Raw genomic sequence first — 54561 nt, 5'->3', positions numbered from 1 at the left:
ACGCCATGCTCACCAAAAAGATGCCGTAAATCTGAATTTTTATGTATTTTGTAGACTAATGAGCTAATTAGTAGTATGTAAATTATAGTGAAGTAATAAAGCATATAATCAAACTGCCTTAAACATGAGAATCTGTATCATGAAAAATTATCGCAAAAAATTTCTATAACAAAATGCTTGTAATCGAGTACAGATTTTGTATAATAGCTCCTGCCACATACACAAAACAAAGTTGCAGGCCCCCATCACAGTTAGGTTCAAATGTTTGCACGACATGAGACCTAAACGGGGGCCTGATTCATTTCTGGCTCCCGCAAAATTCTCCTACCCTCTACCCTCTACCCTCTACCCTCTACCCTCTACCCTCTACCCTCTACCCTCTACCCTCTACCCTCTACCCTCTACCCTCTACCCTCTGCCTTTCGGCTGCCTCACTGAAGTCAGTCATATCGATATTAAATTTTTGACGTTACTTTTGTGCATAAAATCATTATGACCGACCTGAGAATGGTATTTTGGCGGCTTTGAATGGTATCTATGAGTGTGGGGTAAGATGTATGTTTTTTTACGTGAGAAGGAAATCTGGCTGTCCTCAATGATCATGCTGAGGCGCCGTTAGGATTAAGCATGTGATGACAGAGCTCAAGGCCCTGAAGAATTCATCTTCCGATACAGAATTTGCTTTATCAAAAGGTTAGGAAATGGCAGTATACGTAAACACTAATGTGAGCTCATTAAACGGCCGCAGGTATCTTAATAACGTACAGAATCAGCTGACGACCACATACCAGAGACTCTCGTCGGGTCTGAGAATTAACAGTGCCAAGGACGATGCCGCTGGCTTACAAATCAGCAGCCGTCTGACGACTCAGATCAACGGTCTCAACCAGGGTAACCGCAATACCTCCGATGGTATTGCTCTGGCTCAGACCATCGAAGGCGCCATGGACGAAATGACTGGTATGCTCCAGAAGATTCGTACTCTGGCTGTTCAGGCCAATAACGGCACCAACACTGCTGATGACCGTACTGCTCTGTCCAAGGAAGCTACTGCTCTGGCTATTGAGATTAGCCGTATTGCCACCCAGACCAGATTTGGTGGCAAGTTAGTGCTTGATGGTGCTGATGGTGGTCAAGCTGGCGGTGGTGGTGCTGCTGTAGAGAATACTATTTACGGTAAGGCAGCAGGTCAGCAAGGTCAGGCAGGTGGTGGCTCAAAGGGTACTCTTACTCTCCAGGTAGGTGCCAATAAGGGCGATACCATTACCTTTGACGTTCTCTCTGCAAAGTTCTCTCAGATTGCAAGAAACGGCGGTGTTGCAGAGGCTGATCTTAAGAAGTTTGCGGCCTTCGATGCTCAGGGCGCAAAAGCTGTAAACAATATCAAGCTCGATACTAAGGAAAATATTGAGCTGGTCATCGAATCCATGGATAAGATGATTGGTGCCATTGACAGCTCAAGAGCAGGTCTTGGCGCTTTACAAAACAGATTGGAAAGCTCAATTCGTAACCAGGCTAACGTTTCTGCCAACCAGTCTGATGCCCGCAGCAGAATTCGTGACGCTGACTTCGCCGAAGAGTCTGCCAACCTGTCACAGCAGTCCATTATCCAGCAGGCTGCTACGTCCATGCTGATGCAGGCCAATACACGTCCTCAGCTTGGTCTGTCCCTGTTAGGCTAACGCCATAACAGAATCAGATATCCTTATAAATTCTAAGATACAGAATTTGCTTTATAAAAGGTTAGGAAATGGCAGTATACGTAAACACTAATGTGAGCTCATTAAACGGCCGCAGATATCTCAATAACGTACAGAATCAGCTGACGACCACATACCAGAGACTCTCGTCGGGCCTGAGAATTAACAGTGCCAAGGACGATGCCGCTGGCTTACAAATCAGCAGCCGTCTGACGACTCAGATCAACGGTCTCAACCAGGGTAACCGCAATACCTCCGATGGTATTGCTCTGGCTCAGACCATCGAAGGCGCCATGGACGAAATGACTGGCATGCTCCAGAAGATTCGTACTCTGGCTGTTCAGGCCAATAACGGCACCAACACTGCTGATGACCGTACTGCTCTGTCCAAGGAAGCTACTGCTCTTGCCGTTGAGATCAGCCGTATTGCCACCCAGACCAGATTTGGTGGCAAGTTAGTTCTGGACGGTGCTGATGGCGCAGCTCAGGGTGGTGCTGCTGCGGTAGAGAATACTATTTACGGTAAGGCAGCTGCTGGTGCACCTGGTGGCGCTGGTGGTGGTGGCTCAAAGGGTACTCTTACCCTGCAGGTAGGAGCAAATAAGGGCGATACCATTACCTTTGACGTTCTCTCTGCAAAGTTCTCTCAGATTGCAAGAAACGGCGGTGTTACTGAGCAAAATCTGAAGAAATTTGCTGAGTTTGATGCTCAGGGCGCAAAGGCAGTCAAAAACATTAAACTTGACACCACAGAAAACATTGAGCTTGTTATCACCTCAATGGATGCTATGATTGCTGCTATTGACGGTTCCAGAGCTGGTCTTGGCGCTTTACAAAACAGACTGGAAAGCTCAATTCGTAACCAGGCTAACGTTTCTGCCAACCAGTCTGATGCCCGTAGCAGAATTCGTGACGCTGACTTCGCCGAAGAGTCTGCCAACCTGTCACAGCAGTCCATTATCCAGCAGGCTGCTACTTCCATGCTGATGCAGGCTAACACCCGTCCACAGCTTGGTCTGTCCCTGTTAGGCTAAGCCACGACATAAACCTGTACAAAACAGATCCTGGTAACAGGAGCTGTACCAAAGGCCCTCAGGTATTACTGCCCGAGGGCTTTTTTGTTCATAAATCATCGCAAGTTATCCCATTCAGTCAGAAGTCAAAATGCTGTGGCGTTGCAGGGGCAGAGCGTGTTTATTGAGTGTTTTCTTACTTTCGGGATCTTTTATCACTGACGTGTTTTGGGCTTTGCCTGATTGGTGGATGTTTGGTCGTGATGATGATTTTGTTTGACAGGACATTTGCCGGTAAGTCAGTACTGGTGCGGCTGCGTAGCAGGTAATAGCTGGTTGAGCTGGCCGTGGTTATGATCTGTGAGGTCAGGGTGAAGGGCGTGACCTTGTATGGATGGTCGCGTGATATGGGGCGCTTTTTTGTGGTGCGAGGGGCATGATTATGGGATAATCTGTCCAGTTTTCAGACATTAAAGGACGGTGCCATGGCTCAGGGTAAAGGAAACGACAGTGCAAAGGATGCAGCAAAGGACAGCTATCAGGTGCCTGCTCTTAAACCTGGCCAGTTTCATGTCAATGAGATTGTAATCAAGCGCAGCCGCTTTATTACCACCATTGCTCATACTCCATCAGTTGATGAGGCCAAGGCTTTTATTGATCAGGTCTCTCTTGAGTATAAAGATGCCCGTCATAACTGCTTTGCATTCAATGCTACAGCTCCCGGCTCTACAGCCTTCTGCGGCTGCTCTGATGATGGAGAGCCAAAGGGCACAGCAGGACAGCCTATGCTTAACGTAGTGCTGCACTGCGGAGTAGGTGAGCTTACTGCCGTAGTAACCCGTTACTTTGGCGGAGTGCTGCTGGGTACTGGAGGTCTTGTAAAGGCATATCAGGGATCTGTTCAGGAGGCACTGCAGACTCTGCCGGTTACCGAGCGTATGATTGCTGCCCGCATGAGCATTGGTCTGGAGCACCGCTACATACCTAAGCTGCAGCATATGCTGCCTGATTTCAGAGCTACTGTAGTTAAGGAAAACTACGCTGAAATAGCTTATTTCGACATAGTTCTGCCTGTACACGAGGCCGATAATCTCGAGCGTGTGCTGGTCGATATGACCAAGGGCTCACTAAAGATTATCGCCCGTACCTGATAATGCCCGCTCATAACACTCTGACAGCTCTGTGTGCAGGTTATGGGCGGTGAGTGTTGTCTTACGAGGAGCTGATGGCAGGATGGTTATCATCCTGTCTTCACCATGATTTCATGGCATGCTCATGCTCATGCTCATGCTCATGCTCATGTTCACGCTCGTGCTCGTGCTTATGCCTGTGCTCACGCTTGTGTTCGTACTCATGCCTGTGCTCATGCTCGTGTTCAGGTTCATGAGCCTGTTGGCTGGTGTTGTTTATCCGTGGCTTACAGGCCATATCAGTTTCAGTATATATTTCACCCACAGTTGATTTTTGCAGGGCGGTCCTGTCCTGTGCGCATGGTCCTGAGTGCCTGAGTGCCTGACTTCAGTAATTTGTGGAGCTGTCAGTCTGAGCATTAAGCCTGCATTGCAGCATTTTCCGACGGGAACAGGTGCTGCTGTGCTTCATTAAGATTTGTGAAAACATTAGTTGAGAACAGCCTGCGTTCTGGATATTTCCAGAGTTCACATGTTATTACCGTAAGGCTGATTTGAGGGATATGGCTATGGCCAAAGACTTGAGAATGGACATAACCGGACTGCGAGCCATCGCAGTTTTGTCGGTAACCATTTACCATCTGGTGCACGTCCTCACACCTGAGTTTACCTGGATGCGAGGTGGCTTCCTCGGTGTAGACATCTTCTTTGTGATCTCCGGTTATCTGATGACCATGATCATTATGAAGGGTGTGGAAAAGGGCAACTTCAGTCTTTATGACTTCTATAAACGAAGAGCTCAGCGTATCTGTCCTGCTCTGATGGTTACGGTCATAGTCTTCGTACTTCTGGCCATGCTCCTGATAGGTGAAGGCGATCTCAAGCGCATGACCCGCGAGGCATTCAGCGCACTGCTCTTTGTCTCCAACATGTACTTTGCCCAGAAGACAGACTACTTTGGCAATTCGGCTCTTGATCAGGCTTTCCTGCATACCTGGTCACTGTCTGTTGAGTGGCAGTTCTACATGTTCTACCCGCTCATAATTCTGGGTCTGCGCCGTATCATGGATATCCCGTCCATTGGACGTACCATTCTGGTAATGACAGTTCTGTCCGTAATCATGGCCAGCTACCTGACTACCAATTATCCACGCTACTCATACTACATTCTGCCATCACGAGCATTTGAAATGCTATTTGGTGGTCTGGCCTGGTTCTATCCTTTAAGCTGGTTCCAGAGTGCAGCCCGTCGTGGTGCCTTGCCTGACTTCCTGGCCCGCCTTATCAGCTCCATTACTCCAAGGGCCGCTGAAGCCGGTGGTCTTATCATCATATTTGTCTCTCTGGCTTTTGTTGATGATGCCCATGGCTGGCCTACCTTATGGGCTCTGCCACCATTATTCGGTGCCTGGCTGTGTATTGCTGCCAACAATACCAACTCGCTGCTGCGCAATGTAGTCTTCCAGAAGCTTGGTCTGTGGTCTTATGCCATTTACCTTGCTCACTGGCCATTAATCGTCTTTGTAACCAAGCTGGGCTTTAATGTCTGGTGTCTGGAGCTGCTGATTCCTATCTTCATTCTTGGTGTGCTGCTGCACTATCTGGTGGAGAGAAGACGTAACTTTGGCTGGGTATTCTTTGGCGTATACGTAGCCACTGTCTGTGGAACCTGGAGTGTAGCCAGCTACGGTGCTACTTTCCGTCTTAATCATGAGGTAACCCGCTACGCCCAGTATGGCGGCCATACCGTACCTTTTGAGGGTAAGGTTAACTCCATTGGCGATCTGGAGCGCAAGCCTGACTTCGTGCTTATTGGTGACAGCTTTGCCCGTCACTATGCTCTTGATCTCATTGACCGTGGCCTGCATGTAGTGACCGTATTCCGTGACGGCTGTTATTCATGGCGCGCCTATGTCAACCGTCGCTCTGAGGGTTACATAGACAAGAAGTGTGCTACCCGTTATACCCATGCCAAGAAAGCTGTAGCCGATAATCCTGACCTTCCTGTAGTTATTGCTCAGGACTGGCCACGTTACCGCAGCTCTCTGGTACGCCGCAAGAATGATTACCAGGTACCGGAGCACCTTTTTGATCAGGCTGTAATCCGTGATTTGGAGCTCATGGCCCGTCAGTTTAAGGATCGCAAGGTATATGTACTGGGAACTCCTCGTCAGACCGTATTTGATGTGGGCAGTACCTGTATGTTCCTGCATGCTCTTGAGAACCCTCTCAGTCAGTTCCTGAGATCGCACTTTACCTGCATCAAGAACAAGGAGCTCAACGAGATTCCTTTCAACGACATACTTTATAAAGCCATTTCTGAACTGCCTCAGAATAAGGGTCTTGATGAAAAGGACTGGCCGGTAAAGTATATCGATCCAAACGATGCTATCTGTGTTGATGGCAACTGCGAGATCCTGGTGGGCAAGTTTATTCCTGTATATCAGGACGGTCTGCATTACTCATGGGCCGGCTCCATCAAGGTTGTTTCCTACATTCTTTCTCAGATTGGTGTAGATCAGGGCCGTGTCCGTACCGAGTTTGAAGATGAGAATATTCCATCTCCTGAAGCTGGTGAAGCTCCTGAGGGATATGCTGACGATGCTCCGCCTCCAGATTATGACGACGCCGACAAAAAGGATGAGTCCGATGATGGTTCATCATCTTCAAAGCCTGCTGTTGAGCTGACCCCTGAGCAAAAGGAAAAGCAGCTTGAGAAGGCCGGTCTTGCAGGCGACAACTACGTCTCTGATGAGAATCTCTAAATTCTGAAATGAAGTTTCGGGCCATGGCCTGAAATAACAAAGCCCTCTGTCTGAAAAGTAGACAGAGGGCTTTGCTTTTTCAGGCAGCTTCAAATCTGCTCTGTTTGATTAGAGGTCAGGGCTTCTGGTCTGAGATAAGCCCGGTCATGCAATTGCTGTAAGCTGCGCAAAGGCATCGTGCTCAACAAGTACCTTGATACCAATACCCAGCAGTACCAGGGCTCCAATGGTGTTAAGAAGGGAATCAAGGCTACGCAGCCTGGACAGGGCCTGCCCCATGGAAAAACCGCACTGGGAGCATACGGCACAGATAAGGCCGATGATAAGTGCTGGCAGCATAATGCTGTCACTGACCAGACCATAAGATACTCCTACAGCAAGAGCATCAAGGGAGGTTGCTACAGCCATGGCAAGCAGGGTATTAATACCAATCATCATGAGGCGGCAGCGATCGCTTTCAGATGAGCAGTTCTGATCTGAGTCTTGCTCATCGTCTCTTTTGCCCCATGCTTCTTTGAGCATTTGGGCTGATACCCCTGCCAGCAGGACAAAAGCTATCCAGTGATCAAAGGCTGCTACCTTGTCATGCAGTCGATTTCCGGCGATAAATCCCAGTACCGGCATAAAAAACTGGAAAAAGCCAAAGCTCAGAGCCACCGAGCTGCCGGTTACCATGCGCTGGACACGGCTCATAGGGCAGCGTCCAGCTATGAGTGAGCACACGAAAGCATCAACAGACAATGCCAGTGCTGTAAATATGATTTCCATAAGGGACATAATGCCCTCCAAAACAGATCCTGTGCGGCGGTCAGTTCAGGCCGCATTAATACCGGCAGGACATAAAGCCCAGCATGGTAAACAGGTGCCGATATTACAACTAATCAGACAGCTTTTACAAATAATGAGCACGTCATTGCTACCTGGACAGGAATCGAACAGACTGCAGTCCTGACACATGCGCAACCAGCGTGGGGCGTCATATTGTGCATCACGATAATACATTTAGAATCTTGTATGTGTTTAGTTGGCGATGTATTGCAGGCGACAGCACTGGCATGCATAGAGGAGCTGGGGGCGTGTGGGGAGGGGATTAAAGCGCCAGGAGAGTAATAAATGGGAGATGCACTGCCATGAGGTGGCCAGGTGCATTAGCAGGCATATGCTCATGCCTGCCGGCGTTTAGTTCGTCGGTTGAGGCATATGTGCAGGCATATGCTCATGCCTGCCAGCGTTTAGTTCGTCGGTCGAGGCATATGGCAGGCATACGCTAATGCCTGCCGGCGTTTAGTACGTCGGTCGAGGCATATGTGCAGGCATATGCTCATGCCTGCCGAAGTTTGGTACGTCGGTCGAGGCATATGTGCAGGCATACGCTCATACCTGACGACGTTCAGAACGGCGGTTGAGGCATCTGCAGGCAAAGGTGCATGGTTGCATACGCGCCCAGGCCTGCTGTCATGAGCATGGATGTGCTGGGGAGGGCAAGCCAGCGTGGCGTGCCCTGAGCTGTAGCTGGGCTACCATCATCATGGGTAATGGTGGCCCTCCCTTGTTTGGCTGGTTTAGCCAGGATAGCGGCTGTTATTCAAATGGGTAGTGGATGTGCCAGCGTGTGCGCAGGCTGTCCATGACATGCATGACATCAAGGGTTTCCTGATGAGTCATTTCCGGACACTCAATGGCGCCTTCCTTGATGGCCTTGAGACAGGAGATTACCTGATGCTCATAGCCGGAGACCTGCTCTGGCAGTGGCAGTTCTTCAATCTTCTTGTGATCAGCATTGAAGATCTCAACCTTTTCAGGATTGTTGATGTTGGTAACCACCATATAGCCCTTGTCACCGTAGATAATGCCATTACGGTCTGCAGGGCCCATGGCTGTAGCATGCAGGGTGGCTGCCTTGCCATCAGCAAAGATCAGAGTCATGCTGTCAATCATGTCGACACCGCTTTCGCCTTTGACGCAGGTGCCGCTGATTTCCTTGATGTCATGACCAAAGAACATCATGGCAAAATTGATTGGGTATACACCAAGGTCAAGAAGGGCACCACCAGCCAGCTCTGGCTTGAAAATACGCTCCTTGTTAAAGATTCGGTAGCCCAGATTGGCGGTTATGGTATGGACAGAGCCTATTTTGCCGTCTTTAAGAGCCTGAGCAATGATACGGCGTGATGGCATGTAGCGGGTCCAGATAGCCTCGGTAACAAGGGTGTTCTGCTCACGGGCATAAGCAAGCACCTCACGGGCCATTTTCTCATTGGCGGTGAAGGCCTTTTCTACCAGAAGAGCCTTTTTGTGCTTCAGGCAGAGCATGGCATGGGTATGATGTTCTGAATGAGGAGAGGCAATATAGATAAGGTCCACAGCAGGATCAGCTGCAAGCTCTTCATAAGAGCCATAGGCTACAGGCATGTTGTGCTTGCGGGCAAATTCATGGGCGCGCTCAACAGAGCGTGATGCTACAGCATAAAGCTCGATCTCAGGATGCTTGAGACCATTAAGTGTGTCAGCCATTTTGGCTGCAATTCCGCCGGCGGCAAGGATACCAACTTTCATCAAATTAAACCTCACATGCTTATCTGGTTAACAGCAACAGCTGTAATGTTACCTGGTAACATACTCTAACAGCATATAAGTGTATGTCTCAATACCCACTTTTTACAAACATGTGTACAGTCACGCAAATATGATAAAAGCCGTTCAAACCATGCCACTTGAATACAAGTAAATACCGGTAAAAAGGTGTTTATTTAACAGCGAGACATCACTGCGAATTTCCGTAACCCTTTTATCAGATACGCAGCACAGCCCTCAGCCATCACCATCATCGATACTGTGCACATGCGTATGCACCAGCGTCTGCATCTTCATTTGAACCTTAGCCCTCGCCTGCATCTGAACCTGTGCCAGCATCTTCACATTCACCTGTGCCTGCATCTGAACCTGTGCCAGCATCTTCACATTCACCTGTGTCGGCATCTGAACCTGCACCGGCAAGTGACTGAGTAAGTCATAATTCTGCTTGCGACACCTGCAAAGCAAAAGGGAGCCCTGTCTGGGCTCCCTTTTAGCTTAAACTTAACTGTTTTGTAAAGCGACAGTGTTTATGCGCGGGCACTGCAAAGAAAGTACTTAGATTGATGGTACATCGCTTTCAGCCTGCATGGCTTCCTGTTCTTCAGCCATGCTCTGACCCTCGGCACCGCCAGCTGCAGCGGCAGCCGATGGGGCAGGCTCTTCAGTGCTGTTAGTCTCGGCAGCAGACATGGAGTTTGCTGCATCATCCTCACCTGCTGGAGCGACAGCATCATCGGTATCAGCTCCGGCATTGGCCTCAGCGGCAGACGGAGCACTTTCGGCGGCATCAGTCTTAGCGCTTGCGCTGTCTGCAGTATCGGCGGTGGCAGCGGTATCAGCTGCTGCGGTATTATCTGCGGCAGTATTTTCTGCGGCTGGTGCGGCAGCTGCTGGAGCAGCTATGGTGCTGGTAAGGTCAATGACCTTGTTGCCTACTGGCTGAGCACTGTCATCAACGTTAACACGTGGGGTGACTACCAGAGTAAGCTCATCGATTGGGCCTGAGGTAAAGGTGGTCTGGTACAGATAGCCGTGGGTAAGAACATTGAGCGGCTCAAAGTTCTTGTTGTCCTCATTGGCATCAAACTCGGGAGTTACACCAAGGCTGCTCAGAACAGTATTGGCAAGCTTCACATCAGCTGCACTGTCAAACAGACGCTCGTTGGTAAGAATGAAGGTACGGAAAGCTACAAGACTCTCTGGAGGCAGGCCCTCAGGGTAGCGGGTCTGAATCTGTACACTCTGCAGCTCACGGGAGTTTGGCTTTGCGGTGCCTTTCATTTCAACAGCAGTGGACAGCACGGCTACAAAGCCCTCTGGGGTGTCATTGGCATTGGCTGTAGGCAGGGAGGTGTCCTGCTCATTGATAAGGCTGTTAAAAGTATCACGGAAAGCCACAGGATCCTTTAAAGGATTAGAGATATTTGCTGCAATGGTGGCATTTGAGGCGTGCTCAGACTCCTGATACCAGGACCATCCGGCTGAGGCGAAATAATAGGCGGCAATGACCAGAGCCACGATACGCAGATTGCGTCTTACGCGGTCATTTTTCTGCTCCTTGCTGCACTGGCCGTCAGAGCAGTTGCTCTGTGATTTTTCCTGAGCACTTCTGAGGTCGTGAACTCGTCCATCTGGTGGTACTGGCTTAAAATCCATGGTCTTTACGTCCTGTGAAAACTAAGTGACACGCTATTCTATCATGGTCAGACTTCAGTCCAGTGTTCCAGCCCCGTGCATGTGACAGCGCTCACTGATGATTTGATGAACTGCACAGAGACTCAATTACGGTCAGGTGTTCAAATGCGGGAAGATGGATGATGCATATTACGCTGCTTTCCAACTGTTATAAGCACGATGATGCATCTTATACTGCATGTTTATTTGGCCATAACTCTTATGATGAGCAGCCAGTGAACCTGTGGCTGAGAGGGCTGTGTAGGACGTCTGGCCATACAGGGATCACCTTTGTAAGACGCGCAGGTATGAGCACAGATATGCACAGACAGGGCGATATAAGCTGAGGTATTAGCAGTTTATGGACGGAGCTAATTGCCCGGCTGCAGTGACAAGTGCTTACGGCAAAGGGGTTTAGATTAATCGCCGCAGAATCGATATCTACAAAATGTCTTTATAAAACAATTTATTTTACAGGAGCATCATAAGCATAAATCATAGCGTATATGCCCATAATGCTGGCGAATCCGGGCATAAATCATGGCATATCGGCCCATAATGCTGGCGAATCCGGGCATAAATCATGGCATATCGGCCCATAATGCTGGCGAATCCGGGCATAAATCATGGCATATCGGCCCATAATGCTGGCGAATCCGGCCATAAATCATGGCGTATAGGCCCATAATGCTGGAGAATCTGCCCATAATGCAGACGCATTTTCGCATAATGAAGGGCGTATCTGAGCGCGATTTGGCCGTGCATACTATGGATGAAGCACTGCGTGCGCGCAATATGGATGGTCTGGGGGTAAAACAAAGGCGGTCAGAATGCATCTGCCATTATGGTGATGCAAGCTGACCGCCTGTAATTTTTTTCTTGATTCTTTGCAGAATATTTTAGAAAGCAGGTGATACCAGAATAATCAGGGAGCGGCTGTTGACCTTAATCTTATCGCCGGCATTGTAGCGTGGCATGGTAAAGATGTTAACCACATCATCTGGCAGGTTATCGGCTGTGTCTACCAGCAGGCTCCACTGGCGCTTGGAGTTGCGTGGCAGTGGTGGCAGCTCTACATCAAGATCTTCCCAGTAGGCGTTAACAAAGATGTAAGCATAAATGCTGTATACGCCCCAGTAGGCCATCAGACCGATAGTGTGGGAGTTATCGGACCAGTCAGGCTGGAATGGCTTGACGCCGTGCCACTGCAGACGGGTATTGCGCAGTACACCATCGAGCATGGTGTAGTTGCGACGGCGCTGGGCATTGGCTGAAGCACGGGTTCTGATGGTACGACGGCGGATCATCTGACGGGTAAAGTGCAGCATCTCCTTCTGGCGTTCATTGAGATCCCAGTTCATCCATGAAATTTCATTGTCCTGGCAGTAGGCATTGTTATTGCCGTTCTGAGTACGAAGAATCTCATCGCCCATGAGGATCATAGGAGTACCCATCGACAGTACGGTAAGTGCCAGCATGTTCTTGCACTGACGCAGGCGCAACTCATTGAGATGCTCGTTATCAGTCTCACCTTCTACTCCGTAGTTGGCAGAGTAGTTGTCATTATTGCCGTCACGGCACATCTCTCCGTTGTCCATATTGTGCTTGTAGTTATAGGACACCAGATCGTTGAGAGTAAAGCCGTCGTGACAGGTGATGAAGTTAATACTCTTCTGAGGATCGATTTCACGCTCATTGTAAATGTCAGGTGAACCGATAAGACGCAATACAAACTTTTTAATAGAGTTACTGTCGCCACGGATAAAGCGGCGTACATCATCACGGAACTGACCGTTCCACTCTCTCCACTTGGAACCGGCAATGTTGCCCAGCTGGTACAGACCGCCGGCATCCCATGGTTCGGCAATAATCTTGGCATCAGCCAGACGTACATTGTGGTCAATATCAAGAAGGGCAGGAGCATTGTGCAGCGGAGTACCATTGGCATCACGGGCCAGAATGGATGCAAGGTCAAAACGGAAGCCGTCGACATGCATCTCCTCCTTCCAGAAAATCAGGGAGTCGAGAATAAGAGAGCGTACTACAGGGTTATTGGCATTGAGGGTGTTACCACAGCCTGAGTAGTTGTAGTGATCGCCCTGGTCATTCATGATGTAGTAATTGCGCTTGTCAAAGCCCTTGAAGCAGTAGCATGGGCCGTTGGCATCACCCTCGGAGGTGTGGTTGTAAACCACGTCCAGAATCACTTCAATACCGTTACGGTGCAGTGCCTTGACCATGTCACGGAACTCATCAAGCGGACCCATTATGGATTTGTCTGAGGAGTAGGCCTCGTGCACGGCAAAGAAGCTCATAGGGCAGTAACCCCAGTAGTTTTCCTTGCCCGGAAGAGCATCATACTTGTCGTACTGATAGACAGGCAGGAGCTCTACAGCGGTGATGCCCAGATCAACAAGGTATGGAATCTTTTCGATAAGACCACGGTAGGAGCCACGTATATCAGGAGCAACACCAGAGCTTGGGTGGGCAGTAAAGCCCTTGACGTGCATCTCGTAGATAACAGTCTTGTTCAGAGCATGCTTAGGAGCGCAGTCCATACCCCAGTTGTAGGTTGAGGTATCAACAACTACAGAGCGGGCAGCATTGGCAACATTACGGGCCTCATCAGTGGTCTGGAAGCGCTCATAGCTGTCAGGGAAGACCACACGCTTGCCATAAGGGTCAATCAGAACCTTGCCGATTTCAACGTGGCTGGCAGCGTATTTGTAGGTACGGACAGCCTCACGGACACGCCAGGCATAAATCTGACCTGCGCCAATACCGTGAACAAAGACATGCCAGTAGTAAACAGAGCGGTAGAGCTGTGAGGACAGGGAAATTACCTGAGGATCAGGGTCATTGATATCTTTAAACAGCAGCAGCTCGATAACTGAGGCAGCAGGACAGTACACGGCAAAGTTCACACCGCCATTTTCAATGGTGGCACCCAGCTTGTTGCAATGTCCCTGAGAGACTACATACTTGTTCAAAGCTCTTCTCCGGCTTATTTCGTAAGCGTAATTAAAATGACACCTGACCTGCGGTCAGAACCTGATGAAAATCGTTGTGACGGGAAATTCAGTTTTGATGGCAATGAACATGCCACAATGAAGTCGGCAGCTTTCAGGTCCTGAATAATGCCTGACTCAGGACGGCTCTTTCCAGGTTAATGCTGACCGGGCTGTACCATGGCATCATGAAGATCACTGAATCTGACAATGCAATCACAGTAACAGCCTGCATACAGATCCAGTAGGGATAATGAAAATGAGGCTGATAAGAAAATCTGATATTTACCTGCCGACAGTAATTCTGTTTGCACAGATGCAGGTATGGCTAAGGTGCGGATTGCATATCGTGCTTTGCACATCTTGCACACTCAAGTCAGTACATTATGAATAGTGTCTGTCTGATCAACCCTGTACTGTCAGCAGTCCGTAAATGCCATTGCTGCCATTTAATCCTGACAGATTCCAGGTATTTTTGGCTGGCTATATTGTGACATCAAAAGCCAAAAAATCAAGGAAAAATTAAGCCATGAGGCGCCCGCATCCGGTATCTATTATGTGTCGACAAATGGGGACAGCAAGGGTGATTGCATCCCTTTGAAAGTGCAGGGGAAAGAGCTGGGCACAGGGATGATTGTCCGCCCGATAATGGCAGCATTGGTATGAGAAAAGTACCAGCTGAAAGTACCGGAAAGAAGCAGTCACCTGTCCCGATATTCGGCTGAAATTTGTCCAGACATGTGTCCAGACATTTGGGGCATAAGCTGATGCCCCATTCGGGCTGCACAGGCTTGGGGCATCACTGATGTTTCCGGTTATTTCTGCGCCGTGCCCAGTCCGTGCCCGGCATGCCTTGCAAGGCATTTGCAGGTGCGTGCAACCAGTATGGCTGCCGGAGCATGGGAGGGTATCCGATATGGCTGCATGTCTGGTTTTGGTAAGCATCAGGCGACTGATGGTGCAGGGATGAAATTTATCGGGCGTTTGGACAGGGCCTGGGATAAACTATCGAACAGGCGCAGGCACTTGAGTTTGCCCGCTAACTGTCATGTACCGGATCAGGGTCGGTAAACGACCTGATTCTGAGTCTGAATCCTGATCTGAATAAGAGCTTGAATTTGAGGCTGAGCCGGGTGCTGCTGGTGCCTGGTGGTGCAATGGCAGCGGCGGGGATGAAGATGGTGACTGTGCTGCCGGGGCGGCTGTACAGCCGCTTAGCTTTCTTACACCAACAGTGAGGCCTTCAATGGAGCTGAGATTAGATAATATAGCCGCTCTGGCTTTAAATACCCAGGCTCTGGGTGTAAAGCAGAACCTTGAGCAGATTCTCAAGGCTGCAGGTGAGGCGCTTGAGCAGGGAAAAAATGCCCTGTTCTGCGGTGAGCTGGTCGCATCAGGCATGGAGTGCAATGATCTTTTCTTAAGCAAGGCCTTTATTGCCCGCGTGCAAAAGGAAGTGCGCGCCTTCCAGCAGCAGCTGCCTGCTGATTTTGTTGTTGGTCTGGGCATGCCTGCAGTTATGACAGCCTCATGTTTTGCCGATGAAGAGGCTTTTGCTGCAGCTGTGGGCGTTGATGATGAGGAGGCATGTGCCGAGGCCGGGTACTATGGTCTTGAGCATGGTCCTCTGGGATCAGCCTATGTGCTTATGACCCGTGATGAGGTGCTCTTCACCGCTCCAAGCCGTCTTAAGATGGAGCATTCCCGTACTGACTACAGTGTGCGCTATTTCTATCAGGCCTATGAGTTCCCGGGCTTTGATCTGGTCAAGGGCTATGTAGCTCAGATCGGAGGCAAAAAGGTACTGATAGCCTTTGGTGATGCCGGTATTTTCTGCGGTCAGCAGCTGGTGGATTACGTCTCCGCCCATCACGATGAATTTGCTTTTATTGTGGTCCCTGAGGCTTATGGCTATGAGGTGGAGCTGCCGCAGAATTATGAGCTCGAGGCTCTGACTCTTGCTACTACCTTTGATTTGCCTGTAATCAGGGTTAATAACCTGGGCTGCGAGGGCGGCGGTACCATTTATGACGGTCAGTGTCTGTTCATTGCTGATGGTGAGGTTAAGGCCCGCAACCAGCTCTTTTCTTTCCGTCCTTATGAAATTGTAGGAGTTGAGCGCGGAGTTGAGCCTCATCTGCATCAGTATGATGAAATGCTCAAGGCTGTGTCCCTTGGTCTTTATGACTGGATGAAAAAGACCCGTTCAAAGGGTTTTGCTCTGTCCATGTCCGGAGGGGCCGACTCTGCTCTGTGCGCATCATGTGCTGCTCTGTCCCATGTCCATGCCTTAAGACATCTGGGAGTAAAGCAGTATGCTCAGGAGCTCAAGGACCTTGGTATCAAGTGTAACTACGAGGCTCTGATTGCCGAAGTATCAGCCCTAGCCGGTGAAGAGCGCGATGGCTGTCTGGTATCTCCAGTGGTCATAGACAAGGCTGTCGAGGTACTCAAAAAGTATGTCATACCAGAGGTGCTGGTCTGTGCCTATCAGGGCTCTGAGTACTCAGGTTCCGTAACCAGAACCGCAGCTGAGGAAATGACCCGCTGCCTTGGTGCCTCCTTCATGCACTGGTCTATTGCTCCAATGGTCAGCGACTATGTTGGTACTCTGAACAAGGCCCTTGGTTATGAGCTGGACTGGTCAACTGATGACATAGCTCTGCAGAACATTCAGGCCCGTTCCCGTCTGCCTGGCATCTGGCTGCTTGCCAACCACAAGGGCTTCCTGCTCATAGCCACTTCCAATCTGTCTGAGGCCGCAGTAGGCTACTGTACCATGGATGGTGATACCGCTGGCGGCCTGTCTCCAGTAGCAGGCATAGGCAAGAGCACCATCTTGAAGATCAATCGCCGTATCATGCAGGATGGCATTGGTCTTGACGGTTATGAGCAGCGCTTTGCCATTCCGGCTATGAGCTACATTGTGGCTCAGGCCCCAACAGCCGAGCTTCGTCCAGGCGGTGAGCAGACTGATGAAAAGGATCTCATGCCATATCCGCTTCTGGATACCATTCGCAGTCTTTTTGCTCAGGAAAACCTGCTGCCTGATGAGATTGAGAATCTGCTGGTCAGTGAGCGTGACGGTCAGTTTAAGGACGTAACCAGCGACCTTGGTCTGTCCAATGAAGACATTGGGCGTTTTGTACGCCGCTTCTTTGCTCTGCTGCAGCGCAATCAGTGGAAGCGCGAGCGTTATGCCACCGGCTTCCACATCGAAAAGGACGATGGCTCTCCAAAGGGCTATCTGCGCCTGCCAGTGCTCAGCGCTTCCCTGTGCAGCTGATGCCTTTCCAGGCCCGTCAGTACGCATGCATCTGACGCAGCTGTGTCAGCGCTTCGCTAAGCGTCTGCATCTCATGCAGCCGCCACCAGACAGAGGCGGCAGCCTGCCCTGTCTTCTGGCTGACCGGCCTGGCACCGGCCGCCGCCGGACCTGATGAGCCCTGTGCCTTGAGCACATAACAAAAGCCCCCGCAGTGTGCTGCCTGGCAGCATGTTGCAGGGGCTTTTGATCTTTTCAGGCAGGAGCTGCTCCTTCAGTGCACCGCAGTGAGCTGTTCTGAGTGCGATCTGCAGGCTGAGACGGGCCAGATTCTGCGACAGCTCAGCTTCAGTCCGTGACTGACAGGCTGAGGAAGTGCAGCTGACCTGCAGGCCGGGACTTGAGAGAGTAACGACGGCTGACATGTTGGCCGGGACCGACAGGCTGGGGAGGTGCAGATGACCTGCAGGTTGAGACTGGCGGGCTGGGGAAGTGCAGCTGTCCAGCTTCAGTCCTCCCGGGCCTCATCACTGCTGTAAATTGATACGGCATTGTTGCGGCCGTTGAGCATAAGCATGCCGGCAAACTCAGGACGGGTCAGGACAAAGTACTGACAGGCGCACTCCATGGCACGACCCAGATCCCAGCTTAAGAACTCCAGATAACCATAGCTGGTGCCGGTAGAGCGTCCAATTACGGTTATGAAATTAGGGGAAACACACGCCCTGATCCGGATCACAAAATTTAGGGCAGCATGGCCAAGCATAAAAAGGACCACGTGTGAAACTTAACGAGTTGCATTTGCTGATAGTGCCAGCTTGTCACTAAAACGCTTTCTTAAGAAATTTGATTAATAGAAATAAAAGGTTGATCTATATCTCACTTTTAGATGGTGGATTGTCATCCTCTCAAGGATACCCCTCATAAAACAAAAAGACATGGCTTATTTACCTGAATCTTGCATATGCAAGAATAATCAAAAAACAAAAGAGGTAAAGCCATGTCCAGCAGTTACTTTACACCAAATCAGGCTGATTTAGTATCATCAGCACCTGCATTCTACAGTCAGGAAGTGAGCACTGAGTATCATGTTCAGTCATATGACATGAGCCTCTCTATTAATAATGAGACCTCGTGCTACCGCATTTCTATGCCCGTAGAAGACGGGGAGGGGCACAGGGCTCAGGTCACCTCTGACATTGACCAGTACGCCATAGCACATGTTGCTTTTGACTTTGAGAACAGCTTTGAACTCATTGCCTTGAGCACTCCTCCGAATGAGGACGTTTACAGCCTGATTGAGTCACTGGTCAATGATATGCAGTCCGCATTGACTATGCGGGTTGTTATGGAACACCCGGGCTTGCTTTCATGTGTACAAGGTATTTACAGGGTTGCCAGCTCTGCTCTAATCAAAGATCCAAGGAAACACCAGCAGACCATATACCCATTACCTGTGATTTTAACTGTTGCTGTGCTGGCAAGGCTCTGTGGATTCTTTACCAACAGAGAAATAGCCTTGTTTTACAGGTCTTACCGAGGAGTTATCGGTTATCTGATTGGCATCCCGCCAGACGAGTTCTCCGCCAGCAGGGAAACTATACGAAGGGCTCTTAAGTGTTGCAGTCCCGATACGCTCGAGCGCATCTTCTTCAAGTTCTTTGGCAGAAAGATTCGCAGCTCTGAGTCTAATGAGGGGCTTTTTAACACGGACCTCAAGATATATGCTTTTGATGGTCAGGAAAACCGTTCTGGCTACGTAAAAGGTAATCCTAACAGGATGGTCAAGGGCAATCATATTGTTTCTCTCGTAGAGGGAGGAAGCAACATGGTGGTGGCTTTTAAGAACGTTGATAAAAAGAACAATGAGGTGCAGGCATTCCTCGATATGCTGGCCATGATTGACGATGCATCAAAGTGCTTATTTACCTGTGATGCTCTGAACTCAAGAAAAGGTGTTCTTGAGGCAGTTCTTGCTAAAAACGGTCATTGTGGCCTTAAGCTTAAAGGCAAAAGCATTCTGCTCAAGGAAATTAAGGGTGTGTTTGAGTCTAATACCCCCTGTATAGATGAAATGGAATTTATTGCCACTGAGACTGGAGGCAAGATTGCTTTCCACACCATCTCCAAATTTGCTTTGACAGAAAACAATGTGCCTTCTTTATCAGACTGGAAAGGCATAACTACCGCTGTCAGAGTCAGTACAATTCGTCAGCGCATAATCGATGGCAGAAGCGTATCCAGCTCAGAGAAAACCTACTATATGGCATTTACGACTGACAATATGGAGGTTATAAAGAAAACTATTACTGAGACCTGGTGTTGCGAGACTATGCATTACACTAATGACGTTGTGTTTATGAGCGACAGGATGGCTATTACTGACAAGGCTCATATAGGCGCCAAGAACGCTATGAACAAGGTTGCCTACAATGTAATTTCGTTTTGCAGGAGTAAAGCTGATAAGTTTGATGAGAGGCCATTTGTCCATCACCTGAAGAAAAACGCAGTATGTCCACTGTATGCAGTAGCCTCTTTATCAGATTTCTTGACCAAGTGTCAGGGTTATGAGCTTAAACCTTTAGCACAATGCAGCTCATTTAAACTTGAACAGATTTTTAACAGGTCTGATTTATGCTTTGTCGAGTCAGCATGATTTTTGTGATCTGGATCAAGGCGTGTGTTTCCCCTAAGATGCAGTCATATCATGAAAGCCTTGCATTATAGATACTGCAATTACAGCTCCGTAAACGTTTGCATTCCCGTTCTTGTGCGATTCTATACTGTCAATAATGACTAAAGTGTTTGTTTGCGTACGGATTGATTAATACTGATTTTCAGTATGTCATTGCAGCATCAGTCCAGACCATGTTTGAGATCTATGGCTGCTGAAAAAGCAAAGCTTCCGACTGCTGCCTCTCAGGTATCCTGCAGGCGGCTGCCGGACAGGGGGTACGGCTGGATGCCGTTCTACAGGTTGTTTGCATGCTGCTGCGGCACAGGGCCTGGACTGGGCTGGTAATAAGGAAGTTGGGCCCGGAGGAGCGCAAAATAAAAGAGCCATGACGCTGCGCTGTGGGCAGGGGCATGGCTCGTGTGATTTGTTTTTGGGTTGCGTGCTGCGGCGGGCAGCGGTGCGGCCGCTTATCAGATCTTGAAGTACCTGAGGTTTTCAATGAGGTTATCAAGGCGCTGTGAGGTATTAATGAAGATATCTCGGGCTCCCTTGGCTACATTGTTCACCTCTGAGGCTTCATGGGTAATATCCTGCATGTTGTTGGAGATATCAGTTGAGGCGGCTGTCTGCTGCGATGCTGCTGTGGCAATCTGACTTATCTGAGTGTTAACCTCGTTTACGTGGCTCAGTGCCTGAGAGAGGGTCTCCTGAACGGCGCTGCTTGAGGCTGCTACTTGTGACATGTTGTCCAGATTGGTCTTCATGGCATCGGTAGCAAGAGAGGTCTCACTCTGAATTCGGTCGACCATGCCCTTGATTTCCTGAGTTGAGGCCGTAGTTCGGGTAGCGAGGGCTCGTACCTCATCGGCTACCACAGCAAAGCCACGGCCGGCTTCACCGGCTCGGGCAGCCTCAATGGCGGCGTTAAGGGCCAGCAGGTTGGTCTGAGCTGCAATGTCATCAATGGTGCCGACAATGGAGCCAATTTTCATGGCCTGCTCAGCCAGTGACTGAATGGCAGAGGCATTGTGCTTCATCTGATCATACTGCGTCATGATGGATCCTGATGCGTTGTTGACGCTCTTCATGCCCTGACTTGTCAGGTCAGATGACTCCTGTGATGACCGGGCGGCATCAGTACAGTTGCGTGCGATATTGGTGGTAGTGGCAACCATCTCTTCAGCCGATGCTGAAACGGAAATGGCCTTGCGCTCGGTACGGGCCATGGCCTCACAGATGTTGATTGCTGACTGTTCCATGTCCTTCATGGAGTCTTCAACCTCGCGTGTCAGGTCAATGGTTTCAGAAATGGTATTGCGCAGCTTGTCCGCCATAGTCTTCATGGCTGTATTGAGAATGCCAAACTCATCCCTGGTTGATGGTTTGAACTCAAAGCGGAAGTCACCATCAGCAAGGGAGCGGGCATTGTCGCACTGAGACTTGATGTTGCTTTCGATATAGTAGGCAAGCCACTTGGCAATAAAGAGGCTGAGAAGAACCTGAGTGAAGGTCATGCCCACAATGGTCCACAGGGCAGTAGTCTGGACAAGGGCTGTAGAAGATGAGTCCAGTACGGCAAAACGTATGGCCATCAGTCCATCGGCGCTGCGTTTGATGTCCGAAGTCAGCGGGGCCAGTACGGTCAGGTACAGCTCGAGGGCCTCATAAGCCTGATTGTTCTTAATGAGCCTGGTAATATCGTTGCGGTACACACTTGTGTATTTGGCCACATCAGCCTTAAGTACCTTCAGAATTTTCTGGGTATCGGCTTTGCCCTTCATAACGCCCACGGCCTTATCAAGGTTCTCAAGAGCTTTCTCTACCGCCATTAGATTGCCATCAGTCTGATTCCTTGGTGTGAGGTAGCGCACCATGTTCTCATGGACTGCCTCAATGGCGGCACTGGTCTCATGAATACGCTTGTACTGAATGCTCAGAACACTCTTGAGCTCAGTAGCGATTTCAATCGACTTGTACATGGAATTAATGGCCAGTCCCGAGACTGTCATTGACAGCAGCAGGATGGAGAAAAACGCAACACACATGCGGTGTTTGATAGAGAAAAACTTCATATCCAGCCCTCACTAAGGCGGTGGGTAGTTATCTGTCCTTTGACTTCAATATCATTGTCCGGCACCGGCATATATTCCGGTGATCCTTGAGTTTCTGGCCGACAGGCGTGCTGTGATGCTGCAGGTGCAGGTGCAGGTGCAGGTGCAGGAAACAGGCTTTGTCTGCAGATATCAGGGGCGCAGATGTCTCATCGAGCCGTGCAGAGTAAGGTATTAATGCAACTGCATTAATGGATTCCGGTATGCAGCAAGGCTTACAGGTACATCATGGCTTTCAGGGATAAAGGTAAGGTCAAAGTTTGTGACAAACAGGTCTGCTCAGCGCAGACAATGCTCAGATCTGCAGGCTTCAGTCAGCAAATAAGCGGTGCCGCAGTGATCTCACAGATTTTCTTCATTTACTGTTAATAAAGCTCTTACTTTCATGGGGACTCATGAGCTGTAAGTGCTGTGTAAGTCAGCTCAGAACGGCTTGATTTCTCATTCAGTGCAATCAACGGGCCGGTTGGACGAAGGCCTGTTTGTTTTGCTGTACAGCTGTTTCATGTATGAGTCTCTCAGTGCTAACAGGACAATTACCAGCATTCGGGAGGGTGGTTGCGAAAACGAAGAGGACGTATGGTGATCATGATGAGCTCACTCCTGCGCTGCTCTTATGTTGTGATTGACCCAGGCTTGCACCTGATAACTGCTCAATGATGCAGCTTAATGCCTCATCTGAACGCTCAGATTTCATCATTGGCGGTCAAAACGGCCCGCATCCAGGGACTTTGGATGATGTTAATGGTCAGTTTCTTCCTGATGAGAGCCATAATCCCCATCAGTCAGGCTGTTATCTGCTTAAGAAGTTTGCATCTTGCTCATAAGATGAGCGAAACAGTAAATCTATGACAAATCGCTATAGTGAAGTCAGAGCAGCTGAATACAAAACAGTGCAGCAGCGGTATAGCAAATAGAGCAGCAGCCTGATACAAAACAGCTTTGCACCTGAAGAAAGTGAGCATATGAGACTTTGTTCATGGCGACCCAGGGGAACATCGGGCAGACTAAGGGAGCATCATGCATGGATATGCTAACATATTGAGGTATCGATATATTGGAAACTCGTTATCTGCCTTATGTATGTCCTGATGGTAATGAAACGCTCAAGCGTGGTAGTCAGCATGTTGATGCCCAGCTGAAAAGGGCTGCCTGGCCTGATGTTAGAGCTTCAGGGCCTCAAGTGTCTTTAAGGATCGATGTAAAGCGAACTGTACAATATGAAAATCAGATTTTAGGTATTTAGCATAAGGGAATAGAAGCACGAAAAAAAGGGAGTCATGAGCTGTGCGCTGAGGCACAGATCACGACTCCCAAAGAAACATGTATTTTTTGACTGAAAAACAGTTCCTTACTGACTGCAGTGGCATAACTTGATACAGCTACTTAGGTCTTACCAGGAACGATTTGGTAACTGAAAGTACTACTAAACAGTCTAAAAGTACCCTTGCTCTCAGTTGCAGAGGGCGTCAGCAGAAAGTCCAGAGTGCATTGATGTATTGATGCATGGCTGGGCGCAAGTTGTTTTAATGAGATCAGATCTTGAAGAACTTGAGATTCTGTACCAGATCATGGAGGCTGTTGGAGGTCTCAATGGATATCTGGCGGGCCTGCTGAGCCACATGCGAGACATCGCTCGAGGCATGGGTAATGGCCTGCATGTTGTTGGAGATCTCGGAGGTAGCGGTAGTCTGCTGCTCTGAGGCCTCGGCAATATGGGTAATCTGGCGGTTTACCTCATTTACGCAGTTGAGCGCGTCAGACAGAGTCTTCTGAACTGTGATAGTGCTGTCAGCAACCTCTGCCATGCTGTCGAGATTGGCCGTCATGGCATCAGTGGCATTGCTGGTCTCAGCCTGAATGCGGTTAACCATGGCACGTATTTCCTGGGTTGAGGAGGTAGTACGGGTTGCAAGAGCACGAACCTCATCAGCTACTACGGCAAAGCCACGACCGGCCTCACCTGCTCGGGCAGCTTCAATGGCAGCATTGAGGGCCAGCAGGTTGGTCTGAGCAGCGATTTCATCAATGGTGCCGACGATAGAGCCAATCTGCTGAGCCTGATCTACCAGAGTGTTAATAGTAGAGGCGCTGGCCTTCATCTGCTCATACTGAGTCTTGATGTCAGTTGCGGCCTTGTTAACCATCTCCATGCCATTGTGAGTCAGGTCTGAAGACTGCTGGGATGACTGGGCGGCTGTATCGCAGTTGGAGGCGATGTTCTGAGTGGTAGAAACCATCTCATCTGCCGAGGCAGCTACAGTGATGGCCTGGCTTTCGGTACGGGACATGGCATCACAGATGTTGGAGGAGGCCTGCTCCACGCTGGTCATGGAGTCATTAATCTGATTGGACAGGGTAACAACATGGCCGATGGTGTCGCGCAGCTTGGTGGTCATGGCCTTCATGGCTTCGTTGAGATGACCAAACTCATCCTGAGCTGATGGAGGGAACTGCAGGTTGAACTCACCTCGGGCAAGGGCGCTGGCATTCTGGCACTGCAGCTCGATATTGCGCTGGATATAGTTGGCACCCTTGAGGGCAATGACCAGACTCATGATGATCTGCAGCACAGTAACGCAGATAACAATGGTCAGGCTGCCAGTCTGAATAAGCTCAGCCGATCTGGTTTCGATAATGCCAAAACGGAAGGCCGTAATCTGATCTACCTCTTTTTTGAGCACGGTAGTCAGAGGAGCAATCATGTTGAGATAGACCTCGAGAGCCTCGTAAGGACGGTGGCTGTTAATAAGGGAAACTATATCCTTGTTGTAGTACTCGGTATATTTGGCTGTGTTGGCTTTCAGCGAGGTCAGCAGATTGCTAATCTGCGGAGCTACATGCAGTACCGATACGGTGCGATTGAGCTCAGCAATTGACTCTTCGAGTTTGCGGCGGTTGTCCTCGCTCTGATTGTTTGGCGTCAGATAACGGACCATGGCCTCATTGGCAGTTTCGATATTCTTGCTGATATCGTTGATCTGACGATACTGGACCGTAATCATGGTCTGCAGATCAGAGGCAATAGAGATGGAGCTGTACATTGACCTGATGGACAGTCCGGAAACCAGACACGACAGGAAAAGAATGCACAGGAATGAGGCTAACAGCCTTGTTTTGATCGACGAGAATCTCATAACTACACCTGTTGGGCTACAGCAGGGCACGGCAGATCACTTTGAGAAAACACATCATGAAGCAGCTCAGCTGCAGCAAGGAGCTGCAGCAAAAAGCCTGCAGTAAGGGAACTACAGCAAAGAGCCTGAAGGAAACTGCCTGCCACCATGGAGCTTCAGGCAGTGTGGCCGTGGCCGCAGCAAACCCGGGCAATATGGCATCATGAGTGCTTATCTGCCTCAAAGGCATGGTTACAAGGCATGCAATGTGTGTGAATGCCGGCTCAGCCATAGGCTGGCCAAAACAAACAATCCTGATTTAGCCGGGCATACCGGAAAGCTCAGGGAACTGGAACTTAAGGCGCCAGCCCTGCCCGATAACAGGCATGGGGCTGCACTGCCCGACCTGCGGGCTGGGCAGTATATGCACCTGACCTGCAGGTACCAGACCTTGCAGGTATGAAACAGGTATTGCAGCAGGCGCATTCAGGTGCGCCTGGCTCTCCCTCTACCGGGCAGACTAAGAGCTTGACAGTACGAGGCACAGGGTCACAGGGCCTCAGGTAGTGCAAATCAACAATGGCCGCAAGGTGCCCTGCTGTGGCCCGCGCTCAGGGGCCACATGGCAACGCAGTCAGAGCGCCGCAGACACGCATAGTCACAGGGGCCATATTCCAGGGGCATACTCAAATGCCTGGCCGGGCCATTGACAGTGTAGGGACGTGCCTTATGGCTGCCGCCCTGAAAGGAGACATAAATATGGAGTCCTGATGGATTATTCAGAGTGCGGAACCGCTGAGCAAAGAGAAGCGGGCAGGCAAGTGTGTGAGGGCCTTAGAGGTCTCTTGGTCGGGCAGATGTACTGAATCAGGTCAGATAGCCGGTCGTGACAACAGGGCTTAAGGTCTTCGCCTGAAAACACCTCAGGGATAAAGAGCAAACAGTGTTGACAGGGCAGTGAGAGAGTCTATAACTGCTTGGGGAATCAGCAGTATGGTGCACAAAAAGCTGAACAGGCAGCTGTATGCCTTGATGTCCTGAACATCTCTCAAAAGCAAAACTGTCCATAACAGAGGACATAAAGCAATGGATATACGCCCAGGGAATATCGGGCTGATAAAACGGTTACCGGTCGCTAATCCGGCACTGTTCAGGAAATGGGGTTCTCACTTGCTGTGTCATTAGGGCAATTCTAATGCATATTTTTCGCAAAAGACAGTTCCAGGATCGCAAAGACGCACAATTTTACGGCCCGAACAGCGCAAGCTGCACGACAAAATGGTACCTTTCGTCGAAAGTATGTTTATAAGAAACAAAGCAGATAACAGTACAGTCAGATACAACAGGATAAATTGAATAAGATAAGGGCGGTGTGTACTCCCATGCGCAAAGTCATCGCAACACTACCATACAAGTTGACTGACAACACTTGCAAAATGACCAGGAGTATGAATGTGTTCAGCCATTCACAATAGCCTGTTTGCAAGCGATCCTGGACAGTTGCTTTACCTGACCAGACCAATTGACAGCGATGAGCTCATGCACAATGAAATAAGGAGCTTGAGCTCAAGTATCACCATTGATGCAGTAAGCAGCCCGCAATGAGTCAGTGTCCACTCCGTGCCAGCTGCTCGTGCGGATTATGGTCCTGATTGAAGTTTACATGCTCGCGGGCTTGCTGCTGATATGGACAGTGGGGCTTACCCGGTGTGCACTGGCCTCCAGTGCATGAGCCACCTGTGCTGGTTGATGCTGCAGATGAGTACGGGTTAAAGTGCAGATCAAATTCAGGCCTGGTGCAGGTTATGTGCAGGACTGGAACATGGCATGGTCTGTAACCGGTTAATTGCCCTGCGCCGGGTGCAGCATGCTCATTGCGGACTACTTCGCTGGAGCGCAGGTGAGCTGCATTTAGCATCAGGTCAAGCTGCATTTGAGCATCGGGGCCGTGCTGCATGGGAACAGCGCAGGTGTGCTGCGTTGGAGCAACAGGTCATGCTGCATTGAAGCATCGAGGTCTTGCTGTATGGGAGCAGCGTAGGCGGGATGCGCTGGAGGCGCGCAGGTGTGCTGCGTTGGAGCGGCGGCGCGCAGGCGCGGATGGGGCTGGAGATTCGGGATTTTGCGGGTTCAAAAAAGCAAAAGAGCCATGAGCGGCAGTGCCGCCCATGACTCTGGGTTTTGTGGAGCCGAAGCTCCTGGCTTTTTTGAGTCTTAGATCTTGAAGAACTTGAGGTTATTGATGAGATCAGAAAGACGGCCTGAGGTGGCGATGAAGATCTCACGGGCATTCTGAGCTACACCGTTTACCTCGGCAGCAGCATGGGTAATGTCCTGCATGTTGTTGGAGATCTCAGATGAGGCCTGGGTCTGCTGACCTGCAGCAGTAGCAATCTGAGTAATCTGGGTATTAACCTCATTTACAAAGTTCAGAGCGTTGGAGAGAGTCTCCTGAACGTGTGAGGTGCTGGAGGCAACTTCAGACATATTGTCGAGGTTGGCCTGCATGGCCTCGGTAGCATGAGTGGTTTCAGCCTGGATGCGATCCACCATGCCACGGATTTCCTGAGTGGAGGAGGTGGTGCGGGTAGCCAGAGCACGAACTTCGTCAGCTACCACAGCAAAACCACGACCGGCCTCACCGGCACGGGCAGCCTCAATGGCGGCGTTAAGAGCCAGCAGATTGGTCTGAGCAGCGATTTCGTCAATGGTGCCGACAATGGAGCCGATCTTCTGAGCCTGGTCAACCAGCGACTGGATGGTAGAGGCGTTCTGCTTCATCTGCTCGTACTGAGTCAGAATGGCGTGGGAAGAGTCGTTAACGCTCTTCATACCCTGATTGGTAAGGTCTGATGACTCCTGAGATGAGTTGGCAGCATCCTTACAGTTATTGGCAATGTTGGTGGTGGTAGCAACCATTTCCTCTGCAGAGGCAGATACGGCAATAGCCTTGCGCTCAGTGCGGTCCATGGCTTCGCATATGTTCACAGCAGACTGCTCCATGTCCTTCATGGAGTCATCAACCTCATTGGACAGGGTGATGACGTGGGAAATGGTCTCGCGCAGCCTGGCAGCCATGGCAATCATGGCATTGTTCAGTACACCGAACTCATCCTGGGTTGAAGGTGGGAACTTGTAGTTGAACTCACCATTGGACAGGGCCTTTGCAGTAGCGCACTGGGTCTGAATGGATCTCTGAATGGAAGAGGAGATGGCCAGAGCAATAATGATGCTCACAATGATTTGGACAATAGTAAGACCGATTACAGTCATCAGGCTGCCGGTCTGGATCAGCTCCCTGGAGGATTGCTCGATGACGCCAAAGCGGATATCAGTAATATTCTCAATGGCGTGCTTCATCCTGGTGGTAAGGGGAGCAAGGATATTGAGATAAACCTCAAGGGCCTCATAAGGACGATTGGCACGGATTAAAGAGGCAATGTCGTTTTCGTAAATTTTCTGATACTGGGCGGCATCATCCTTGATTTGCTGAACGCTTTCCTTCAGATCCGGAGCAAGGAGCAGATTGTTTACGGCTGTTCTGAACTTTTCCATATCACTCTGCAGTTTTTGCAAATTTGCCGGGGTCTGATTGTTAGGGGTAAGGTAAGACACCATGGCAGCATTGGTATTTTCCAGGGACGATCCTGTAATCGAAATACGACGGTAGCTTCCGGAAATGGTCTCCTCCAGACTGGTAGCAATACTGATGGAGCTGTACATTGCCTTAATGGAAAGACCGGCTACCACTATTGAAAGGGCCATTATTAAGGCAAAACAGGCAAGAAGCCTGGTTTTAATTGAAGAAGAAGCAAAAAGACTCATATTAAACAGCCAATATGCGTTATTGCAGGTGTCACTGCAAAGACCATGTAAATGCTCGAAATCAAGGTCACAGCCATAAGGCTGACAACCTCAGAGCGCTTACATACGTCCTTATGCATCCCATAAGTGCAGCCTGCTGCAAAAGCCGCAGCTACTGCCCTTACAGGCAGGGCACCGCCCTGAACGCTGAGGGGTGGAGTTGGACAAAATCAGCCCGGGCAGGTTAAGCCAACAGGCAGATACCGGTAATCACAGGTCACGACAGCGGACAGCCATCAACTGCCCGGTCATGATCTGAAATAGCAAAAGCCAAAACAACAGTTAACAACCTGAATCAGGCTATCAGCAACAGCTGGCAGACAAAATGCGCAAAGCTCTCCTGCTGAACCCATACACTGCAGTAATCCGACCAGCTACCGGAGGTACCCGGCAGCACAAGGGTTTGAGTGAATCGACCGGCCACCAGCGGTACCCGGCAGCACAAGGGTTTGAGTGAATCGACCGGCCACCAGCGGTACCGGGCAGCATCAAGGTTTGAGTGAATCGACCAGCTACCGGAGGTACCCGGCAGCACAAGGGTTTGAGTGAATCGACCAGCCACCGGCGGTACCGGGCAGCAAAAGTCAGCACATATGGTCAAGCTCAGAGTTTTGCAATTACATAAAGGGCTGCAGGAGCCGCATCCTTATACATGGCAGAACGCGATAGAGCACTGCCGGAGGGAGCTGCAAATCTCTGTATTAACATCTGTCAGACAGCCCGTAAAGCACAGATAATTGTCCTCGTATGATACTGAAAATGCCGTAAGAATACGCTGCATAGGTTTGGGGCAAAAAACGGCCCGCAACACATGGTCAGAAAAACTGCATCTATGCGGGTGATGCATAAATAGCGCCGTAATGGACAAACTATATTGTCAAAAATATTTCTATACAGACATACACAACAGTCCGCAGGCCACTGAAAAATGATCTGGGGCCGACGGTCTGTCGGCGTGACAGCAGCAGGGCCTGAATCATACAGGCTGAGCAGCCCAGAGGCGGCTTCGGCAGTATGCGGTGCAGGTACATATTCAGGTGCAGATTCATGTGCAGATTCATGTGCAGTTGTATTACTGCTCTGTCAGGTATTGATGATTTGATTCTGTGCTGCAGCATCAGCCTTCCTTGCAGGAGGCCGATATTTGCTCTTATTGAACTTAAGGCAGATTAGTTCTTACTGAAGTAACATGGGCCCGGGACAGGCACGAAGTTTTATCAGGATGTACTGAATTTTGCTGTATGACAGGGCTGCAAATAACATCGGTCAGTCATTGGTCCCGCTACAGGGCCTCGACCTTTGTCTGTTCTTGCCTGACACACCTGGGTAAGTCCGGAACTTCATCTATTGCTTTGCTGCTCTGAAATCCCTTAAATATGGCAATGCTATCGTTTGCATTGACCGGGACAGTAAGAAGCAGACTGGCTGATTTATGTGCTGCCAGAAAGCATTCTTTTCTTTTGCAAATTTTGAGGGCAGGCCTTTCAATCCTCGGGTTGACCATCTTTTCGGGAGGCGGGACTGATTACAGCAAGGACCTTATGTACTGACTGGCATACGCGGCATCACGGACGCCTTACGATCTTCGTTTGTGACAGTTATGACGGTTGTACAGGGCTCTGATAAATGGCAGCTGCCATGCACACAGGGTGCAGCTTTGGCAGCAGATGCAGCCAGAAAGATATCAGAGCCAGTTGTATTAATGCTGATTAAGAGCGGAAAAATATGATATTTGTCTGATTTGCTCTTAAATAAGTCTGCATATGTTTTTAATATTGTGCACATGTGGCACCTGTATGGCAATACCACACAGTTCATAAGCCCAGTCAGGGGTACTGCCGCCATAAAGCCCTCAGTTCCTTATGACCAGACCGTCCTTACGACCTGTCAAGAGCTTCCAGCGCATATTGCTTACTAAAGCTCAATAATGCCTGTTTTACCTGGAGTTCACTGGGTATGCTCATTATGAACAGCATCTTTCACTGGGGCATGGCAAGAGCATGGCTTCCCTGGCCCATTGTATGACTGGTCTCAAGCCATGACAGCAACAGATGCCTGCAAGACATTACTGTAAGACAGACTAAAAAGCATTCCTGAAGCCTGATGCACAGTGAGTATTGGCCCCAAACTACTGTAGGGCATCAGTTGTCCTGTGGCTTGCTGAAAGCATCTGAAGCCTGTGGAAGTTTCAGGCAGCTGGCTGGATGTGACTGAATACAGGTGACCTGCGGTCACAGCACACATAATATACTGATGTCATGACTTAAATAAAGTCAAAACCGGTAGTAATGCCATTTACTTGTGAAAATGCTCCTCGATCATTACACAGATAAAAATACTGGGCTGTGACTGCCATCATTGCTAAACAGGGGGCATGTAAGGTTACCGCGAATGATTATAATTCAAAGCATGGGGATAGACTTACGCCTTTGACAGTAACAGACGGGGCAATACCGGAATAACCACCAGCCGCTAAAATGCCTGGGCACGGCAGCGGTCAAAGGAATCAGGTGTGTTAGGGATGAGCATCGAGTCTGGTGGCTGGCAAAGACTTTGGCGACGCGCGCATGAACCTGGAGGCGGGTGAAGGAACCTGAATACGGGCAAAGGCTGTGGCGCGGGCAAAGGCTGTGGCGACGGGCAAAGGCCGTGGTGGCGGCCAGGTTAGAGATGGGTGGCAGGGGTTTGAGTTTTCCGGAAATAAAAAGAGCCATGTCCCGTGAGGGGCATGGCTCCTTTGAGCAGGTTCGCAACCTGAGCTTATGAGGTGCTTAAGTTGCTGCCTGTTTCCGGGTTTAACCTGAAGTCTTAAATCTTGAAGAACTTAAGGTTCTCAATCAGATCATGCAGACGCTCGGAGGTGGATACCGAGATTTGACGGGCATCCTGAGCAACACGAGATACATCAGCTGAAGCGTGAGTGATGGTCTGCATATTGTTGGAGATCTCAGAGGTTGCAGAGGTCTGCTGCTCTGCAGCGGTTGCAATCTGGGTGATCTGGGCATTTACCTCATTTACATAGTTCAGAGCGTTAGACAGTGTCTCCTGAACGGTAGAGGTGTTGGCTGCAACTTCAGACATGTTATCAAGGTTGGCCTGCATGGCCTCGGTAGCGTGAGTGGTTTCTGCCTGGATGCGGTCCACCATGCCACGGATCTCCTGAGTTGAGGAGGTTGTACGGGTGGCCAGAGCACGAACTTCGTCTGCTACCACGGCAAAGCCACGACCAGCTTCACCAGCACGGGCAGCCTCGATGGCGGCGTTAAGAGCCAGCAGGTTGGTCTGAGCGGCGATTTCGTCAATGGTACCAACGATGGAGCCAATCTTCTGTGCCTGATCAACCAGAGACTGGATGGTAGTGGCGTTCTGCTTCATCTGCTCGTACTGAGACATGATAGAGCTGGCTGATGCATTAACACTTTCCATGCCCTGGTGAGTGAGCTCTGAGGAATCCTGAGAGGACTTGGCTGCTTCAACACAGTTCTTGGCAATGTTGGAGGTGGTAGCAACCATTTCATCTGCTGATGCCGCTACAGTTATTGCCTGGTTCTCGGTGCGTGACATAGCGTCACAGATGTCTGAGGAGGCGTTCTCAACTTTCCTCATGGACTGACTGATCTCGTTGGAGAGAGTTACAACCTCTGAGATGGTCTGGCGCAGTTTGGTCGCCATTGCGGTCATGGAGCTGTTAAGAATACCAAACTCATCCTTGGATGCTGGCGGAAATTTGTAGGTAAAGTCACCCTTGGACAAGGCCAGGGCAGCATCACACTGTACCTTGATTGAGCGTTGAATAGATGAGGCTATGGCAAAGGCAATGATAATGCTCATAATAACCTGTACCACAGTAATTGCCAGAACGACGCCCAGGGATTTGGTCTGCACCAGATCTTTTGTCATTCTGACAATCTGGTCAAAGCGAATGGCAGAAACTTTCGCCATATTGCTTTTCATTTCACTGGTAAGAGGCGCAATAACATTGAGATAGACTTCAAGCGCCTCATATGGACGGTTGTTGTTGATAAGAGAGACTACCTCTTTGTTAAAGACATCCAGGTAGACTACTGTCTGAGATCTTACTGTAGCAACAAGCTGCTCGATTTCAGGCACGGTCCTCATTGCAATTACGGCAGTGTTAAACTCGTCCAGCGATTTCATCAGGCGGGTACGATTGGCTTCTGTCTGCTGGTTTGGAGTCAGATAGGCAACCATATGCTGGTTGGTAGTATCCATAGTGTTAGACACAGCGGAAATGCGACGGAAAGGTCCGGTAATCATTTCTTCAAGGTCAGCAGCAATGGTTATTGACCTGTACATGGAGTAAATCGACAGTCCAGAAACCACGCAGGACAGGAAGAGGATAATACCAAAGCAGGAAAGAAGCTTTGTTTTAATTGATGATGATGCAAGAAAGCTCATAATTATAGACCAGCCTCATATGCTACAGATGTCCTCCTGACCTGCAGGAGTCCGCCTCAGGACCATGGCTTTAGCCATGAGCACAGGGCTGACTTCTGACCGGGGTACGTTCAGTCCTTCTTCATAACTTTGCGCCCATGACCATGTACTGCAAAGCGGACATGGCAGGGGAGGCGAAGTTACAGACAGACTGCATGCAGGTAAAGACTTTGTAAGCAGATTCAGGTACGAGTAAATAAACACGGCGGTTCTGAGCATTACAGCCTCACGGTTCAATGCTCAGATGTGAATAAAGAAATCCAGGTTTTTGGTAAGTCCTGTATCTGACAGAGATACTGTTGCAGATGACATAAGACTTTCAAAGGAAAACCTGGGGCATCCAGGCGACAGTGTGTGATTCTGGACGAATTAACAGATATGGTTAACGTGACTACAGGCAGCAGGATATTGACAGGTTTACGAACGTTTGATTGTTCCTGCCACACACCTTTTCACAAAACTCCTTTAGTAAGCAAGTCATTGATACTGGTGCGATATTGACGCAAAAATGGACGGCAATTATCGCGCAGATCAAATGGTCAGTATAATCTGACCTGTCTTTCACCTTTTACATACACATGTAGATGCAACAAATTATCATCTGGTTAACAGTAACATGAGTGCACTCCCGGTAGTAACTGCACTGGTACGACGGCTGACACTTTTGCATTTGAAAGCTCCTGTTAAAGCATGAGAAAGCAAATGCGCTTGCACAGGGGCATGCCGTAATACATAGATGAGAGCTAAGCACAGTGTTAAGCTTCTCAAACATCTCTATTCATATATATAGACATATTTATATTAATAGAGATAAATGCAGGATTCATGCACAAACTTGTCCTATTTATATTATCCATATCAGGCGGCTTTGCAATAGCTCTGTTACATCGCACGGAGATTCCAGACCAGAATGTACCGGTTCCATTAGCATGAACATCCCTGATTTGCTTATATACATTGATGGGCATATGTATCTTATAAGAGCCATGTCATGGGAATAAGGTTGTTGAATACAGCGGCAAGCACCCCTGTCACATATACATTCAGAGCCGATGGTATCGGGAAATCCAGGTGCATACTGCTCAGACCGGTCAGGAGGATGTCAGAGACTGTCATGACCAGAGTTTTACACCAGGACAGTTCGCGACACATGGATACTGTTGATGTCGAGAAAGATACGCGGCGCAGTTGCCTATTGAGGATAACGGTTCATACTGCTGCCTGGCATGGTGGAGCCGCGCGGCAGGTCAGGCCAGGTCAGGCAGCAGGACAGCGGACAGCCCGGGAGGCAAGGCGACCGGATGGCGAAGCAGCGGCCTGGAAGGGGCTGTTCGGATGGCAAGGCGGCCGGATGGCGAAGAAGCGGCCTGTAAGGGGCTGTTCGGATGGCAAGGCGGCCGGATGGCGAAGAAGCGGCCTGGTCGGGGCTGTTCGGATGGCAAGTCGGCCGGATGGCGAAGAAGCGGCCTGGTCGGGGCTGTTCGGATGGCAAGTCGGCAGGGTGGCAAAGCAGCGGCACGGTCTGGGGCGGGCAGGTCGGGAGTGGTCGTGCGCGTTGATGACCGTCAGGTCAGCAGGGCAGGGTAAGGGAGCTACGCATGAGCGCGGGGCCGGAGGACGGTTCAGACTGGCCAAAGGGAGGGTTGCAGATTGTGCGGAAATGAAAAGAGCCATGGGCCGGGAGGCTCATGGCTCTTTTCTATGGAAAACGGAGGTTTTCCTTGAGGGTTAGATCTTGAAGAACTTGAGGTTCTGAATCAGATCATGCAGACGCTCGGAAGTGGATACGGAGATATGACGGGCATCCTGAGCAACACGGGATACTTCAGCTGAAGCATGGGTGATGTTCTGCATATTGTTGGAGATTTCAGAGGTTGCAGAGGTCTGCTGCTCGGCAGCGGTAGCAATCTGAGTAATCTGGGCGTTTACCTCATTTACGTAGTTCAGAGCGTTAGACAGAGTCTCCTGAACGTGAGAGGTATTGGAAGCAACTTCAGACATGTTGTCGAGGTTGGCCTGCATAGCCTCGGTAGCGTGAGTGGTTTCTGCCTGGATGCGGTCCACCATGCCACGGATTTCCTGAGTGGAGGAGGTGGTACGGGTAGCAAGGGCACGAACTTCGTCAGCTACCACGGCAAAGCCACGGCCTGCCTCACCGGCACGGGCAGCCTCAATGGCGGCGTTAAGAGCCAGCAGGTTGGTCTGAGCGGCGATTTCGTCAATGGTACCGACGATGGAGCCGATCTTCTGAGCCTGGTCAACCAGGGACTGGATGGTGGTGGCGTTGTGCTTCATCTGCTCGTACTGAGACATGATGGAGCTGGCGGACTCGTTTACGCTGTCCATACCCTGGTGGGTAAGTTCGGAGGAATCCTGAGATGACTTGGCAGCCTCAACACAGTTCTTGGCAATGTTGGAGGTGGTGGCGACCATCTCGTCGGCAGAGGCGGCAACGGTAATGGCCTGGCTCTCAGTGCGGGACATGGCGTCGCAGATGTTTGAGGAGGCCTCCTCAACACTTTTCATGGACTCGTTGATCTCGTTGGAGAGAGTAACAACATGGGAAATGGTCTCACGCAGCTTGGTAGCCATGGATACCATGGCGTTGTTCAGAACGCCGAACTCATCCTGGGATGAAGGTGGGAAGTGATAGGTGAAGTCACCATTTGAAAGGGCCTGAGCGGCGTCACACTGTACCTTGATGGAACGCTGAATTGAGGAAGCGATGGAAATGGCAATGACAATGCTCAGAATGATCTGAACAAAGGTCAGGCCAATAACAAACATCAGGCTGGTGGTCTGGATGAGGTCAGCAGACTGAGTCTCAATGTAGCCAAAGCGTACAGCAGTAATCTTGGTGATGTTTTCCTTCATTTCGCTGGTCAGCGGAGCGATGACGTTGAGGTATACCTCAAGAGCCTCATATGGACGGTGAGCCTTAATCAGGGAAACAACATCATTGTTGTAGTGCTGAATGTACTTGGAGGTCTGAGCTCTGATCTGATCAACAGCAACACGGATTTCATCATCAGCATGCAGACCGGCAACTGCACGGTTGAGCTCCTCGATGGAGCTTTCCAGACGGGCACGGTTGGAGTCGCTCTGGTTGTTAGGAGTCAGATAGGACACCATGTACTCGTTGGAGTTTTCAAGTGCATTGGATACTGCTGTGACGCGGCGGAAACCGACAGAAATTTTATCCTGCAGGTCGGTTGCGATACTGATGGAGCTGTACATGGCTTTGATGGACAGTCCTGATACCAGGCAGGAGAGGATCAGAATAATAACGAAGCAGGAAAGAAGCTTTGTTTTAATTGATGATGATGCAAAAAAGCTCATAATGATAGACCAGCCACATCCGCTACAGCTGTCTGCCTGAACTCACCGTACCGGCATTCACATCTTCACATACCGTTAACTGCCCCGTACGGGGCAACAGGCATGTTTGGCTATGAACTTTGCCGGAGGTGATTCGCCCAGCCTGCCGCCATCACCTGAGCTCCCGGTGCCGTGCACCGGAAAGCGGGCAGGGAGCGGCAGGAGCTGACAGGGCATGCTGTACGCAGGAATACACCTTGTAAGCAGATTTAGGTACAAGTTATTAACAAACTGTCCTTACCACCCAGCCTCACGGCTCCACGGCAGGACAGCGCCACAAAGAAAAAATCGTTTTACTGCAGCCATGCTGCACTGCGGGAAATCATTGACCTCAGGCGTCTGATGCTCTTCAGGTCTGCAGAACCCGTACTTTATGTCATTGCTAAAAGCTAAGCTGCATGGACACATTAGCCTGTGCTCTCCTGCGCTACATCCGTGCAGACCGTTATGCCTGAGGGTGAATATGTGCAGCACATACGGAGGTACAGCTGTATATGACGGGAGGTAACCTCCATGAGCACGCGCTTGAGGTTACGCACTGATGTACATGTACTAAGGTCAGATGACCTGTAAATAATTCCTGGGGGCGTCTATACCCATGGCTTAGTGAGCGCCTGACGGAATCTCACCTTAAAAAATATATACAAACAAACGGCAGCTCTTTGGGTATCCGGAAAATCTCATCTGAGTGTTGCTTGTTGGCCGGGTCCACTGTGTTTTATATGAGCTTTATATGAAGTTTAATGCGGAATGCTGCGCAGGCAGGTCATGTGCTGGTAAAACCAGCTGTAACGAAGGTGGGCTTCTTTCTCTCCTGATGCTTATGATGCATGAGCTTCTGCATGTTTGCCGACGTTTTAATACGCCGGACTCGTCCTTATTCCTTACTTTGCTTCTGTAAGATCAGGCTTGCCTCTGCTGATACTGCAGCTCGTGTCCGTGTCTGCTGCGCAGTCTGCAAGGCCGACCACATTACAGTACATGGATATGTTTGCTGTGCTTATATGAAGCAGTACACCAGACTGCATGTGGCAGTATCCACTGTGCTGCACGAGCATAAAAAGTCACGCAAGTGTTTGCTGTAAGTTAACAGCACCATGGGAGGAGCTGACGTACCATTCATATAAATGCATACGGCATATCGTTTTTCAGCAAAATAATATGGCTTGTTTGCAATTAGTAAGTGTAAATAATATGCAAAAAAGCGCAAGTGTCAAGGATAAAATCACTGATATTCAGTACACAGGAAAGAAAATTCACTAAACAAAATTTGAGTGAAAAAATTCCGCCCCTGTTCCCAGTCACATTAAAAATTTGACCTGGCTCACAAATGGCTTGTATAAGCCATTGAAATCATGAGTAAATTTTGATGGTTACGAAGCAATATTTTACACCGCAAACAGGTCTGAATCCCATTTACTTGAGAAATGTAAAAAATTTTTCACACGGGAAAGTATGTATGACAATCTATATTGGACATTCATTATAGTGCAGATTGAATGTTAACTTTGATGTGACGATCATGGCTCAAAAACACTCAACGGGAGCTCCTGAGGGGTGCTTTGTTAAAAAACATTCAAGCGAAAAGCCCTTTGAAATTGGTATACAAGTTGTATCAATGCGACCCTGTGTAAACAATCAATGCAAAATTTTGCAGTATTTTGCTGTAACAACATGATACAACGAATGCAAAACGTTGCATTTTTATGCAAAAGGCAGAAAGTCGGAAGTTCACAAGTTTCCGTAAAAAACCGTTCTATATGCATGCATTGGTGAGTGTTTATGGATCTAAACGTTCACAACGTTATGTAAATCCACTGCAAAGCACAGCCTTTGAATGTAAAACACAGCTCTGAAAAGGAGGAGAACCGACATCTGCCTGGCCAGAGTTACAGTGCACACTAAGGCACGCTGACCGGATTGAAGAACTACAAATCGAGCATCAGCCCGTCCAGCAAGGTCATAAAGCCCGCAGCAGTCGCGTCCATTAAAAAGCCGTGCTCCCTCCATAATGATAAAAGCGTCTGCCTTTGTCTGTTCACTGGCAAGCGTTTACGACAGCAGCCAGGAATGCGCTGCATCCGGCCAGCCACTTCGCAACCAACAGCAGCCAGGAGGGCGCCGCATCCGGCCAGCTTCTTCGCAGCCAGAAGTACAGACAGACCGTCGATAACACAGCCATTTCTCCTTGCGGGCCTTTCTGTTGCTGGGCATCAGGCATATCACTGCCAACAGATATAGCTCGTTGCCATTCTGTATCTTCCCTGTTCGCCATATAGGCATATGTAACAGTACTTTTCCTTGAGTCCTGTTCTGAGCAGGCCTTTTCACGGTTACCTGATCCTGCATCGTGGTTCTATCGATATCAGCTGCTGGCTTCTCAGAGGTGCCCTGTAATTCTTTCTGACATGCCTGAAAGGCACGAGTCACCACATCTCAATGCCAGCACAGGCACAGCCCGGCTCAGGCAAAAGTTCAAAGCCCCCTCATGTTGATTAAGACATCCACGGCCCGGTCGCAGCTTTACTTGACCACAGCAGCTGTAGTGTCTGGCCTGTACCATGGCCTCCTCAATGTCGAATATCGAGCGCAGCCTTCTTAATGCTCAAGCTCCGAACACCAACCTTTTAAATGCCGGTGTCCCAGTGCCAGCCACCTCAATGCCTACTGCCCCAGTGCCAGCCACCTCAATGCCCTCTGTCCGAGCGCCAGCCGGCTTAAAGCAAAAGTTATTAATCTGACCATATACGCGAGCCAGACTGTTGGCTCTGAGTTCTGCCTGGTCTTCTTGACTTGAGATGGAGGCGGCTTGTCTCCCCTGGTACTTGTCCTGTTACGGGCTGGACCGCAGCAGGACAGCTTTGAGCATCCCTGTCATGGTCATGGTTCCATGGCCAGCAGTACCATGGTCTTGCTTACATTGGCAGCCTGAGCCTGGCCTGGGCGTTTTTGCCTACCGTGTCCTGCACCTTGGCAGGTCAGAGCTCAGGCATGGCCTTCCTGCTCTGCCCTGCCCTGTCCTGCTTTGCAGTGCCACATTCAGGGCTTTACTGGTCGGATTGTCATCTGGCATGGGTACTGGGGACAGGTACATGTTTAATGCAGCATGAATGGGCGGTATTGATGGTGATGATTCAGGGCGCAAGGTCGCAAGTCTGTCCAGACGGGATGGAATCTTGGCGCTTGTGATGAAAAATTTATGTTCTCTGGCAAAGGGCATGAATATTACAGATGATTTTTATTGATTGATATACATCAATATGATTGGGCAGAATATGTTGCCTGGGTTATTGAAGATGATGTTTTTGTTTGGGGAGTGGTGTGCGAGTGCACCGAGATGGGATTGAGACATCTGGTCCGGGGTGAGACCCGGGCCAGATGCCAGACAGGTGACAACCTAAAATTCGTCATAATGCTCCAAAAAGAGCCGGTTATGACGTGAATGTTTGTTCAGGCGGCAGATGCTTCTTTGCAGTTGCACCAGCTGCCTTACTGGCTGTTAAGTAAGTATCTGTATTGCGCAGCAGCCATAAGCGCTTGATTGCGGACTTGTTCCCCTGGTCTCGTGGCACACGCCAGGCAGGATTGCTCACGGGGAGCTACTTGCCGGCAGTATACTCTGACACCTGCGGAATAATACCCGAACAGACGAATATGGTGTTTACAGGGCGCCACATTTCTCAGCTACCGCTAAGGCACAGCGCCTTACCTGCAGCTGAGCTGAGAGCTCTGTGCAGGCCGCTGCAGCATCACAGAGCTGCAGTGGCCTGAAACAGACAGTAGTTTTACAGGCTGTGAACAGGTCACAGTCTTAATTAAGCCTGGCTGAAATGCCTTATGTTGCCTGCACGACCTGACAGGGATCGTAGCTTTACTCCTGCAAATACAGTCAAAGCATGTAACGACTGTACTGCTTACTTACCAATATACAGACAGCGGGAGGTGTTGCCCGTTGACCTGTCTGCAAAAAGGGTCATCAAATAACGACCTTAATGGACTGTACGTGTTTGAAGTATACAGGCCGGGTACGTCAGGATGCCCTCATAAATCATAACTTATATTGCTGATCGGGCCTGATTGAGCTCTTTCAGCATTCTTCCATATGTTTCCGATCTGACCGAAGTCAGAAAAAATATGCCGGACAAGGAACGGCACGAATTCCTGGCAACGCTGCCGGGATTTTCTTCCTTATGTTTATTTGATTGTTACCTCTTGGCAATCTCTGAATTTTATCCCTTATATGCATGATTACAGCAGCTGCTGGTCCTGTCACAGTACTCACCGGTACGGGCCTTCGCAGGCCACTGTACCTTAGAGCCTCCATCCTGGCGGAAGGACAGTTGCTGTTATCAACCTGATGCGTAGTCTGGATTTATAGGGACACTCACGTGTTGCCCTGCATCTTCAGGAAAAAAGCCGGACCTCGCTGCCCATGAGGAACGGACCTGATAATGGTGCCGGTTACCTCTTCTGGAACATCGATGTCATATAAATTCCAGGCGATCTTCTAGAGAAAAGCCTGCCGTCACCCCTGACCGGGTGATCTGCGGAGAACTAACTCTCCGTCAGTGTGGAAACTGCTCTGGGCAAGGCCCATTGCAATTGTCCATCCGGAAAGCCTGCTAACCTGTTTGCTACAGCAGAAAAACAGTTTTCTTTTCACTGGCTGCCGATTAGCACATCAGGCATGCCTTGAGATACATTCTGGTGTTCTCACTCATCCGGAACTTGAAGTCACCGTCTGCTGCAGTTGAGCATCAGCCATTGCATGGCGCTACTGGCTGCAGTCAGGGACAGGTGCTGTCCTGTATCTGTGAAAATCTGACCGCCAAAGCTGAAACCTCAGCGGCTCTGACACTGGCAGCATGCCGGAGCGTGCGTGCTTTGTCAGGAAAACTGTTTAACTAACAGAGATTGAAGTGTTTTGAATAGCGCAGCCCGGGAGCAATTCGACCAGGCCGGCCGGGGAGCACATCTGTAACCGTGCTTTTGAGCAGGAAAGACAAAAACCTTGCCTGGTCATGCAGGTAACAACGTGATCCGCGTTTAGTGTGCATAATACGCGTTTATTACCCGTGTTCAATAGAGTGCACGGAGAAAATTCCAAAAACGTGACAAAGGCTTAATCAGGAAAACTGTATTAAGGAGATCCATGTACTCCGTAGAGGCGCATCAGTGCTGAAAATCAGGCGGTTTTCACTCCCATATCAGTAGCTTTTGATAATTGTTATCATAAGAATCATCCGCACCAAAAGCGATCGTAAAAATGTCTCCCTAGTTATAATTTTTACAGAATAAATGTGCATTTATTTACGTGGTAGAGAGCCATCGAAATCCCGGAGATACAGCCTTTGATGCCCGGTAACATTTTATACATAACATCATGGATTTTATGATTTTGTTAACATAGTCATGCAACCCATCTATGCTTGTGTAATCGTTGTCATTGGCCTGTTTATCAGGCCTCAATAATCGTGCCAGAACATTATGATGTGATAATTTTGCATCTATATCGATGCTCTGCGGTGCATGGTTTTTCACCTTTACCCACAGTTTTGTCCATGCCTTCATCTTACAAAGGCTACTGGACCGTAAAAGTCCCCGGCTGCCAGCACTGCCATTGTCCAGCCGCCCTGTCCCCTGTTTCCCGGCTGATTTAAACAGGGACTTGCCCGAATCTGACCGTCATAAGGGCATGGCGTGCATGCCAAGCCCCGTCCGATCTCCTGGTATTACCTCCACAGCCCCCGATGAGCCAGCGACAGCTGCTCTTGCCAAACAGCAGGTAAAAGCCCGCAACATTGCACAGGAGCAGCTAACCAGTCAGTACATCAGCCTTGCTGCCTTGCTGCCAGGCTGCCTTGCTGGTGCATCCGGACAGACAGGCCAGATGTGCTGCTCACAGCGCACTGACATGTTATATGCAAATGTGCCTGCCACGGTGCACGATTTATGGAGCAGGACAAGGAGCAGCACTAATGCTTAAGGAAGGCGGCAGTGTTGACGCATTGCTGAAGTTCGTGCAGCTGCCTGGGCAGGTATTAATGCAATGCCTGGCGCTGACAGCATAGAAGAGCGTTTGAATATGGGCAGCTAAGCCAAAAGGAAGACGAGCAAAGATGGCATAAGACTGTGCTCTGTTGCCGCCCATGAGAATCGGGAGCGTTGACCACAGAGCATGCACAGTAGTCAGGAGCTGTGGACAATGGACCATTACCTGGCCATGGCCAGTAAACCAGGAGCAATGAACCTTTGAGCCTGGACCACGAAGCAAGGAGTTGCTCTTGCTGCCTTGTCTTGTGCCTTGCACTTATGATTGCTGTGGCTGCGCGTGCAGGATGGAGGCTGACTTCGTGCTGTAGATGAGATGAGTACCGCAGGGGGAGGAGTAAGGAAGCCATACCTCGCATAAGGCAGCCATACGTTGCATAAGGCGGCCATACGTTGGATAAGGCTTTCAGGGGCTGGTATCGGATTACATGAGCACAATGGCGTTTGATTTTCTTTTGTGGCCCGGCGGGGTTTTTATGAGGTCACCCTGTGCTGCTCACCTGTGGCTGTTATCATGGAGCTGTGGTTGCTGAAAAAGGAAAAGCCCCTGCTGGTGAGGCAGGGGCCTTGAGCGATTTTGTCGGCGACAGTGCAGGTCGCCACTGAAAAGATGCCGTAGATAAAGCGAGAGAAACGGCCTTTTCAGGACTGATTAACAGTGTTTGGATAGCTCCGCTGCTTAAACGCCTTAGCGTCCGGTATGCTTCAGTTTGAAGCCGCATCAGGCAGTTTTATAGCAGCTGGCAAAATCTTTGTGCAGGCTGAGCTTCAGTGCTCAGCCATGATAATTGAATCATGGCAACAGCAAGGAAGACATTTGAGTTACTGACGTGGACCAGGTGCTTTCGGGTCTATTGGAGCTCAGGGCAGCTTATGTCCCTGTGGCCCTCCCTGTCTGCAGCTGTTCGTACGGTCCTTGTATCTGCAGTGCTCCTCTGAATAGGTGAGTCCGGAAATTAGACCGTCTGCAGGCTTTAGCCGCAAGGTGTCAGAGCTCATATGGCAGCACTGACAGTGCCGGGTATTATATGTCACTGATGCCAGTCAGATCCTACATGTTGACCTGTACGCTGTGCTCTGATGAAGCCCCATTGCTGTTGTCGTTAGAGGACTGAGATACGTTTGAGGCTGTAGCTGTGCCAGGCAGCTGGCTGCCAAAGTGGCGCAGGGAGCCAAGTCTGTACTTGAGATCGATGTGACGATCACTGATGTACTGATTGATAATGCTATCCATTGTGCCGTCTCGCATCATGTCGTCATAAGCAGCCATCAGTATCTTATTTCTTGGTGAGCCCTTCTTTAAGAACAGGGCCATGCCGCTTTCGGTATTAGGCAGGACTGCAGCAACCTTTAAGGTGCCGTGTGGCCACATTTCCAGGTAGTCACGGGCAATAATCTCATCGATGATCAGAGCGTCAGCCTGCTCGTGATCAACCATGTAGAAGGTCATGAAAATGGTAGGAGTGTGCTTGATGGTGATGCCGCTCTGACCGCCTGTAATCATGGCAGGATCGATACCGTTCTGAACGGCAATGGACTTGCCCTGAAGATCCTTGATACCGCTGATGTTCTTGTTATTGCGGGTAACAATGCACAGATTGTTGTAGAGATAAGGTTTGGTGATATCGTAGAATCTGGTGCGAGCATCGCTGTAGGTTACACCGCCGCCTGCGATATCGCTCTGGCCAGAACGGGCATACTGAACCAGCTGATCAAAGCTCATAAACTCATAACCCTGAGTTCCGGTATTAAAGCCGGTACGGCGCTGCAGCTCCTTGATGATCTGAATATCGAGGCCATCAGGATGGGCAAAATCTCCCTTCATGGTGACAAAAGGAGGAGCAACTGACATGGCAACTACCAGTTGCTGACCTGAAAGCTCACCTTCAGCCATCGCAGATGGTGCAGCCATGAACTGAGCCATCAGGGCAGCTGCAGCAGCAAGAGCAGCTGTGCTCTTTTTAACAGCTGGAAGCAAACGCTCAAAAATACCGGAGGTCATGCCATTACCAGTGTTGCCTGATGCAATATCTTCTGTCTTTTGTACAGTATTGCAAGTGTCAGAACCATCAGCGCTCTTCACAGTAGTGGCTGATAACTGATAGTCATCTGACTGAGTAGAGGACTCAACTGTCTGAGACAGGTATTGAGCGCTGGTATTCATGATAATCTCCAAATTTTGTCAGTTGCTGGTTTGTCGTAATTTAAGCTCTTAAGTTCCTGCAGAGCAGCAGCTTTGGCTGTCACAGCTGCGGACACATGAGCTGTTTAAGTAAGACCTCAGCACCAGCCTGAATAAAAAGCGCACAATGCTGATCCCATGAAGCTGAGCTTCAGAAATAAAAGGTGGATAAGCATTGGATACGACTTTATATACAGGCTTGCGTAAGGCTCACTTTGAAAAAGCACATCCACTGCAGGGTATACACTCAGCTTTTGCCCTTATTCTGCCTGTTAAATGGGGCAGGTTCAGGCTCGGTCCTGAAGCTGTGTAAGCGTTTCCGGTGCTGGACAAAAAGTCCCAAAGCGCTCACCGTTCCGGTCTGTACCTGAGTTCACGATTATGGATTTGCTTTTACTGAGGCAACATCAAGGGTGTAGCCTGAGCCTTGCTGCGGCAAGTACAGATCTGCAGAACAAAAAGCTCTTTGCTGTCTGATGCATGGCTTTTCGTTTTAGAAAGCAACTGTAACTGTGCTGAGCAGCTTATGGGGCATGACTGGTGCTCCATTTGTGGAGAAAGTTCTGAGCGTAGAATCTGCCTTTCTCAATTGAGGTCCATATATTTAATTCTGATACTGGCCCTGATATTAATGGGCTGCGATAACAATAAATATTACTTTTCTGTCACAGGCAAGGGCAGGAAGCAGGATGAGATTCGCTTTCTGCAGGTCGTATAAAGCCATAATGACAGACAGGATCTACAGCATAATTATTATGAGTCGGAAAATGAGCAGGCCAGCAAGACAACTGAGCCTGATTTGCTCACCGACAGCTAGACCGCAGAAACAACAAGCAAAAATTCTGGCGGCCAGTTTTTCGTTTCGTATTTCAGCTGGTTCATAGTTTATGTGATTAGTCTCACATATATTGCATAAGAACCATCAGAAAGTGCGCATAGTATAATCAAGTTTGTAGTATCTATCAAACAGTTTTCTTGATAAATTCTTTTCAAATGCAAGTTTCCTGTTTGTTTGCCAGCAACAAGAGCTCTATATAGGGCCGTGTCTTTAGCTGCTGTCAGCAATAAAATGCGATAAATAAAGCATTTACATTGAATATTGCTGAGGAAAGTGCACATTAAAAGGCTGCAGGGATTCAGACAAAAATTCCAGCTCTGACTTGTATTACCAATGGTAAAAAACTGCTGTTGTCTAATCAGATCAATGCAGCTAACCCCATCCAAAAGTACCAGAAAAACCCCATATTATCCTGTTACTGAACAAGTAATTATCCAATCTGTATCACAGCACAATAGCCACTTAATCAGATGTAGTCACAAAGCTGAGCATACAGACTCCATGACACAGGACCATGCTGCCCAGTGATAAACACATATTCAGATGCTCTTACCCAGGCAAGCAGCCTCCTTTATTGAGTATGAACAGAGGCAGTCGCGGACCAGCAGTTTCACAGCTCCGAACTGGGTTATCTCTGTTCTATTACCGGCTGGACAATAGGTATTAGAGGCACTTGATGCCCGGGGTTTCCATGGCAATGATGAATGCTGAACAAAAGTACTGTAGCCGGGCAATACTGCCAGAAAGACAGACCTGAGCCCACCCCGTCTGGCACTCTGCCAGGCAACCGCACAGGAAGACAGATATAAGGGTTAGCGGGAATGCAGGTCGCCTGTCATGCAGCCAGTCTGGCTGGAGTCAGATCTGGCAGCTCGATATAAGGAGAGGCGGTAGTTCAGGCGGCCTGGAGGGCTGGAGATCTGGCTGGGGCTGGACTGGTGGCTGGCAGCACGATTGGGGCAGAGTGGTTGAGGTGATGAAAAAAAATGGCAGCGGTCGGAGACAGCTGCCAGATTGAATCGTTATAGAAGAACCGGTAAATGTATACAGGTCACATTCTTTAATATTATGTAAAGTGTCATGCCATAAACAGGCATGCTACAGCTCCTGGTACAGGTCCTGATGCTGCAGGGCTGTGCTGGTCTTATCCGCTTTCCACTTATGAGCACTACTGCTGTACAGCCTTGCTGTTGCAGCAAGGCTTAAGCATGACGGATAAGGGAGCTGTCCATGGCTGTTTTGCATTCAGGCTTTAATCTTAGCCTGGGGCACTGGGCCTTTTTCTCATGTGGAGCCTGGTGGGCTGATGTTACTGCAGTTAATAAGATTACATATTATTACTGAAGTAGACCCTGAGCTCCTGTTCAACCAGCTTCTTGACTGTGCCGTCATCAATCATCTGCTGGTAAGCCTTCATGAGCTTGGCTGTGTAAGGGCTGTCTTTCTTGAAGAGCAGGGCCATGCCACCTTCACTGTCAGGGAGCTTGGCCGAAACATCAAGGCCGCAGTCAGGCCAGGAACCGATGTACTCACGGGCAATGATCTCGTCGATGATCAGAGCGTCAGCAAGACCACGTGATACGGCGTAGAAAGTCATGAAGGTGGACGGGGTTTCATAGGTTTTGATATTTGGGTATTTGGAGGTCAGACCTGAGATGTTGGTTCCGGTCTGAATGGCTAGGGTACGGCCATTGAGGTCCTCGGTGCTTTTGATGCGATCACCGGCACGGGTGACGATTACTACAGAGTTGTAGACGTAAGGCTCGGCAATGGTGTAGTACTTGCCACGCTCTTCAGTAGATGTAATGGCGCCGGCAACAACATCGGCCAGTCCGGCACGGCCCAGCTGAATCATTTCGCCAAAGCTCATGATTTCATACTTGCCGCTCTTATTCTTAAAGCCGGTACGTCTCTGCAGCTCTTTAATAAGTGCTACATCCAGACCGCCCAGGTGATGAAAACTGTCTTTGATTGTTACGAAAGGATGAGCGGCAGCCAGGATAACAATCAGGTTCTCGTTGCTCAGGTTGATGTCATCATTACTGTCAGCAGCATGAGCTGCAGGCAAAGAGCCTGCAGCTATGGCAAATGCAGCTGCCACCAGGGCAGATTTTCGACCGTACAGTCTGGCTGCGTCGGCGATGGTGCCGGCAATGCTGTTAAAGCTGCGCTTGAATAAACCCGCAAAATCCCTGGTGTTATACATATGTGATTCTCCTGGTGTTGTCGCGTGATACGGAAAATGACAGACAGTAGTGTCCAGGACAGCCCGGATATGGCTGTCTTAGAGGAATAAACAATAGAGTTTTCAGGTAATTTCCACTGAGCCTTTGCGATTATGGCAGGCAAACCTTGTGTCTTTGACTGCATCAGTATGCATCGATGCACTTTCGTGTTCAGCCATGAACCTGTTCATGGTATCTGTCAGCAGTTACAGGCTGATGTCCTGCAGATCAACTGGTCCGATAGCGCAGGCCTTACAGATATGCAGTATGGTGCAGCCCATGGAGATGCTGCATGGACCATCACATGATGGCCGCCGCCTGGCGCCGCATGGCTCAGCAGGTGGCATCGCCTGAGGGCTCCGCATGGCGCATCAGACCGCAGCAGACCGCATTAGCCGCATCAGCCGCAGCAGACTCCATCATCCGCAGCAGACCGCATCAGCCATATAGCGCATTGATGGACTGCAGAGCCTGCCAGGATTTTGTGTGGCCCCAACAGGTCCTGAGCGAGCAGGTCCTCTTGAGCTGCATATCAGGCAGAGTGATAAATACCTGGGGATATAAACTGGCATGGTTATGGCGCCGGGACGGCCCCATCTCCTGCCCAGGGCCCGCTGCCAGTTATAAGGCGGGATGTGAGATTGGAAGGGCAGGTTAGCATGTATTCTGCGCGCAGCATGCAGGCGGCAGAATAAGATGTACTGAAAGTATGACAGTATGGCGGCCATGCTTAATTACAGCGCTGGCACATTTATATGAGTACTGGTTTGAAAGTCCTGTTTGATGTAATACCTGATGTCTTTCAGTTTGCAGATTGTGAGATGTGTCAGACGGTGATTGATGCTCTTACCTGTCAAACAGCACTCAGATCGCTTTGAGCTGCTGCAGTTGCCTGAGCAGCATGGACCGATCTGTATGCTGTGAGCCGCTCCGATCTGGAAGCCGGGCGTTCAGTCTGGTCTCACGTTGTGTTAATAAAGCTGTTTATGTGGCAAAAGCGGGAATGCATGTGACATTACTGCAGTCTGATACTGCAACACCTGCAGGACCTTTGTATGTCTGACAGGACTTTTCTCCTGTAAAGGCAATTGACCACAACACCTTTTGTTTATTTTGCCCTTGAGCAGGCAATAACTGCAGAGCGCGATAATCATACTAAAGAGAATATGTTTGAAAAACATAGATTCGTGAAAACTTGTATGACAGTAATCAGCATTTTGCAGCTGCAGCAGCTGTTAAGCCCGTCACAGTCAGCTTTCATACAGCACGGGCGTGCCTTTTGGGCGAGTTAAGGCATGTGCCTTATTGTAATGTTACCACAGGCAAAATGTTACTGGTTAACATTTTAAATTACGCATCATATGAAAATATGCCCAAAATCACGACACTATGTGCTGTAATAAGAGTAGAAATATCAAAATATATTGATGTTATTTGTCACTTATTATCTGTATAAAAGCACGGAAAACAGCCCTGATATGTAAAGTATACGCCACCTGTGGACAAACTTAAAAAATCAAGTGCAGCCTTTATTTTTCTGACATGCAGTACACCTGAGCTCAGAACAGTTCAGCTCACCTCTGCTCATACTGCATCGCCTTCAGTCCCAGATCGCCTTCAGGACCGGACGTTCTGACGAGTGGACAGTACGTGTGAACAGTACGTGTGGACTGGGGCGGTTAGAAATGGATCAGGTAGCAGGACAGGATGCTCTGACCAGTGGACAGCAAGCGTGTACAGGGTGCAGTAATAAGGAAAGCCGATATCAGGTCCGGCCGTGTATTGTATGGCGGTCGGCTGCCGGGCAGTCTGGCAACTCAAGAGCAGGCTCAATGTTATGCAGGGTGTTGCGGTCATGGTCTTACAGATGTCTGGGCCGCAGGTATGGAGTGGACCAGGTCAGTCAGGGGATCATGGCCCGGCTGACTGAGTACCTGGCTGCAGGGCTGTCACAGGGGCTGGCGGCGTCAGAGGGACTCTCTTATCTAAACCAGGTGTGGCAGTCAGCTCTGCACTGTAGCCGTGCTCAGGCCAGCGTGGTATGCTTTACCTTTTGTTGGTCCTGCCATGGTTGCAGGCATGGGATGTGCCTGGGATTTGACCGGCATTGCCGGGGCATTGCGGATCTTTGCCATGCTGTGGCCCCGTCTGCAAAGACCTTATGCTTTTGCAGTTTTGTGTTGTCGTGCCCAATGCCAGGGGGTTGGTATGTGGCTTTGGACTGACTTTGACGGATCTTAATAGATTTTACAGATTAGGAGAGGCAAGTGGATAATGTTAAATTAATTGACAACTATTACAAGAGTCTTGATGAGGCTGATATTCTTGAGATCATGGAGCATATAAGCACTGAAGAGCTCATGTACATGTTTGGCAGAGATCTCGACAGCGTGGCTATGCTCAGGATGCTCGGAGCTCCGGAAATTGAAAATCCAGATGAGGTCAGACAGGGCAGAGTAGTATTTTTTGACATGCCTTCAACCATAATGGACTTTATGGCTTATTTCATTGAGGTCTTTGGGTTACATGTTTCGGACCACATCCTTCTTGCTGCAGTACTCATCAAGAACAAAAAGATTAATACTGCCCAAAAGGAGGAGCTCCTGGCCGACACTGTGGCACGCGTCCACTTTCTGGACCAGTTTATCCACAGGTTCTACATCATGGTGACCCTTATCCGCAGCAATGTAAACTACTTTGAGCTTACTGAGGCTGAAGCTTCGCTGCTGCAGCTGCTGGGCTTATTTATGAGAACAGTTCTGAATGTCATGAAGACCCTGGATGACAGCATGCCTCAGTGGTGGTCAGTTGGTATGACCAGGCTTGATATTACTCCTGCCATTGATAATTTCGAATTTTTAGTTCTGCGCACTTTGGCTCTGGATATCTTTACTGTAGACGAAGACAATGGTTTAGAGGACGATCCATATATCAGAAAGTACGAGGAGTACACTGAGGAAGAAATGTTGAAAATGGGAGCATCAATAAAACAGGTGATACACGCTCATGATGCCCTCACACGAATTGCTCTGCCTCCGGTACTGATCGATGCCGTTAAAGGTATGGAGAAAATGGCAGCCAGGCTGCCGGCGGCCACCAGCAAAAAGGTTAACAGGGAGCTGCTGGAGCGCTTCAAGGCAATGAACAATAATATGAAGTTTTACTGGTTGATCCACCATTACAACGAGCTCGACAATTAACAGGCGGCATACAGTATGGCCTGCCAGACCGTCATGCTGGCCCTGTTATTCCCATAAGGCCCGGGCTGCCATTGAGCACTGGCGGCAGCACGTCCTGTCATGGCAGGGCATGGCCTTGTCTGTCAGGGTCAGTGCCTGGGCCATATCCTGTTTGCTCTGGCCTGTACCGGCCGGCCCTGCTTTGTACTGCCCTGCCCTGCCCAGGATTAATCTGGATGATGCACTCTGTTTTAAGTTTTATATAGTAACGCGCAGTGTTCTGGCGCTGGCTGGAGCTCCATGGCTGCCCTTTATGAGCCTGAGGGACATCAATGGGCCTGAATGGTCCTGAATGGTCCTGAATGGGGCTGAAAGGGCTCTGTGAATCTGATGACCCCAGCGGCACTGAATAAGACTGGATGCGCCTTACTGAGAGGAAAGAAAAGTGGATAATGTTAAATTAATTTACAACTATTTTAAGAGTCTTGATGAGGCTGATATCCTTGAGATTATGGAGCATATCAGCACTGAGGAGCTCGAGGCCATGCTCGACAGAGAGCTTGACTGCGTGGCCATGCTCAGGATGCTTGGAGCTCCGGAAATTGAAAATCCAGATGAAGTCAGACAGGGCAGAGTAATATTTCCTGGCATGCCTTCAACCATAATGGACTTTATGGCTTATTTCATTGAGGTCTTTGGTTTACATGTTTCTGACCACATGCTTCTTGCTGCAGTACTCATCAAGAACAAAAAGATTAATACTGCACAAAAGGAGGAGCTCCTTGCCGACACTGTGGCACGCGTCCACTTTCTGGACCAGTTTATCCACAGGTTCTACCTCATGGTGTCCCTTATCCGCAGCAATGTAAACTACTTTAAGCTTACTGAGGCCGAAGCTTCGCTGCTGCAGCTGCTGGGCCTCTTTATGAGAACATTTCTGAATGTCATGAAGGCCCTGGATGACAGTATGCCTCAGTGGTGGTCAGTTGGTATGACCAGGCTTGATATTACTCCTGCTATTGATAATTACGAATTTGTAGTTCTGCGCGCTATGGCTCTGGATGTCTTTACTATAGACAAAGACATTGGTGTAGAGGACGATCCATATATCAGAAAGTACAAGGAGTTCACTGTGGAAGAAATATCGAAAATGAGATCATCAATAAAACAGGTGATAAACGCTCATGATGCCCTCACACGAATTGCTCTGCCTCCGGTACTGATTGATGCCGTTGAGGGCATGGAGAAAATGGCAGCCAGGCTGCCGGCAGCCACCAGCAAAAAGGTCAACAGGGAGCTGGCAGAGCGCTTCAAGGCAATGAACAACAATATGAAGTTTTACTGGCTGGCCCACAATTACGACGAGTTCAACAATTAACAGGCGGCATACAGGATGGTCCGGCCAGTCCGTCATGTAAGTCAGGCCCTTCCCATAAGGCCCGGGCTGCCATTGAGCACTGGCTGCAGCATGGCCTGTCAGGGCAAGGCCGGGCCTGTACTGGCCTGGCCTGTACTGTCCTGCTCTGCTTTGGCCAGCCATGTCCAGGATTAATCTGGATGAGGCACTGTGTTTTAAGTTTTGTACAGTATTATGCAGTGTTCTGGAGCTGGCTGGTGCTCCTGGACTGACCTTTATGAGCCTGAATTACCTCAATGGGCCTGAATAAGCCTGAATGTGCCTCAATGAATCTTATGTTCTCAACGGCCCTGATAAGCCTGTAGGGGCCTCAATGATCCTCAATGAGTCTCTGAGAGTTTGAATTTGCCTGAAAGGGCCTGTATGAGTCTGAGTGCTCCTGAATGTGCCTTATTGAGAGGAAAGGAAAGTGGATAACGTTAAATTGATTGACCGCTATCTCAAGAGCCTTGAAGAACTTGATGTACTTGAGATCATGGAGCACGTCAGCACTCAGGAGCTCAAAGCCATGCTGGACCGGGAGCCTGACAGCAATGCCATGCTCAGGATGATCGGAGCTCCGGAGATTGAAAATCCCGATAAGCTCAGAAAGGGCAAAGGTAATGAGTCCGTAGTACATAACAAGATAATGGACCATCTTTGTCATTTTGTAGAGCTCTTTGGTTTTCATAATTCTGACCATCTGCTGCTGGCCTCAGTACTTATCAAGAACAACAAGATTGATACAGCCGCAAAAATGGAGTTCCTGGCTGACACTGTGGCACGTGTGCACATGCTCGATGACATTATCTACAAGTTCAGCCTCATGGTAGCCATAATCCGCCGCAAGGTTGACCGCCATATGCTCAATGAGGACGACGCCTCGCTGCTGCAGCTGCTGGCCAGCTTTATGAGGTCGGTCATGACTGTAATCAAGGTAATGGATGACAGCATGCCTCAGTGGTGGGAAGTGGATATGACCAGGCTTGATATTACCCCGGCAATCGAAAAATACGAATACCTTGTTCTCACATATGTATATTATTCAATATCTTCTCGCAACAAGAAATGGGCAAAAGATAAGCCATATCTCATCAGGTTTAAGAGTTTTGATAAAGAAGAACTAAAAGGGCGGCTCATGAAAGCAGACATGGTTAGAGATGATCATATGATACTGACACGCATTCCTCTGCCGCCTCTGCTGATTGATGCCGTAAAGGGCATGGACAAAGTGGCAGCAAAACTGTCAGCAGCAAGCAACCAAAAGCTCGACAGTGATCTGGTAGCGCGCTTCAGGGCAATGAACAACAAAAAGACGATTTACTGGTTCACCCACAAGTACCAGGAGTGGGAGTTATAACAGCTGGTATACAGTGAGGCAAGGCCAGCTCTCACATCGGCCTGCATACCTGGCAGTAAGCCCATTTGACCGCCCTGCTGCCCGCCCATTTGACCGCCCCGGCTGTCAGCTGCATCATCAGGGCAGACCGACGCTGACCTCACTGCGTCCTGCTGGTCATCAATGCCCGGCAGTGCCCGGCTGGTCATGCACTGTCAATGTCCTGTCGGTCCTGCAGGGCATCAGATCCGGCAGTGGCCGGCCGGGTCTTCAGGCCCAGAAGGCAGTACCAGCTCTGCATTTGATGACCTTATGGGGATCAGGGCAAGGCTGGTCGTTGCCATGGGGCGTGGACCATGTGATGTGGACCATGCACATGTACCATGCACATGGGCCATGTGACATTGGGCATGGGCCATGTATACTGGGCATGGATATGGGCCATGCGGCATGGCTATGAGGCATGGGTCCGGGGTCTGATTTGATGTTTAGGAACTGTAAGCAATTAAATTGATCTTTTAAAACCATTGATTCGATAGTTCCAGAGAGGAAATGGCCCAATGGGTTCCATGTCTATCGATTTCATCTGGGCATCACTGATTTTGATGCCTGTTT

25 protein-coding genes are annotated in these 54561 nt (G+C 49.5%); 11 read left to right on the top strand and 14 right to left on the bottom strand.

What is annotated here, in order from left to right; translation table 11 throughout:
• Window positions 1-701 precede the first annotated feature (701 nt).
• The 3 genes from MXE39_RS09560 to MXE39_RS09550 all read left to right on the top strand — a co-directional run bounded on the left by MXE39_RS09560 (window position 702) and on the right by MXE39_RS09550 (window position 3864).
• A complete protein-coding gene (locus MXE39_RS09560; protein WP_246977095.1) occupies window positions 702-1682 on the top strand; it encodes a flagellin in 981 nt (326 codons plus the stop codon).
• Between the two features lie 68 nt (window positions 1683-1750).
• Window positions 1751-2734 carry a flagellin gene (locus MXE39_RS09555; protein WP_246977094.1) on the top strand — a complete coding sequence of 328 codons (984 nt, stop codon included), beginning with the start codon at window positions 1751-1753 and terminating at the stop codon, window positions 2732-2734.
• A 464-nt stretch (window positions 2735-3198) separates the two neighbouring features.
• Entirely contained in the window at window positions 3199-3864 is a 666-nt protein-coding gene (locus MXE39_RS09550; protein ID WP_246977093.1) for a YigZ family protein, read from the top strand.
• Window positions 3865-3964: 100 nt separating this feature from the next.
• Here MXE39_RS09550 and MXE39_RS09545 read toward each other — a convergent pair whose 3' ends face one another.
• On the bottom strand, window positions 3965-4168 hold the full coding sequence (locus MXE39_RS09545; protein ID WP_247074020.1) for a hypothetical protein: 204 nt from the start codon (window positions 4166-4168) through the stop codon (window positions 3965-3967).
• Window positions 4169-4412: 244 nt separating this feature from the next.
• Between MXE39_RS09545 and MXE39_RS09540 the strand changes: the two genes are divergently transcribed.
• Window positions 4413-6608, top strand: a complete 2196-nt coding sequence (locus MXE39_RS09540; protein WP_246977092.1) for an acyltransferase family protein — start codon at window positions 4413-4415, stop codon at window positions 6606-6608.
• Window positions 6609-6752: 144 nt separating this feature from the next.
• On the opposite strand, the gene MXE39_RS09535 is transcribed toward MXE39_RS09540, so the two are convergent.
• From MXE39_RS09535 to MXE39_RS09515, 5 genes are all read right to left on the bottom strand, one after another.
• The gene (locus MXE39_RS09535) at window positions 6753-7385 is read right to left on the bottom strand and encodes a manganese efflux pump MntP family protein (RefSeq protein WP_246977091.1); all 633 of its coding nucleotides are present in this window, start codon (window positions 7383-7385) and stop codon (window positions 6753-6755) included.
• Window positions 7386-8189: 804 nt separating this feature from the next.
• Entirely contained in the window at window positions 8190-9164 is a 975-nt protein-coding gene (locus MXE39_RS09530) for a Gfo/Idh/MocA family oxidoreductase (protein WP_246977090.1), read from the bottom strand.
• 255 nt (window positions 9165-9419) lie between these two features.
• Window positions 9420-9563: a hypothetical protein gene (locus tag MXE39_RS09525; protein ID WP_246977089.1), complete on the bottom strand. Its 144-nt coding sequence runs from the start codon at window positions 9561-9563 to the stop codon at window positions 9420-9422.
• 177 nt (window positions 9564-9740) lie between these two features.
• Entirely contained in the window at window positions 9741-10841 is a 1101-nt protein-coding gene (locus tag MXE39_RS09520; protein WP_246977088.1) for a hypothetical protein, read from the bottom strand.
• Between the two features lie 917 nt (window positions 10842-11758).
• On the bottom strand, window positions 11759-13849 hold the full coding sequence (locus MXE39_RS09515) for an isoamylase (RefSeq protein ID WP_246977087.1): 2091 nt from the start codon (window positions 13847-13849) through the stop codon (window positions 11759-11761).
• A gap of 1264 nt (window positions 13850-15113) precedes the next feature.
• Here MXE39_RS09515 and nadE point away from each other — a divergent pair.
• Entirely contained in the window at window positions 15114-17153 is a 2040-nt protein-coding gene (gene nadE / locus MXE39_RS09510; RefSeq protein ID WP_246977086.1) for an NAD(+) synthase, read from the top strand.
• Between the two features lie 487 nt (window positions 17154-17640).
• On the opposite strand, the gene MXE39_RS09505 is transcribed toward nadE, so the two are convergent.
• A complete protein-coding gene (locus MXE39_RS09505; RefSeq protein ID WP_246977085.1) occupies window positions 17641-17871 on the bottom strand; it encodes a hypothetical protein in 231 nt (76 codons plus the stop codon).
• A gap of 261 nt (window positions 17872-18132) precedes the next feature.
• Here MXE39_RS09505 and MXE39_RS09500 point away from each other — a divergent pair, with 261 nt between their 5' ends.
• Window positions 18133-19788: an ISAs1 family transposase gene (locus MXE39_RS09500; protein ID WP_247074018.1), complete on the top strand. Its 1656-nt coding sequence runs from the start codon at window positions 18133-18135 to the stop codon at window positions 19786-19788.
• A gap of 491 nt (window positions 19789-20279) precedes the next feature.
• On the opposite strand, the gene MXE39_RS09495 is transcribed toward MXE39_RS09500, so the two are convergent.
• Window positions 20280-21881, bottom strand: a complete 1602-nt coding sequence (locus tag MXE39_RS09495; RefSeq protein WP_246978726.1) for a methyl-accepting chemotaxis protein — start codon at window positions 21879-21881, stop codon at window positions 20280-20282.
• A gap of 1096 nt (window positions 21882-22977) precedes the next feature.
• Here MXE39_RS09495 and MXE39_RS09490 point away from each other — a divergent pair.
• Window positions 22978-23166, top strand: a complete 189-nt coding sequence (locus MXE39_RS09490; protein ID WP_246978725.1) for a hypothetical protein — start codon at window positions 22978-22980, stop codon at window positions 23164-23166.
• Window positions 23167-23455: 289 nt separating this feature from the next.
• On the opposite strand, the gene MXE39_RS09485 is transcribed toward MXE39_RS09490, so the two are convergent.
• The 4 genes from MXE39_RS09485 to MXE39_RS09470 all read right to left on the bottom strand — a co-directional run bounded on the left by MXE39_RS09485 (window position 23456) and on the right by MXE39_RS09470 (window position 36697).
• Window positions 23456-25057, bottom strand: a complete 1602-nt coding sequence (locus MXE39_RS09485) for a methyl-accepting chemotaxis protein (protein WP_246978724.1) — start codon at window positions 25055-25057, stop codon at window positions 23456-23458.
• A 2193-nt stretch (window positions 25058-27250) separates the two neighbouring features.
• Window positions 27251-28801 (bottom strand): methyl-accepting chemotaxis protein, encoded by a 1551-nt coding sequence (locus MXE39_RS09480; RefSeq protein ID WP_247074016.1) that lies wholly within the window; start codon window positions 28799-28801, stop codon window positions 27251-27253.
• A gap of 2907 nt (window positions 28802-31708) precedes the next feature.
• Window positions 31709-33319 carry a methyl-accepting chemotaxis protein gene (locus MXE39_RS09475; protein WP_246978722.1) on the bottom strand — a complete coding sequence of 537 codons (1611 nt, stop codon included), beginning with the start codon at window positions 33317-33319 and terminating at the stop codon, window positions 31709-31711.
• A gap of 1767 nt (window positions 33320-35086) precedes the next feature.
• On the bottom strand, window positions 35087-36697 hold the full coding sequence (locus MXE39_RS09470) for a methyl-accepting chemotaxis protein (protein ID WP_246978721.1): 1611 nt from the start codon (window positions 36695-36697) through the stop codon (window positions 35087-35089).
• Between the two features lie 3149 nt (window positions 36698-39846).
• On the opposite strand from MXE39_RS09470, the gene MXE39_RS12995 reads away from it, so the two are divergent.
• Window positions 39847-39981, top strand: coding sequence for a hypothetical protein (locus tag MXE39_RS12995; RefSeq protein ID WP_281503446.1), 135 nt, complete (start codon window positions 39847-39849; stop codon window positions 39979-39981).
• A gap of 3857 nt (window positions 39982-43838) precedes the next feature.
• On the opposite strand, the gene MXE39_RS09465 is transcribed toward MXE39_RS12995, so the two are convergent.
• Together MXE39_RS09465 and MXE39_RS09460 are read right to left on the bottom strand one after the other, a co-directional pair.
• Complete coding sequence (locus MXE39_RS09465) at window positions 43839-44963, bottom strand: transporter substrate-binding domain-containing protein (RefSeq protein WP_247074013.1); 1125 nt, start codon at window positions 44961-44963, stop codon at window positions 43839-43841.
• Between the two features lie 2171 nt (window positions 44964-47134).
• A complete protein-coding gene (locus MXE39_RS09460; RefSeq protein ID WP_246978719.1) occupies window positions 47135-48013 on the bottom strand; it encodes a transporter substrate-binding domain-containing protein in 879 nt (292 codons plus the stop codon).
• A gap of 2286 nt (window positions 48014-50299) precedes the next feature.
• Here MXE39_RS09460 and MXE39_RS09455 point away from each other — a divergent pair.
• The 3 genes from MXE39_RS09455 to MXE39_RS09445 all read left to right on the top strand — a co-directional run bounded on the left by MXE39_RS09455 (window position 50300) and on the right by MXE39_RS09445 (window position 53967).
• On the top strand, window positions 50300-51232 hold the full coding sequence (locus tag MXE39_RS09455) for a hypothetical protein (RefSeq protein WP_246978718.1): 933 nt from the start codon (window positions 50300-50302) through the stop codon (window positions 51230-51232).
• A gap of 424 nt (window positions 51233-51656) precedes the next feature.
• Window positions 51657-52589: a hypothetical protein gene (locus MXE39_RS09450; RefSeq protein WP_246978717.1), complete on the top strand. Its 933-nt coding sequence runs from the start codon at window positions 51657-51659 to the stop codon at window positions 52587-52589.
• Between the two features lie 448 nt (window positions 52590-53037).
• The gene (locus MXE39_RS09445) at window positions 53038-53967 is read left to right on the top strand and encodes a hypothetical protein (protein ID WP_246978716.1); all 930 of its coding nucleotides are present in this window, start codon (window positions 53038-53040) and stop codon (window positions 53965-53967) included.
• Window positions 53968-54561: the final 594 nt, after the last annotated feature.

This window comes from Anaerobiospirillum sp. NML120511, from assembly GCF_023050955.1.
Classification (GTDB): Bacteria; Pseudomonadota; Gammaproteobacteria; order Enterobacterales; family Succinivibrionaceae; genus Anaerobiospirillum.
Note: the sequence above shows the minus strand (reverse complement) of the source record. Positions and strands in the feature narration are given on the sequence as shown.

Excerpts from the sequence above, each read along its gene's own strand:
- MXE39_RS09560 (WP_246977095.1), top strand. The coding sequence starts at position 702 with ATGGCAGTATACGTAAACACTAATGTGAGCTCATTAAACGGCCGCAGG.
- MXE39_RS09555 (WP_246977094.1), top strand. The coding sequence starts at position 1,751 with ATGGCAGTATACGTAAACACTAATGTGAGCTCATTAAACGGCCGCAGA.
- MXE39_RS09550 (WP_246977093.1), top strand. The coding sequence starts at position 3,199 with ATGGCTCAGGGTAAAGGAAACGACAGTGCAAAGGATGCAGCAAAGGAC.
- MXE39_RS09540 (WP_246977092.1), top strand. The coding sequence starts at position 4,413 with ATGGCCAAAGACTTGAGAATGGACATAACCGGACTGCGAGCCATCGCA.
- MXE39_RS09535 (WP_246977091.1), bottom strand. The coding sequence starts at position 7,385 with ATGTCCCTTATGGAAATCATATTTACAGCACTGGCATTGTCTGTTGAT.
- MXE39_RS09530 (WP_246977090.1), bottom strand. The coding sequence starts at position 9,164 with ATGAAAGTTGGTATCCTTGCCGCCGGCGGAATTGCAGCCAAAATGGCT.
- MXE39_RS09525 (WP_246977089.1), bottom strand. The coding sequence starts at position 9,563 with ATGCTGGCACAGGTTCAGATGCAGGCACAGGTGAATGTGAAGATGCTG.
- MXE39_RS09520 (WP_246977088.1), bottom strand. The coding sequence starts at position 10,841 with ATGGATTTTAAGCCAGTACCACCAGATGGACGAGTTCACGACCTCAGA.
- nadE (WP_246977086.1), top strand. The coding sequence starts at position 15,114 with ATGGAGCTGAGATTAGATAATATAGCCGCTCTGGCTTTAAATACCCAG.
- MXE39_RS09500 (WP_247074018.1), top strand. The coding sequence starts at position 18,133 with ATGTCCAGCAGTTACTTTACACCAAATCAGGCTGATTTAGTATCATCA.
- MXE39_RS09495 (WP_246978726.1), bottom strand. The coding sequence starts at position 21,881 with ATGAAGTTTTTCTCTATCAAACACCGCATGTGTGTTGCGTTTTTCTCC.
- MXE39_RS09485 (WP_246978724.1), bottom strand. The coding sequence starts at position 25,057 with ATGAGATTCTCGTCGATCAAAACAAGGCTGTTAGCCTCATTCCTGTGC.
- MXE39_RS09480 (WP_247074016.1), bottom strand. The coding sequence starts at position 28,801 with ATGGCCCTTTCAATAGTGGTAGCCGGTCTTTCCATTAAGGCAATGTAC.
- MXE39_RS09475 (WP_246978722.1), bottom strand. The coding sequence starts at position 33,319 with ATGAGCTTTCTTGCATCATCATCAATTAAAACAAAGCTTCTTTCCTGC.
- MXE39_RS09470 (WP_246978721.1), bottom strand. The coding sequence starts at position 36,697 with ATGAGCTTTTTTGCATCATCATCAATTAAAACAAAGCTTCTTTCCTGC.
- MXE39_RS12995 (WP_281503446.1), top strand. The coding sequence starts at position 39,847 with ATGGGCGGTATTGATGGTGATGATTCAGGGCGCAAGGTCGCAAGTCTG.
- MXE39_RS09460 (WP_246978719.1), bottom strand. The coding sequence starts at position 48,013 with ATGTATAACACCAGGGATTTTGCGGGTTTATTCAAGCGCAGCTTTAAC.